This window comes from Hornefia porci (assembly GCF_001940235.1).
GTDB lineage: Bacteria > Bacillota > Clostridia > Peptostreptococcales > Anaerovoracaceae > Aminicella > Aminicella porci.
On record NZ_MJIE01000001.1, the window covers coordinates 1,956,891 to 2,014,561 of the forward strand.

Sequence of the window (57,671 nt, forward strand, 5' to 3'; positions counted from 1 at the left end):
GGAACGCCAAGATCATCAATGAGAATGATGTGAAGGGCGATAAGGTCAACGTCGGCCTGAAGGTCAGCGTGAAGGATGAGGATACCGGAGAAACGATGGAATTCGTGATCGTCGGTTCAACGGAGGCTGATCCGTTCGCAGAGCCGGCGAAAATCTCCAACGACTCCGCGGTGGGAGCCGGACTTCTGGGCAAGAAGAAGGGCGAAACTGCAGAGATTCCGGTTCCGGACGGCATTCTTCATTATACAGTAGAGGAAATTTCAAAGCTGTAAGAGTGAAGTGAGGCTGCGGCCGGGTTTACAGACATCGTCCTTCATAATACAGCGGGAGGGCTCTTCAGGGCTGTAACGGCGAGGCTGCGGCCGGGGCTGATTCTACAGATGGCATATTGATATAACGGGATTGATATAACGGGAGAAGAAAATGAGCGATACAAAGAACAATAATGCGGATCCGGTGCAGGAAATGTGCGCCGAGGGAACCGCGGAGCAGGAAATGTATGCGGAGGACCTTACAGAGCAGCGCCGGATACGCCGGCAGAAGCTGAAGGAGCTGCAGGAGGCGGGGCGTAATCCCTTCCTGCATGAGACCTGGAATGTCACCGCGCACAGCATGGATATCAAGGACAACTTCGACGCCATGGAGGACGAGGAGGTGTCCGTCGCAGGCCGCATTATGAGCAAGCGTGTGATGGGCAAGGCCGCGTTCTTTGACATGCAGGACAAGCAGGGAAGGATTCAGTGCTATGTTAAGCGAGACGACATCGGCGCTGAGGAATACAAATGGTTCAAGACCTATGACATCGGCGACATCGTGGGCATCGAGGGCCGGGTGTTCAAGACGAAGACGGATGAGATCTCCGTTCACGTGACCCGCCTGGTTCTGCTGAGCAAATCCCTGCAGGTGCTGCCGGACAAGTGGAACGGGCTGAAGGACACAGATCTTCGTTATCGTCAGAGATATGTGGATCTGATCATGAATCCGGATGTCCGCGACACCTTTATTAAGAGAACGAAAATCGTACATGAGATCAAGCGTGTGCTGGAGGAGGACTACGGCTACATGGAGGTGGACACGCCGATCCTGTCGCCGATCGCCGGCGGAGCCAACGCACGGCCCTTTGTCACTCACCACAACACCCTTGACATCGATCTGTATATGCGCATCGCCAACGAGCTTTATCTGAAGAGGCTGATCGTCGGCGGCCTGGACCGGGTTTACGAGATGGGACACATGTTCCGCAACGAGGGCATGGATCGGAACCACAATCCGGAGTTCACGTCCATGGAGTGTTATATGGCCTACGGGAACATGGAAACCACGATGGATGTGACGGAGCAGATCGTGTACAAAGCCCAGATGGCGGTGAACGGCACTCCGATTCTGACGTATCAGGGCAAGGAATTCGATGTGACGCCGCCCTGGAAGCGCCTGAACATGACGGACGCTGTGAAGGAAATCACGGGCGTTGACTTCAACAAAATCGAGTCCGACGAGGATGCGGTCCAGGCAGCTATTGACTACGGCATGGATGAAGAGGAAGCCAGAGCGCTGGGGAGCCGCGGAAAGATTATCGCGGAGATGTTCGAGAACTACTGTGAGGACGTGCCGGGATATCTGGACGGCCCTGTATTCGTGGTCGGTCATCCGGTGGAAATCTCGCCGCTGGCCAAGAGAGATCCTGAGGATCCCCGCATCACCCGCCGTTTTGAGGCGTATATCAACGGCTGGGAGGTCGCAAACGCTTTCTCCGAGCTGAATGATCCTATCGACCAGTACGAGCGCTTTGCAGAACAGCAGAGAGAACGGGATGCGGGCGTAGACGACGAGGCGCACCCGATGGATATGGATTTCGTCAACGCTCTGGAGGTCGGACTTCCGCCGACCGGCGGCCTGGGGGTCGGCATCGACCGTGTAATCATGCTGATTACCGACAGCCCCAGCATCAGAGATGTGATTTTGTTCCCGACAATGAAGACCAAAGACGAAAAAAACGCTTAAAACAAAGGGTTTCTGATGTGCAAACGCACCAATTTACCAACGATTTACCAACAGTTTGACAGAAGCACGTACCAGTAAAGCAGGATATTGACCTGTGATGAAGGCGCTCCGTTCGGGGCGTCTTTTTTTGTTGGCAAAATCTGACTTGGAATCGTTTAGAGCTTTGGAAGCGGCAAAAGAGGTTATGCGCGGTTCTGGTTTTTGACAATCGCACATTCAACGACGGGATGGAGCCGTTTGGCAAAATCCTTTCTGATGACGTGTAAGGTACTGCGGGAGGAATCGTGCTGCGGCTGATATACTTCCATGTCAAGAATACCCGGACGGGATTCGCGCATTCTCCAAACTACAGGGAAAGGAAACGGCATGGCTCAGGATTACGGGGAAGACGTTGGCGAGATGCTGATGCAGGCAATCGGGAACCAGACCGGCAGGGCGCTGGAAAGGTTCATCGACAACAAGGCAAGGGACTGGCACAAGGAACGGCTGATGGAAAGCGGGAAGTCCGAGGAAGAAGCCGAGATTGAAGCGGAAGCCCTCGCGTCGCGCGAACAAGTCTGCCTTCCGTTCGGAACCTCCAACGATGCTGCCTATTTCGCGCAGGTCTGCCGCGAGAACGGAACGTTTGCGTCCGCGCTGGCCGACAGGGAGGGAAACGGATTCATTCAGTTCGCCGAGGACGATATCAAAGCGATTAAAGACTGCGCGCCGCAGTTCGCCGAAGTGATGAGCTTGCGGCAGGAGCAGTCCATCGTGGAACGTCTCGAAAACAGCCGTCCCGTTACGGCGGAGCAGCTGGCGGGATTAACCGAAATCACCAGACTGCCTAACCTTCCCTTCCGTCATCCGGAAGAGACAAAGAGCAGGGAAGCGTTTCGCTCGGACCACTCCGACGGAAACCTCAACCACACGGAAAGCATCCGGGACAAGGTTCTTGACGCGAGGGACCGCAGCAGAGACTTTAACGACTTTGAGCAGATTCTTGCACGTCAAGGAATCGGCATCACCACAACCCGAAAGGGCGAGGTCATGTTTTATGAAGCCCGCCGGGGCGAGGACGGGAGCCTTCTCCCGTTCGGAAAGGACGCGCAGGGAAGGACGGACTGGGCGGTTGGGGCGGACACGCTGAGCCGGAAATGGGGCGTGGATGCCACGCATGACTGGTTTGAGAAGAACCGTCCCGCGCCCGGGAAGGAAGCGGGGGACAGAAGCCGGCGTCAGGAGCACGAGGGACAACGGCCCGTCGATGGTGCCCTGGACAACGACGGGGCAACGCCGGACCTTGACCAAGGCGTGAAGTCCCATGACAGCATTGACACGGATGACCATACGGCCCGGATTGAGCATGAGGGCGTCGGTACGGACGTTTCCCCCTCCATGGCGCGCGAAGCAGAGGACCGTGCTGCCAGAAGCTCTGACAGCGGTTATTCCCTGAGCAGCGTAGCTCGGGAGATGCGCGAAGCGAAGACCGAACTCGAAGCCGAGAGCGGCACACCTTCCCATGAGCTGGACATTTCCAATCGGATGAAGCCGGTGCGCTGAAAGGAAGAAGGACGGAAAGATGGCAGACAGAAAGGGAAACCCGGAAGTAAATAGGCGCATCGCCACGTCGGCTCTTGTCACGCTGGCTTTTTCGGTGACAGGCTTCTATCTCGGGAACCGGTACTTTGAAGCGCTGGCGTCCTACCCGGGACAGTTTCTTGACCACTGCGGGGACGCACTCCTGACCATGTGGGCGCGAATCCGCGAAAATCCTCTCTTACTCGCCATGGACACAAAGGCGCTCCTCGCCGGTTTCTGCATGGCACTGGTCGTGTGGATGGTCTGGCTCAGGCACGTGGTTTACATCGGGAATTACCGCTCCGGCGAAGAAAGCGGCTCCGCCCGCTGGGGGACGGTGAAGGAGGGAAGGAGGTTCCGGGACCTCAGTCACCCGGACAACAACCTCATTTTCACAGACAAGTACGGGCTGGCGCTGCACCGGCCTAAGTATGACCCGGAGCTGGACCGTAACCTCAACGTGCTTGTAGTCGGCGGCTCCGGCTCGGGCAAGACGTTCAACTACGTGACGCCGAACATCTGTCAGCTCAATACGAACTATTTCATCACCGACCCGAAGGGAACCCTGCTGAAAGATGCGGGCTACCTGTTCACCGACAACGGTTATCAGGTGAAGAGCTTCAACACCATCAATCTTGACGAAAGCATGCACTACAACCCGCTCAGGTACGTGAAGACCGACACGGATATTCTCTCGTTCGTCAACTGCTTCATCATGAACACGAACGGCGAGGGCAAGACCAGCGACCCGTTCTGGGAGAACGCAGAAAAGATGCTCTATACGGCGCTCATCGCGCTTTTGCGCGACTGGTTTCCGGAGGAGGATTACACGCTCTCCGGTCTCCTGACGCTCCTCTCACTGGCAGAAGCAAGGGAGGAGGAGGAGAACTTCATGTCGGCGCTGGACCTTATCTTTTACCAGATTGAAACCGGTAAGCGCTTTGCCAGAACTGTTGGGGCTGCGGGTGCGCCCCGCAGGAAGGGCGGGCTGTCCCGCGACTTCACTGCGGACACCGGCTGGTCTTGGCAGTCCTCGCGGTTCCGCCGAAACTATGATGGCGTCCGCCCGGCTGAGCGCGGCGGGCTGTCCCCGGATGAGGACTTTGCCCTGATGAACTACAAGAACTTCAAGGTGGCCGCCGGGCGCACCCTGAAATCCATCATCATCTCCTGCAACGTCCGCCTTGCGCCAATCGCAACGTCCGGGGTCCGCCAGCTTCTTGAGTATGACGAAATGGGACTGGACACGCTGGGAGACCCTGACACGAGAATCGCCGTGTTCGGCATTTTGTCCGACACGGACAAGACGCTCTCGTTCCTCTTTGCCATCATGATGTGGCAGTGCATCGACCAGCTCTGCCGGAAGGCGCTCACGGACTATGGGGGAAAGCTGCCAAGGCCGGTTCACTTTATCTTTGACGAGTTTGCGAACATCGGCACCATCCCGCAGATTGAGGAGACCATCGCAGTCACACGCTCCCGGAACATCGGCATCACGATTATCCTTCAATCCATGAGCCAGCTGGAATCGAAGTACGAAAAGAAGGCCCAGACCATTGTGGACTGCTGCGACTCGACCCTTTTCCTCGGTGGCAAATCCAATTCCACGAACAAGGAAATTGCTGAGATGATTGGCAAGCAGACTATCCATCAGATGACCTACAACGAGTCTTCCGGGCAATCGTCCAGCGCGAGCAAGAACCTGCAAATTCAGGGAAGAGACCTCATTGATGCCGCCGAAATCGGAAAGATGAGCCGCAGAAAAGCCATCCTCCTGATTGCCGGAACCAACCCTCTCATGGATGACAAATTCGACCCACGTCGGCACAAGAGATACTGCTACATCGTGGACAAGAAGAATCCAAAACGGCTGCATGAGGATTCCTTCGACTTCAAGCGTTATATGAACGGTACGGATTTTTCGGGCAGCGCAAGGAAGCCCGCCCAGTAGGCCGTTATAATAATTTATTAACGTTGCACGGGCAGAAAGGAGAGGAAGGTGAACGAAAGGTGGACGCCCTTGTCAGGCTCGCCGTGAAGCCGCTCGCCTATGCCGGGACAGCCGTCCTGTTTGTCGGACTGGTGTACCTCGGGATAGTGCTTCGTGAGGGGTCGCGCGGCGGCGAAATTCGGAAAGCCATCGCCATGATTGCCGCCGGTGCAGTTGTGCTCGGATTCGCATCGACGTACGGCTTTACGGGATTCTGATTGCCAGTAACACAGCAGGCAGGAAAGGAAGATTTTATGCTACAGAACGCAGTATCCATGCTCACGCAGGGAATTACATTCCTCGGCGGAGTGCTCGTCGTTTTTGGTCTGGTTAATCTCGGAATGACCATCAAGGACGGAATGCAGGGCGGCGGTGGTCAGCTCTCCGGTGCCATCGCCATGATTGTCGGCGGCGCGATTGTCATCGCGGCAGCCGTCTACTTCGGCTCCCTGAACACCGGGTGGGCCGGTTAAAGGAGGGGAGTCTGCACCATGTTGTCTGTCGCAGTTCACAAGGACATTGCTGAGTACCAGCCGAAGGTGGTTGGAAAGCTCACAACACGCACGCTGGTCTCCGTTGTGGGTGCTCTCGGCTGCTCGGTTCTTTCCGCCCTCTACATGTACTTCGTCCTCGGGATAAACCCCGGGGACAACATGATTCTCATTTATGCCGTCTCGCTCCCGTTCTGGTGCTGCGGCTTTGTGAGACCAAAGGGGATGCCCTTTGAGAAGTTCGTTCCACTTTGGCTGAGGGCGCAGTTCGAGAACGACCGGATTTTCTACGTGCCCTCCATGGAACTGGCAGGGCTTGTAGGAACCCCGGGCGGAACCTCCAAGAAGAAAGGCAAGGTTTATGGAAGATTTTATCGAAAGCAGCAAAGTCTCAGAGGAATCGAGTCCTACTCCCCAAGGGCAGGACGCGTCATCACCTAGCGGCGGGGAAAGCCCCGGCTTTGACGTAGAAGCCTTTGTGCACGCTTCCGGCGAGGACTTCGGGACGGGACGCGCCGGCACCGATTTTGACAAGGACAGCGGCCCGGTTGACGTTGGCGCGCTCAAGCAGATGTTCCCCTCGTTCACCACTGGAAGGAAGCTGTCGCGCAAGGAAAAGAAGGCGGCGCTGCGAAAAATCCGGGAGGAGCGCCGTGCGGCGAAGGAAGCCGAAAAAGAAGCAAAGAAGAGCTACACGTCAGTGAAGTCCCAACTCAGGGACAGGGACCACGAGCTGAGCGAGAAGACGGCGGACGCGAGGAGAAGGAGGGAAGCCGCGAAGGACGTTGTCCGCTACATCGGCTACAACCGCATGTATCAGGATGGCATCTGCGAGGTGGAGGAGGGGCTTTTCTCGTCCACCATCGCCTTTGATGACACGAGCTATCATTCCGTCCGTGACGAGCAGCAGAAGGCCATGTTTTCGGCCCTCACGCGGCTCTATGACCAGTTCGGTGCGGACACGCTGGTTCAGATGAGCGTCATCAACACGCCGCTCCTCAAGGAGGACGTTGGCCACCGCCAGTTCTTCGACCCGTCAAGGCAGAGCTGCGAAGCCGCGATGCATGACGCGCAGGTGTTCAATGACATACTCAATGACAAGGTGCGGGAAGGCGTCAGCAACATCCGGCGAAACCGCTACCTGACCTATTCCGTCAGTGCGGACACGGCGGAGGAAGCGGCAAGGCAGCTCGCCCGCATCGAGACGGAATCCAGCCGCATCCTCAACTCCATCGGCTCGAAGCCGCATCTTATGAACGGCACCCAGCGCCTTTCCGTCCTCCACTCGCTGCTCAATCCCTACCGGCCCTTCATCTTCGACTATCAGAGGGATATTTCCAGCGTGCGGATGCAGACCACAAAGGACTGCATCGCGCCGGGGCAGATTGACTTCAAGCCGGATGGCGTGTACAACGACTGCTTCAAGCTGGACAACGGGATTTACGGACAGGTCCTCGTCATGAAGAAGTTCGGCTCGGAGCTTTCCGACCGCGCGCTGGCGGATATCGTGGACCTGCCCATCCCCATGGAGGTCACGTGGTTCGTCCAGCCCATGGACAAGTCCAAGGCCATCAACTACGTTCGCACGCGTAGCGCGTGGATTGACAAGGAAATCATTGAGGAGCAGCGCAGCGCCGTCAACAAGGGGTACGACTTCTCCATTCTTCCGCAGGAGCTGAAATACTCAAAGGAAGAAACGGAAGACGTTCTCGACAACCTACAGAACAAGAATCAGCGCCTTTACGTCTTCACGGGTCTTATTTACACCTATGCGGAGAGCAAGGAGCAGCTGGACACGCAGGCCATGCGCATCATCTCCATGGCGCGGCAGAACTCCATCGAGGTGGACACCTACGAGTACCGGCAGCGCAGGGGGCTGAACTCGATTCTCCCGCTCGGGCACAACCACGTGGAAATCAGCCGCATGTTCACCACGGCGCAGGTGGCCATCCTCGTGCCCTTCGCGACGCAGGAGCTGGACGATGCCGGCGGGAACTATTACGGCCAGAACAAGCATTCCAGAAATCTCGTTCTCTGCAACCGCAAGAAGCTGACTTCTCCGATGGGCTTTGTCTGTGGCAAGACGGGCGCGGGCAAGGGAATGTTCGTCAAGACCGAGATGACCGCGACCATCTTCTCAAACCCGACGGACGAGATTTATGTTATCGACCGCGCCGGCGAGTACACCGGAATTGCCGAGCGCTATGGCGGCTCCGTCTTCCACTTCGGCGTCGGAACCGGCACGTACCTGAACCCGTTTGATACCGTCTCTGTCGAGCACATGTCCCGCAACGAGCAGATTGCCTTCAAAATCGACGCGATGCTTGCGCAGGCGGCTGCCAGCGCCGCAGAGTCCGACGAGCCGTTCACGCAGATTGACCAGTCCATCATCACGAGATGCGTCAACATCGCATTCCAGAGCGCGGCGGAGCGGGGAGACGGCAAGCCGCCCCTGCTACAGGACTTCTACGACACACTCCGGAAACAGCCGGAAAAGCAGGCCCGCGAGGACATTGCGCTCCGCTACGAGCGGTTTATCCAGCCGCCGATGGACTTCTTCAATCACCAGTCCAACGTGGACTTCAAGAGCCGCATTGTGGACTTCAATCTGAAGGACCTGCCGGACTCGATGCTGGTCTTCGCACTCATCAACATCTGCGAAGCCGTTCGCAACCGCATGTACTTCAACGCAAAGCGAAACGTGCGGACGTGGCTCTACGTGGAGGAGATGCAGTCCATGTTCGCCTACCCGACGGTTCTGAACTACTTCTCGCGGTTCTCGAACGAGGGCCGCAAGTTCGGGCTTCTGCTTACGGGCATCACGCAGAACGCAACGGCGATGCTCAACAACGAAGCGGCGCAGAACATCGTTCTCAACGCGGACTTCCTGATGCTGCTCAAGCAGTCCCCGCTCGACCGCATGAGGTGGGTGGAGCTGCTGAATCTCTCCGAACAGGAGGAAGAGTGCATTGATGAGTCCGTCGAACCCGGAGACGGTCTTCTGATTGCCGGGAATGCCCGTGTCCCGATTCGCGGAAAGTTCCCGAAGGGCAACGTCCTCTACGAGCTGTTCAGCACGAATCCCAATGACAGGAAGAAGGACAGGTAGCTGTTCTGACACGAACCGGAAGGACGGTGAACGTCAATGAAAGCGTCAGACTACGCGCGCACGGCAAGCGAGCGCGAGGATGCAGGAGCGCAGCTCATCCGGACCGAACAGACGAACGCCGTCAACACCGGCATTGTGGGAAGCGCCGACAAGAGCGCGATGGCGCTCAAGCGCGCCGCATACGAGAAGGGAAGGAGGAGCAGCGCCGGCGGCGCGGCGGCTGCTGCGGCAGGAAAAAGGGCGAAGGCGGGGAAGGAAGCCGACGGCTCCGGCGGGGAATCCGGGAGCACGTTCGGTAAAGAGCAGGCGGCTTCACAAAAGACGCGCGCACAGGCGGACCTCCATCTCCGGGAATCTCTCAAGAAGGCTGCGAAACCGGCGGCAAGGGATGCGGTTATCGGCGGCGTGGTGTCGAAGACGCTTGAGGACTCAGAGCTTGAGGGCATGGATGACGCGGCCTACCGGGGCCAGCGCGCCGTCCGGATTGCCAGAAGGCTCCGTCGGCACTTCTCCGGCAGGGACGCGCTTGAGAAGGAAGCAACGCTTGGTTCCCTTTCCGAGAAGAAGTACCGCAAAAAGGCAGCAGATGCCGCCGAGGTCCAGAGGAAAGCGCAGGCAGCCGGGTATCTCCGGCGTGACATGTACGCCGCGACGGACGCCACGCAAAAGGCGGCGGCTTCCGCTGGCGGAAGCGCGATAAAGCGCGCCCTTCCTGCCGCAGCCGGGACGCAGGGAAAGGGGCTTGTCGCGCTGCTGGGCGGCGCGGCAGTTCCCGCAATCTTCGGTCTCCTTCTGGCGGTCGTGCTGGTGGCGGTGCTCGCCGGCAGCGACAACCCATCCAGTCAGGTGGATTCGTTCGGTGACCTCAGCGGAACCCAACTGGAGGTCGCACAGGCGCTCGCTGCGGAGGGGCTTGGGAAACCGCAGATTGCCGCCATCATGGGCAACATCTCCGGAGAGTCCGGCTGGGACCCCACGAACGAGTACCATGGGGAGGGAAACAGCTACGCCTACGAGTATGGGTTCGGCCTATACCAGTTCACAGACACGACGCCGGGACACGGCGAATATACGAGCTTTGTCAACTGGTGCAGCGCAAATGGACTCGACAAGAACAGCGCCAGCGCCCAGACGAAATACTTCATCGAAAACCTCCGCGCATCTTGGGGAACCGCGCTGCACCGCAGCGGCTACTACACCAAGTACATCACCGAGTATGCCGGGCGCGATGCCAGCTATGATGCCTGGCTGAAAACAGACGATGTAGGGTTCGCGACGTACTGCGTGATGGCCTGCTGGCTTCGCCCTGCGGACTGGGCGGCGCGGCAGTCATTCTACCGGGACCGTCTGCCTGCGGCGCAGGCCTTCTATGAAAAGCTCTCTTCGGGTGGCGGAAGCGGCGAGGAGTATGCCGCATCCGACGCGACGCAACGCTCCATCGTGGATGCTGCGTATCGTACTCCATCCACTGGTGCGGGATGGTGCGCTGCATGGGTTTCCAACGTCTATGCGAATGCTGGGCTTGGCGGAATCAGCGGAAACGCCTGCGACATGTATGCGGCTTACTGCCACTCGACCGACCGCTCCCAGCTCAAGGTCGGCATGCTGGTAGCCGTCCGCAGTTCCAGCTCCGGGACGTCAGCTGGCGCACTCTACGGGCACGTCGGCATCTATATCGGCGATAACAAAATCATCCACAACACAGGCACGGTGGAGGTCTGGGATTTGGACCGGTGGATAAGCACGTACTGCAAGGTGAGTCCTGCCGGCTGGGGCTTCCCTCCGAACGTGGGATAAGCAGAAAGGATAGGGAATGAAAGATTGGAAGGGGTTTCTGAAAAAGCACAGGAAGGCGGCTCTGCTCATCCTCTTTGCCCTCATCGTGTTTGCCGGGTTCTCGGTAACGAGCGCCCTGCACGTGGCAGAGCGGCGTGCGGCACAGCAGAGCCAGACGGCGGCGGATGCCGGCAGCGACAGCGGGCAGGCGGCGGACGGTTCGGACGCGGAGGAGACTTCGCTTACGGATTCGCAGAAGAAGCTGATAGAATCCTACGACTCGAAGACGCGGAAGCTGATTGAGACGCTGCGCGCCGGTGTCTGGTCCGCAAGCGACGGGAAATATACGGTCCGCTTTTACGATGACCATTACGTGGAGACGGCGAACGGGGAGGAAACCTCCCATCCCTTCGCCATCTCCGCGTGCGAGTACGGCAACAACGGCTCCGATACTGAGGTGGACACCATCGCCTTTGAGACGAACGCCGGGACGTACATTGCCACCTATACGCTGGTCAAGAGCGCCGACAGTGAGTCTGCCGGGCAGGCCAGTCTCTCGTGCAGCGCGTTCGCGCTCTCCGGCACAGCCTACCAGCGCTCAGATGCGACAGAAAAGATTGCGGTTGAGGGGCTGGATGGGGAAGCGGAAAGTCTGCTCGGGGACAAGGATGCGTTCACGGACGCGCTCAGCCGTTGGTGCTCGGCCCATTACCCGGCGGCGGTAAAGGCCACGTGGAACAAGAACGTCACCATCGACTACGAAAAGGGGCTGGTTGTAACTGCCTTCACCCTGAGCAGCGACGATTCGGGCAGTTCGGCATCGGTGACGGGCTCGGCAACGCCGGTCATCTCCGTGACCTATGACCGGAACGCCGGCACCTACGAGTTCAGCGTATAGCCCGCGCCGCGCAAGCAGAAAGGATATGTTTTGAGCACTCACACGGATAAGACCAAGAGCAGGCGGAAGCGCCGTGGGCCGGGCTTTCGCGCTGCTGTGATTACAAGCGTTCTCGCTGCCGCCGCCCTTGTGCTGCTCCTGCCGCAGCCCGCCTATGCGGCTGCCCCATGGGACCTCAAGGGAGCCGTGGAGGAAGCTATCAAGGGATGGCTGCTGGATGGCGCTTGCGGTTTCTTCAACATGTACAACGGCCTTGTTTCCGCCATCGGGGACAACGGGATTCTGACGGCCCCGTTCACGAGCCTTCTGGGGGAGTCCGTCTATTCGATTACGGTCACGGTCCACCAGACCGCCGTGGTCCCGATTGCGGAATCCATCCTCGCCCTGTTTATGCTGGTGCAGCTCATCAAAATCAGCCAGCGGATGGATGCGACAGCCACGCTGCCGGCTATCAAGGATATTGTCTTCCTCGCGGTGACGTATGTCCTGCTGCACTGGTTCATCATTCACTCCCTCGATATCGTGCAGGCCATCTATCAGATGGTCGTGGACAATATCATGCCGGTGGTCGGCTCGGTGGGGAAGGAGGGGTCCTTCCTCGGCGAGGGCATCAGCACGGAGAACTTTGACCTTAGCAAGGTCACGTTCGGCGGATGCTTCACGACGCTTATCGTGGCCATCCTGTGCGCCCTCACGGGCATCGTGGCCTATGTGGTCGCTTTCGTGGTCGCGTACGCCCGCGCGTGGCAGATTTACGTCATGGCCGCGTTCTCTTCCATCCCCATGGCTCTCCTTGGCTTTGACGAAACCCGGCAGATGGGGGTCGGCTTCCTGAAGAACTTCGCTGCCGCCGCGCTCGCGGGGGCCATCATGCTGTTCCTGCTGGTGGCGTTCCCGCACATTCTGGCGTCCCTCACCTCGCAGGTGGGCAGTGACAGCATCCTCGCGCTGGCAGCAGGCGAGGTGGCCATCGACGCCTTGCAGGGTGTCCTCATGTGGCTCGGGTGCTCGTTCCTCCTCGTGTTCGGGCTGATTAAGTCCGGCGCGTGGGCAAAGGAAATCCTCGGAAGCTAGCCGTTGGTCGAAGCGCTGGGGCGCTTTGCCGAACTCCCGCCCCCGTGCCGGGAGAGCGCGGCTTTAATAAGTTATTAAAGGTGAAGGCAGAGTTCCCGGTGAAGGCTTGCCTTTCACGGCAGGAATGTGCGGGCGGGGCGCAGCTGCTCCCCGCCCGTTTCCGAAATAAGGGAACGGCAGAAAGGACCGGAAAGATGGAAGCTTTACTCATTCCCGTGGACGGGACCCCCGTCACCATCGACCTGAAGGCGGACGAGAACGGCTCGACACTCAGAGAGTTGCAGCGCTTGGTGGGCGGCTCAATTGAACCGCTCAACGTGCTGTTCGGAGAAGAAGTTTCAATCTACGTGAACGAGGAGGGGCTGTACAGCTGCCCGCCGAACCGTGCACTCTACGCGACGAAGCGGATGGAGAACGCGGGCTATCTTTCGCAGATGGACTTCCACACGCCGGTGCACGAAGGGGACCTCTACACCGTCCTGTTTGGCAATCTCGTTGCCGTGGGGTTCGACCCAGAGACGGGCGAGGACCGACCGCTGACGGACGGCGAGTGCCAGACGGTCCGCGACTACTTCACCCGCGTCAGCGCGCCCGGAAGCGGCCTGTCGGAGGTGCTTGCCATCACCAAGGGGCCGAAGCTGCGGCAGGACCGGGCGGAGGGCAGGAACAGCCTGCGGGAGGAAGCATCCGAGATGCGCTCCTCCTCTTCCGCGCTCGCCGGCGGTCGCAAGGGGCAGAACCCCTTTGAGCAGGACCGGCAGGCATAGCCGGCAGAAAGGAGGTTCGCGATGCCATACAAAGGAGCCGTTCCGCTCCCCGTCCTCATGATGCGTCTGGAACAGGGGCTTGAGGAAACCGCCGTTGCGCAGTACACCATCAGCTCGTGGAACACGAATTACGCTCTGCCGTTCTACTGCGTCATACCCTCCGGCGGCGCATTCGGCGTTGACGTTGCAGGCATTCTGGAAGAGAACCTGCACGGCATCCTTGACCACGGAGGAACTGCCGATGATATCCGGCAGGTGCTCGGCCTTGTCCCGAGAGACGAGCTGGATGAAGACACCCTTGCGGAGGAGGATTACACCGAAATTGACCTCGGTTACTGCATCGAAGGCCAGCTCCTCACATTTGACGAGATGGACCCGGATGCCACCGACCCCGGCAGCTTCCTGTCGGAAAAGCAGGTCTCCCAGCTCAAGGGGATGCTGGAATCCGTCCCTGCGGGCAGCCAGATACGGGCGGCAGAGCTTCTTGTGGGAAGTGATTTTACGGACTGGCAGGCCTTCGCCATCTGCAAGGCTTTCCGCGAGGGGCTGGATGCCGGGACCGTCGGGAAAATCGCCGACACGCGTTTCAACCACTCGCAGATGCGGGAGCTGGCACGCATTGCGGAAGAGCTTCTTCCCTCCGTTCTGGATGCGTGCCTGAACCCGGAATTCTCGGCGGAAAAGCTGCACCTTATCCGGTGCATCGTGCAGAACGGCGGGCGTGACCTGCCGTGGCGTGAACTGTCGGAAGCGCAGCTGGATGTGGCCGCTGGCGCTCTTTCTCTCGGCCTTCCGGTCCCTCTGGTTGAGCTGTTTGCAAAACCGCAGATTCCTGCGGCAAACATGCGCTCCGTGTTCGCCGCGCTCTATGACGGCGTGGAGAGGGCAACGGTCCTGCGCATGCTGGACCCGGCCTATACCCCGGACCAGCTGGCCTGTGTCCGGCTCACAGGCGAATACAACCTCACTCCCGGTCAGTTCAAAGCCCTGTTCGGACCGGAGGTTCCCGCTCCGGCTATGAGGGCCATCGCCTATGCACTCGGCGACCTTTCTCTCCCGCCAGCAGGCGTTCTCCGGCTTGCGCAGGACCCCCTGCGGTTCTCCGGGGAGCAGCTGCGCGTCCTCTATGATTCCATGGCCAACCCGCAGCTGTCTCAGGAGGTCGTTGAAGTCATCGCCGACCCGGCGCTCACTCCGCAGCAGATGCAGCAGTTGTGCGTCCAGTGCGAAGGAGCAGGGGACGCACAGAGCGTACAGCATCTCAAAGACAGCTTCGGAGTCCGCTCCGGGACCCGGGAAGCGGAGAAGGGCAGCATGAGGGAGATAACGGGCGCGGCTCGGGAAGCTTCCTCGGAGATTGCAGGCGGGCGGAGCGTTGACACAGACGGGGAACGGAACCCGGAGAGGTAAGAAGGGAGGATTCCTTATGAAGCTTGTCATTGCAGAGAAGCCGATGCTTGCCCGTGACATTGCACGCGCCATCTGCGGGAGAAGCGTCGCAGAAAACGCGCCGCTCCCGGTTTCCGGGAACGGCTATACCGTCATTGCCTGCGCCGGGCATCTCTTGCAGCTCGTGGAGCCGGAGAAGGTCAACCCTGCGTGGGGAAAGCCGTGGTCTCTGGACGCGCTCCCGATTGAGGTTCCGGACTGGCCGAAGGAGCCTGCACCGGACAAGAGGGAGCTGGTGGACCGAATTGCCGGTCTTCTGGAAAAGGCGGACAGCGTTATTGCCGCCGGTGACCCGGACGATGAGGGACAGCTGATTGTCGATGAACTGCTGGACTATCTGGGCTACGCAGGCAGGGTCGAACGGGTCTATGTAAATGACAACATCGAGAAAAACATCGTCCGTGCGTTCGGCAGGCTTGTGCCGAACGACGGCTGCCGTGGCGTCGGAAGGGCTGCCTATGCCCGCCAGATGGCGGATATGTGCTTTGGCGTAAACGAGACCCGTCTTGCAACCCTCCGCCTGCACGCGCTCTGCACCGTGGGGCGCGTGCAGACCCCGACACTGGGGCTTGTTGTGGCCCGTGACGATGCCATCGAACACCATGCGAAGAGGAAGTATTTCGTCCTTTCCGCCAAGGGGGACTGCACGGACGCCGGGGGAGCCGTGACGTTCTGCTTCAAACCGGGCAGGGAACTTCTGGGGGACGAAAAGCATCTCTTTGCAAGGGAACCTCTGGACCGGTTGAAGGAAAGGCTGGATGGAAAGGACCTGCCCTTCGAGACCACGGTCACGCGGAAGCAGGCCTGCCCGCCGCTTCCCTACAACCTCACGGTCCTGCTCGCGGACATGTCCAAGCGCTATGGGTTTGCCGCTGCAAAGACCCAGCAGATTACGCAGGACCTTCGCGACAAGTACAAGGCCATCACCTATAACCGCTCGGATTCGCAATATCTGAAGGAAGAACACTATCAGGATGCGCCGGTTGTCCTTGCGCAGGCGATGCGGAATCTGGGGACGGACTGGGCGCTCGATTTTGGCATCCGCTCCAAAGCCTTTAATGACGCAAACGTGACGGCGCACCATGCCATCATCCCGCAGGAAGCGGATGCCCCTGTCAGTCGGATGACAGGGGACGAGTCCAAGGTCTACCGCGCGATTGTGGAGCGCTACGCGATGCAGTTCCTCCCGCCCATGGTGTACGACCTGAGCACGAGCACCTTCCCCGTGGAGGAAGGCGTTTTCTCCGCAACGGCGAGACGGGTTGTCTCTGCCGGTTTCCGGGAGACGTTCGGAGGGGAAGCGCAGGAGGAGGACGAGGATGCGGACCTGGCTGATTTGTGGGTGCCGGAAGGCAGCCATCACCTCTGCGGAGTCCGTTGCACGGTCGGAACAAAGGAAACCACCCCGCCGAAGCCCTACACCGAGGGCACGCTCATCACGGACATGGCCGCCATCTCCAAGTACGTCACGGACCCGGAGGTGAAAGCCATCCTCAAGAAGAAGGATGACGGCAAAAAGGGGGAGCACGGAGGAATCGGAACCACGGCAACGCGGGCATCTATCATCGAAAACCTCAAGAAGCGCGGGTATCTGGCAGAGCAGAAGGGAAAGGTCCACGCCACGGACAAGGCAAAGGCCTTCTACCGCCTGCTGCCGCCGGAAATCCGGGGAGCGGACGTGACGGCCCGGTGGTGGCTCATCCAGCAAAGCGTCGCGGAGGGGAGCGATGACGTGAACGCTGTGCAGCGCAGCGTCATTCAGGTCTTCCGCAGCCACATGGATTCCGCTTATGTGGGGGAGAGCATCGGCGGAAACCGGAACGCCGTGGGGCGCTGCCCTGTCTGCGGGAAAGAGGTCGTGCAGTGCGGCAGGGCATATTCCTGCTCATCCAACCGGAACGAGAAGCAGGAGGACGGGACTTGGAAGCGGGTTGCCGGATGCGGATTCAAGATACTGCCCTTCTGCGGCAAGCCGCTCACCCCGAAGCAGGCCGGAGGGCTGATGGCCGGCAAGTCGGTCTCCCTGAAAGGGTGCCGGTCCAAGACCGGGAAGACGTTCGATTGCAGGCTCCGCCTGAAGAAGGACGGCACGCTGGCGGTAACTTTTGATTGAGAAGCAGATGCCCAGATTTTCATTAGGAAAAGGAGTTCGTATGAGCGTGTATACGACGTGAACGCCCTGTAGAGGACTGCATGCGGGAAGGCTGTCGTTGCTGGAACTGGGAGGGACGGCTAGCGCTTTTATGCCTACTCTTCCAACGAGAACGGCACGTGGGATATGCCCGCCATGAACCATACAGTAGGATACAACCAACAAACGTACCATCTCCTTTTATCTCTTCGTTGACAAGGTGGAGTGACCATGGAAAACATCAACACCAGCTTCTCTATCGCAGACTACTTCGGCAACGGTGGATTCTCCATCAGCGGCTATGACGTTGGTGAGATAAACCACCGGATAGAGGCGGATTTAGAACGTCATGTCGAGGAGTATCGCGCGAAGTGCCCTGAGCCGGAACTTGATAATTTTGATGTTTATGATGATGCTGAGTGGCGATACGAACAGGCACATGAGTCTTGGGTAAGGGATTGCACTTGGGACCTTGAGAACTTCTTTGACGACAATTGGACGAGTGGCCTCTGCTGGGCGGACATGATTGAGGAACACTTCTATCCCGCTGGGTTTCTTGCCGAGGCGCTCTCCCTCCCCGAGGAAGAGGTCGCGGATGCCATCAGGGGATACGAGCTGCTCGCCGAGGACCTCGATGCCATCGTGAACTCTATCGAGAACGTCACGGACGAGCCGACCATCCGGGACGTCAAGGAAGCGGTATATGTCAACAACAGCGGGAAGCACGATATAGGAGAAGCCTCTCTTGCTACCGAAGCTCGTGCCGCGCGTGAGGCAGCTACCGCTCTTGATAGTCCTTCTTCGACTGACCATTCAGAGCAGCTACGAGGATAGAACCTTAGGGCCGGAGGTCTTTTAGCCCCGGCCCTTTTTTCTAGGATAGGAGGGGAGACGAAGGATGAAAATCGAGGTGCTTTACAAGTCCCATCGCTATGAGGAGTTTGACCCCTCCGTGCAGACCTGTGCGGAGCCGTACCGTGCGAACGGCGTCAACGTGCTCACGGATTGGAACCTCTATCTCGGTGCGCTGGAAGAGGAGGGCGTCGTGCTCGCGCAGCACTGGTACGAGGTCGGGGGAAAAGCCGCCCGGACCGTTCTGGATGGGGTCAGCGTTCCGGCTGCGGCCCGCAAGGTCGGCTGCGCCCTCCTACTGGTGGGACCGGACGAGCTGGATAATGTGGTCTGGTTGAAGAAGGACGGCGAGAAGCTTCTGTGGCGCGAGGGGGAAGACCTCATCAACGGGGAGCGCTTCTTCGCCATGGAACAGCTCTGCTACTCGGACGCTACCACGCAGTCCGTGAACCGCAGGGCAATAGCCGTCTTTGACTACCTGCAAAAGGCCCACCCGGACATGCAGGAGGACGAGATTGCCCGGCTCATGGGCTACACCCTCCCCGCCATCGAGCGCATCCGCTCCGCCGAACTCGCGCAGGATGACGGCTTTGAGGAGGAGGGGGAGGAGTCGGGGCAGTCCGAGGGGTATGATTTTTCCTAGCAGTACAGGAGAAGGAGGGAAGCCATGGCAGAGGTTCGCGTCCCCAAGATGACGCCCGCCATCAAGGCCGGATATTTCGTTCTCGGATTCTTTTTGAACCTGATAGGGGTGCTGATAGCCTGCATCGTCAACCGCAGGGCTCTTCCTGCCGTGCGCAGAATCGCCCTGCGCTACACGTTCTACGGCATCGCAGGTTTCTGCGCCGTCTATTTCGTCTTCGTGGCGGCCATGAAGGTGGCCTGCCTGTTTTGAGTGCTCCATGAGAACCCATTGAAGCCGGGAATCCCTTCCGGGCGGCTGAGAGCCGTTCTGCGGGCCGTTCCGTCTCCTGATGGGTTCTGGCACGCACGCACTGTTTCTGGCCCCGCAGAACGGCTTCTGTGGGGCCGTTTTTTAACGGGCCTTCAATGAAACAGGGGAAAGGATTGTTATGAGGAAGTCAGAAAGACCGTCGCCAGTGGATATCGTCAACAGCCGCAGGGAGGAAGTGGTCCGCAAAATCCTCCGGGACATGGAGGAGAACGGCCTTCAATGGGCCGCGCCCTATCTTCCAACCCTTAGCCCACGGAACCCGGTTTCGGGCACTGTCTATCGCGGCTGCAACCGGCTCCATCTCGCCTACGTGGGTTACATGCGCGGCATCGAGGACAACCGGTGGTGCACGTTCAAACAGATTCGCGACAAAGGGTGGCATCTGAAAGGAGGTTCCAAGGCCGCGATTATCGAAAAGTGGAAGGACCTTCCCCTGACCGGGAAGAACGAGGACACGGGGGAAGATGAGGTTGTCGGCCATTACCTCCGCATGGTCGGCTACTGGAACGTGTTCAACGCCGGAGATATCGAGGGCATTCCCCCGGCAACGGAGGGACCGCAGCACCAGTCGGACTATACGGCGGAGATTGCGGAGAACCTGATTCGCTCCTCCCGTTGCCCGGTCAGTGAGTCCAGCCTGTATACCGGCATGGCCGCGTACTCCCCGGGAAGGGATTGCATCTTGATTGCGCCGCGAGACACCTTCCGGTCTGACGAGTCCTTCACGCGGACCCTCCTCCATGAGATGACCCATTCCACCGGGCACCCCTCGGCTCTGAACCGGGAGTGCTCTGTCCGGTTCGGAAGCCCGGAGTACGCGGAGGAAGAGCTAGTCGCAGAACTCGGAAGCCTGTTCCTATCTTCGGACCTTGGCATCCAGAATGCAGAGATGGAGGGAGACTTCTACCGGAACCACGTTTCCTACCTGCAATCATGGATGAAGGCGCTGAAGAACGACCCCGCCTACCTGTTCAAGGCGGCAGGAAAGGCCGACAAGGCGGACACCTACATCTACAACCGGTATGAGGACCATCTGGAAAAGGACCGGGACTGCCCCGCTCCCGAGAGGGAGGACCCGGAAATCTCCCTTAAAGCGGAATCGGCTGCCATGCTCGAAGTGTGCCGGAGCTTTTCAAAGGATGGCGGAAGAGAGAGGGAAGAAGCACGATAAAAGAAAGCGTGGAGGAATCCCGCCAAATGTAGTATAATAGAAAAACAGTTAGATAGATTGATAGTAAGAAAGGAGTAAAGCGATGGCTACAGTGCAGACATCTCCTTGGCACTTCATAATCGAGTTCGACGAGAGAAAGGCCGCCGCCCACGGGACCACAGCGGACGAGCTTTACGACCGCGTGGGGGCCTTCGTGGAGCCTTATGGCAACGTCCGCGTGGCACGAGGCACGTGGCAGGCGCGCGACGCGCGTTCCAGTTTCCGTGCGCAGTGCCCCGCCGTCTGCGACCTCTCCAAGCAGCGCTGGGTCATGCAGAACGTCAGGAGCTGGATGACCTTCGAGGGGGACGAACAGGGAGAAGATTATCTCGCCGTCATCAGAAGGGTCCGTCCGCGCTTGCTGTGCGCCGAGTAAGGCCGCTGTATGGAACGCGACAGGAAAGAGTTCCACTTCGACCTTGATGTGGAGCTGCTGAAGCAGCATTACCCTTCCTCCGACAACGCGCAATCCGCTTATAAGAGGGCGTGGTCGGATATTAAGGGGTTTATGGAATTGCATGGGTTCACCCATTCGCAGTATTCCGGCTATGAGTCCGAGGGTCCCATGTCATACATAGAAGCTTATGTCGTAATAGACGAGCTGCATGAAGTGTTTCCATGGTTCGCCGAGTGTGCGCAGGCGGCCACGCTGACGGAGATAGGCGAGCGGCATGACGTGCTCGAATACCTCCATCGGAAGGAACCGGAGAACCCGAGGGACCCACAGGAAGAGCGGGGCATCTCTCTTTCAGGAGAGGTGTCGGGAGCGCGGGCCGCATCAGACGCGCTGGAAGAGCGCCGGGGGCAGGGACCGGACCTGCGTCAACCAAACGAGCGATAGAGGAACAGCAGAGGGCCAGTCCGAATGGGCTGGCCCTTTTCCTGCTATGCGATAAGCTGCCAGATGGCATGTCCCAGAAGGAAGAGCACGAGTATCAGGACTATCCACTTCCCGTAGTAGAACAGCCTGTCCGGCAGGGTTATCATCCCGAGACGCTCGATGCGCCGGTGGGATTCCAGAACCAGAGTGTCGATGTATTTCTTATTGCGTTCGGTCACCTCACCGATGCTCTTGACGGTCAGCTCCTCGGCATCCTTCTGCACCTTGCTGACGCCGCTCAATGCGGCGAGTTGGGCGGCGGGGGTGCTGTCTGCTGCGTCGTTCCGAATGCGCTGCACCTCATCCAGCACGTCCCTCATCTGGCTGAGCATCTGCCGCATCTGCTCGGCGGTCTGTTCGTTCTTTTTCGCCTGCCTGTCGATGGACTCCTGCACCTTCAGGAGTGCCCCAACGATATCGGATTCCATCAGTTCCTCCTGGGCGGCGTCCTCGCCGCTCCCGCCATTCGTGGAGCTTTCCTGATACAGCTCGTCCGCTGCTTCGCTGCTCTGCATAGCCATTTCTGTCCTCCTTAATTGATTGCTTTGTTCTGTCCGCTGTCCTCAGCGGCTAGTACGCGCATTTCCGACAGAAGCTTTTCCGGTGAAACGCCCAGCGCGTCCGAAAGAGAGAAGAACGTTCCCAGATTCGGTAGCCGTCGGAAATCTTCACAATTCCGCATCGCGGCATAGAATCCGGAAGAACTCAGGCCGCTCGCGGCTATGATGCTGGTGATGGGCATTTCCCTCTTGCGGGCGATTCTGTGCACGGCAGCTGGAAGATATTGCAGCTCCGGGTGTGCTTCGTACAGTCGTTGCATTTGTATCTTGTGGTATCTCTGCACCATGCAGCTCCTTATCCTCGCTCGTCGTTTCTTTGCCCGGCTTCACGGGCGGCGCTTCCGCGCTGCCTTCCCGTCCCCGCCTGTCCTGTACCACCATGGGAGCGCTCGGTATGCGCCTTCCGTACTGGGGTATCGGATGCCATTTCTGCCCGCAGCTCGTCTGCCCCTCGCCAGTAGGCAAGCAGGTCCCTTCGGACCTCGCTGTTGTTTTCTATGCCCTCTGGTGGTCTCTTGAGCCTTAGCTTCGGGATTTCCTCCAAGGGCCGACCCTTCATGGCGTGGACTTCCTTGCGGTACTCCTGATATGCCTGCCGTATCTCGCCGAGATATTGCTTCGTGAGGTTCTGGACGCGCGCCTGCGCTTCCTGCTTCTGGCGTGCCATCTCCGTCACACTGGCTCCCCTACCGCGTATATCCTTAGCGAGATTGCTGCGGAAGGCAGCCTGTAGGCCCCTCTCGTCAAGGAGGGCATCGAGCTTTCTCACCGAGAAGGAGTAGCGGGCATTGTCCCGGTCGGTTGCGTACAGCCTTCCGTTTCGGAACTGCGTATCGACGCCCCATGATTCCAGCTGCTCCCGGTACTCGTAGATGCTTTCCGCTTTCGTCGCGGCGAGACGGCAGAGTTCGCGCAGGTTCGTCTTGTAGGAGGAATCGCCGCGTGCGGCGATAGCCCGTTCAATTTTGGACGGCTGCTTTGCGTGGACCGTTGAGTTCGATGTGCCCCTTTCCACCTGCCTGAGATTCCACGCATCGTCCATCGCCCGAATCCGTTTCGCCCGCTCCCTCTTAGCGTCCGCACCTCGACCCTCGTTCAGGCGGTTTCCGGTTGACAGGTCGCTGCGGTTGATGACCATATGGACGGCGTAGCGGTGCGTCCCGTCTGCCTTACAGAACTCGTTGTGCAGGGCCATGACCACCTGCTGGTGTGGATAGTAGGTGGCGATATAATTCTTTGCGTAGCGCATGCAGTCTTCGGGGCGGAGAGAGCCGCCGTTGATGTCGCACTCGTCGGGATTGAAGCCGAGTATCTGATGATAGAGAATCGTGTTCTTTGTCATCTTTCCATCCCGGTCTTTCCTTGATGCCTTGTCGTGGCCGAAGCCCTCTCGGGTCTTGGCCATGAACCACGCCCAGCGCTTCAGGTCCGGACAGAGTTCCATGTTCTGGCTGTCGCGCAGAAGAACCTTCTTGTCGTTGTTGATGTAATTACGCAGGTTCTTCTGATGGCGGCTGCTGGAAACGCTGGTCTGTTTGATGATGGTCAACGGCAACCTCCTTTCCGCAAGAACGGTTTCCGATTATTGGAAATCCTTCTCCTCTGGAATTCCGCCGTCCTCGATTCGAATAAATACGTTGCCCTTCTCCGCTTCCCGCTGCAAGGCAGAGAGCGAATCCTCGACAGCAAGAAGCAGGGCGCATTCCCGGTCCAATACCTGTTTTGCGCGTCCGGCATCGAAGACCTTTACTCCATAGGTGTTGAGAAATTTCATAAACTGATTCAGGTTGACGCCCTGCTTTGTCAGCTCAAAAACTGCGTTTTTGAGCGGGGTAGTGTCGATGATATTTATCGTTCCGTCCTGCGAATGGATGAGGGATTGTCGGACGTAATCGGAAACCGTCATACCGGATTTCTGTGCTTTCCGCAAGAGCAGTTTCTTCTCGTGTTTGGATAGGCGAAGCTCAATCCGTTCTTCCTTTCTGTTCATGCGGCACTTCCCTTTCTCTAAAAATACCGTGACGGAAACGGCGCCGCCGCCGTTTATTAGATGCACGAATCCGGAGGGGCAGAATGCCGACTACGGAATTTTCCGCCACGGAAAATCGGCGGTTTCTTTTCACTCACGGACGGCTCCTAAAGCCCTCCGTGAGCAAGATGGAAGGGAAGGACAAAACTCCACTTTAGTGGAGTTTGTACGTACACTTCCTACATCTTGCACCTCAGAGAGCAGCGAAGCTGGTGAGCACTGATATTCTATCAGTGCGAGAGCATGAGGGAGGGAGGAAAACGGTGTGCCGCCGCACCGTTTTCCTCCCTCCCTCATGCGGGGTTTCCGGCGCTGCCGGAAACCAGAAAAGGCCGGGCGTATGGTTTGCTCCGGCCTTTTCTCTGTTTTGCTCTCTGCATGGAAAGCCTTTAGTTAAGCTCCTTTTTCAGCAGACGGATGATGAGCTGGGTTGTGCTCTCGCCCGTCTCAAGTCGGTGCAGACTTGCCTTGTGATGGAGGTCGGCTGGGATGCGGATGCTAATTGCTTTTAGCTCTTCATTTCCGCCGGCGCTGCCGCGATTCCCTCGATTCCGGATTTTCTCCTGCTCGCGCTTAGACTTTTCGGCTGATGCCATAAATGCATTACTCATGGTGCTTCTCCGCTTCTGTCGTTACTTTGTCCGCCAGCTCTTCCAGAGCAGGGATGGCATGGCATCGCTTGTTGTAGTCCGCTACGGACTTTCCGGCTGCCGCTGCCCGGGACAGGGCGGCGGCACGTGGAATCTTAGCGAGGACCGGGATGCCTTCTCCTTCCAGATACGCCACCAGCTCTCGGTCAAGGATTCCGAAGGCATAGAAGTTGTTTATCACGACGAAAATGCCCGCCTGTGTCCCGGATTCCCTCGCAAGTTCGTAGGTCCGCGTGGTCGGCTCCATGTCCCGCGTGCTCGGTAGCATCGGAATCAGGATGAGGTCTGCGTCCTGGCACCATTCGCGGATTCCGTCCTTGAGGACTCCGGCGGTATCGACCACTTGGAAGTCGCACTGCTCCGCCAGCTCTGGTTCCGAACACACTTCGTGTACGCTTCCTCCCTGCGGGTCGGTGGACACGAACGCCACGCTCCTGCCCCGGCGCTCAAGCGCAAAGGCAAGCTCGTCGGCGATGGTGGTCTTCCCGACGCCACCCTTCTGGTTCAAAAACAGAATCGTGAACATCTGGTCTGTCCTCTCCGCCCGAAGGCAAAGTCTTGAAATGCTACGCAGCCGAATCCGACCGGGCAGCAGCCTTGCAGAGCGACGCAGCAGAGAGAAGCACGGCGAAGAATCCTGCTGCTGCAATCACAGCCGCGCACGTGCCGCCCAGATAGCCAACGGCAAGTACGATGAATGTGCCTTCTGCCAGAACGGCAGCAACCACACCGGCAAGCGCCGGCCATTCGCTCTTTACCTTGCCTGCGGTGTTTGCCCAACTGTTTTCCATTGCCAGTCCCCTTTGCTGCCAACGGCAGGCTGTTGCTACCAGATTTTCTCCTCGTCGGTGTATGTGTCGGTGATGACCGAACGGGCGCGGTTCGCTGCTTGCGAAAGCTCCTGCTCCTTGCATCGCTTCCAGAACGCAAGGTAGCCGTTCCCGGTGAAGCCGACCATCATTTGGTCCTCAACCATGTCCATCTTGTCCTCCTCAGGCGAGGACTCAAGGTAGCCGTCCATGACGTGCCTGCCGTCGATGCCCGTGGCCTCGCGCGTGTAGATGTAGCGTGCCATTCTTGTCTCCAATCAACCGTTGAACATACTAACATGCTATAAATATAGCAAACTACCTTTCATGTATACTAGAAAAGTAGCAACATCACACTCTCTACACGTTGCGGCGTGCAGGTGGCCTCGGATTACCTTTGCCCTATCGGCTTGCCTGTGTGATGCACGACCTCGGCACCCCCGCCGCCCAGGACGGCTATCGGGGGTATCCATTTCACTATCAGTCTGTCTCCATATCGGCCGTCAGTTCGCCCCTTGCGCGGGCCGACCCAGAAGTGCTGCCAGTGGGCGCGACGCACGTGCGGCGAGACGTTTCCTCCTCTTTCCGGCCCGGATGCGTACGCCATCCTTGCGGTGCCGAGAGCACGCCCCACCCTTGCGCCTACGGCACGTACGGTCTCGGGGTTGGTACGCCTGCCGGTCCTCTGTCCGCGCTTCCCGGTTGGCGGCTGGTAGACCACCTCCACGTCGGCCTCGACAGAACAGACGTAGAGCAGCAGCGACAGGACGTTAGAGAAGAGTCCGGCCATCCGCTGTTTATGCGCTTCTAGCTCAGCGGCGCTGGTGGTCGGCACTTCGGCGTACCATACGTTGACCGTCTCGTCTGCGCGCATGGCCCCCGCGAGGTCACCCATGGTGCCGGATAGCGGCACGACGAGACGTGCCCTGCCATATGAGTTGCGGTGGAGCATCACAACTGTGAGCACATCGGAGACTGTCCCGCCATCTGCTGCGTGGTCGAGCCACGCGAGGAAGCCATCGTACTCATCCATCCTGCACCGCACGTATTGGATGGAGTAGGGGAGGCCTGAGACCGCCTCGGATGGTACGTTTCCTAGACCGGTCCTTATGACAGCGTCCGCGAGGTCAGAGTCGAAGTCGTACACCTGTGGGCTGGAGGCCCAGCGGGCGTTCATCGCGACGTCCTGTGGGGACACCGCCGCCCAATCCCCGTAGTACATCTCTGCACTGCTGATGCCCTTCTTGGCGGCCTCTCCCGCGCACGCCATCACGACGGCGCCAACTGCCGGGCTGTCGCTGTACGCCGCCGGCGGGACGTTGCCCCACCCGGCAAGTGGCCAGCGGTCACGTAGTGCCGACGTGACCACTGACGCGCGAGAGAGCGGCACCCTCCGGCTCATGACAGCGTCCCGGTATGCTCACAGTAATGCTGCGATTCCGACTCTGCGGCCTCCTCGTCGGTCATGGGGCGAGAGAAGTTATCCGCGCGCGCCTCATCCACGCCGTAGAACTCAGTGATGTTCGCATATTTGCCCGTGTGGTGCCATGACGTACAGCAGAAGCAGCACGCAAACATGTCGGGTTTTTTGAGCTTTGCGACCTCCGGAAGCATCACACGGTCGGCTTCCTTGCACCATTTTTCAAGGGTTGCGAGCATTGCGGCCTTAGTCCACCTGCTCTTCGGTTTTTCGCCACTCTCGTATGCTTCGACCGCTCTTACACTCATAGAGCTTCCGACGTAGCCGGACTGTCCATAGGTAACCTTGCCCATTGCGTTCTCCAATCGCTGCTTGCTTACATCCATGCTATAAATATAGCAAACTACCATTCTTGCAAAATAGAAAGGCAGTAACATCCACACCCTCTTCACTTTCAAGTGCCGGAGTTGTGCAGGTAAAAAGGGCTGTATCTGTCCAGACAGCCCTTCCTGCTCCCTATTTTCTGCTGACCGTATTACTGTGGCTGGGACCTTTACAATCCGAGAGCCAGTCATCATAAGTGTACCGGGCACTGTGGAGCAGCACGTTTCCGACCACCTTTGTGCTCCTGCCGTATCCAGTCAGCGTCTTCCTGCGCAGTTCGACTCCAAAACCGGTGTCAGTCATCGTGTCCCGGATTTCCCCTCGACGCATGTTTCCTTCCCTCAAAAAGCGGTTTTTGAGCGTTGCAGCTCTTTCCGTGAACTCAATGAGGGCGTCAACTTGCCTGCCATGCGTGGTGCCACTGCCTTCACCGTGAAACTTCCATGCATGACCGTCGCCGATGGAAACAGGCAGGAGGATGCCGACCTCGACCGTATAGATGACGCATGAACTGCCCATAGCCCCTCCGTTCTCGTTGCGGTATCTTGCTATCATTCTATCAAACCAGCAAACTTGTAATCTATACTATTTTGCCTTTCATGCGTCCTCCACACCGGTTTGGCATGCCCTCCGCTTGAAGCAGTTTTCAATGCTTTCGATGGCCGCAGAGTTCCAAACAAAACTCGCAGGCCGTCGGAAGGGTTGGAAACTGCGGTCGGCAATGGCAAAATAGCAGGTGGCCCCGGATGAGAGAAAGGACTTTTATGGCCACAATTTCTGACTACGACGAGAAGATAGAAAAGAAAAAGGATGAAATCGTCCGGCTCGAAGCCCGCAGGAAAGCCCTTCTCCGAAAGGAGCGGGAACGGGAGAGAAAGTGGAAGACGGCCTTCCAGAACACCATCGGGGAAATTGTGGTGCAGGCGGTCGGCTGCGGATGGCAAGAGCTTGACCTAGAGCTGTTTCAGGCTTGGCTAGAGGAAGCCATCGACGGAAGCCAGCCGCCGGTGGTCCTTTCGGGGTCCGCGCCAGAGGATGCGAAGAAGCGTTGCGATGCCTTCCGCAGAAAGCCGCCCGCCAGAAGGAGGACGGACATGGAAGACGGAGCATCGAACCCGCAATAGGTTTTGGATGTGAAAAACAGGCGCAAATTGAAAAGGCCAGCCGGGAAGGCTGGCCTTTTCTTGTCTGCCCCAGAACACATGGTTCCAAGCAGAAAGGACGGTGCCTACTATAGCGCAGCGGCGTCACAGACGCAAATTTTCGTCCTGTCTGGCATGGGAGAGCCTTTTGACGTGTCATTTATGGGCGGTGAAGGAACTGTGAACCGGAAACCGTGCCCGGTTCTCATGTAGAAAAATAGTATAGTAGCAACATAGAAAAGTAGCATCCAAGCACGATAGAATGCCCCATATCAAGCAGAAAGGACAAATGAGATGGAAGGCATGAAATGGATAAAGCTGTCAACGAACATTTTCGATGATGAGAAGATTCTGCTCATCGAGAACCTTCCTGAGCACGATGCGATTCTCGTCATCTGGTTCAAGCTGCTCTGCCTTGCCGGCAAGCACTGCACTGATGGCATCTTCCTCATGAACGACCGGATTCCCTATACGGACGAGATGCTGGCTGCGATATTCCGCCGCCCTTTGAACACCATCCGCCTTGCCCTCGCCACCTTTGAGCAGTACGGCATGATTGAGATTGTCAACGACACCATCACGATGCCGAACTGGGAGAAACATCAGAACATCGAAGCGATGAGCCGGAAGAAGGCCATCGACCGAGAGCGGCAGCGCCGCTTCCGCGACAAGCAGCGCGAGCAGCTTATGGGCGGCGAGCTGATGATTGGGCAGGGGCTTCCCCGAAATGATGATGGCGAGCTGTTCCTTGGGGAGACCCAACCGAACCCGGCGGGTTGTGAAGAAACGATGAAGGCAAGGTATGAAGAAATAGTGGAGACACGTGCAGCAAATTGTGAAGGAACGATGGAGACGGGAAGCGTTTCCCCAGCTCAGAGGGGTGTCACGCGTGACATACGCGTTAGTCACGCTCCCGTCACGCACCCAGATGTAGATGGAGATGGAGAAGAAGAACATCTATCTGCATCTACAGCTGGAAGGACGGCTCCAACCATCGAGGAAGTTGAGAACTACTTCCGCTCTCACGGACTTTCCGTGGATGCCCGGCGGTTCTTTGAAATCAACGAAAGGCGCGGCTGGGTCACAAAGACGGGCAAGCCGGTAGATGACTGGAAAAAGCTGGCAGAGACTTGGAACCTGCACGAAAAGCCGGCGCGGGCATCCCTGCCATCCGGCGGCAGCGCTTCTGCTGCACGCGTTCCGACACCCGAGGAGGTTATGCGCAGGTACGGGTGCAGCCGGGAGAAGGCATTGCAGATGCTCGAAGAGGACCTTTATTGAAAGAACCCGGAAGGAGCCAGTCAGAGCGTTTCTGATGCCTTGTTTCACTCCTGTATGAGGGAAAACCCATGGCGGGGTCGATTGGCCCCGCAGAATGGCTCTGAGCGCTTTGCCGGAAGAGCCGGACGGCGCGGCAGAAAGGACAGAGAATATGGGAAATGAGAAGGAAGGACCGGCTGCCGATGCAGTTGGCAGGGCGAATTTTCGGAACGAGGACGGCATTCTCATCTGCGGGGTCTGCGGGAAGCCGAAGGAGATGCGCCTTCCTCCGATTTTCGATGAAAAGGAAGGCCACATCGTCCATGTTCCCTGCGACTGCGAGAAAAGGCGGGAGAAGGAACGGGAGGAAAAGGAGCGGAGGAAGGCACTCGCCGAGAAAGCAGAGCGGCTTCGCCGCGAATGCTTCCCGAACAGCGGGTTCTATAAGGCCTGCACCTTCCAGAAGGATGATGGGCGCAACCCGTTCCAGTCCTCTGCCTGCCAGAGGTACGCTGCGACGTTCGACAGGCAGGACCCGAACGGACTTCTACTCTGGGGTGACGTAGGCACGGGCAAATCGTTTATGTCCTCCTGCATCGCAAACGCCGTCATCGACCTTGGATTCAGCGCGGTGCAGACGGATATCGGCTACATCGTGTCCACCATGGAGTCCTCTTTCGAGGACCGGCGGAGAAATCTTGACCGGATTCTGAGCACAGACCTGCTGCTCATTGAAGACCTCGGCACACAGCGCTGCACGGAATACATGATGGAGCACGTGTTCACGGTTGTCGATGGACGCTATAAGAACGGCAAGCCAATGATGATAACCACGAACTTTACGCTGAATCGAATCTCCCATGCGAAGAGCGAAGACCCTTGGTGCCGCATCTTCGACCGAATCTTGGAGCGGTGTTTCCCCATCGAGTTCAAAGGAACAAACCGCCGTCGTGAGAACGGGCTGGAAATGCGGAAGACGATGAGGAAGAAGCTGGGCATCGAGTAGCACCGGAAAAGCCTTACGCCTGTCACTCACAACCGCATCATCCATCTTGATATTGAGCGTCCCTGTGGAACCTCCGCCGGGGCGCTTTTATTTTCAGACACCTTGGCAAAAACGCTCCTTGATTCCGTGAATTAAGTGAAGAAAGGAGGGACCCAATGATATCTGACAACGAGAAAAAGGCAGTCGTGCAGATGTTCTGCGCCTTCTGCAAGAAGACCCTGATTAACGCGCGAACGGACCTGATGCGTGAGATGGCGAAGAATCAGAGGAGAGAGAAGCTGTTTTCCGAGATGAGCGAAGCGGAGCTGAACCGTCTCCGCGTTCCGGACGAACAGGCATTTCCGGCGGCGGAGGTCGTGTTTGAGGTACGCGGGCTTCCCATTGGCGTGGTGGACGAAGAACTTGCGGACGCGCTGGCCGTGTTGCCGGACGATGACCGGGCTATCGTGCTTCTCTTCTATTTCGCGGGATGGACGGACAAGCGCATTGCGTCTTTACTGGGCCGTCCGCGTTCCACCGTCCAGTATCGGAGGTTCAAGTCGCTCCGGCAGCTGCGTGTGCTGTTGGAGGGAAAGGAGGTTGGCGATGGCGATGCTGACATATGAAACAGTGGTTGCGGCAACGGAGGGTTGTCTGTTGGAGACGACGGAGGTGCTGGATTTCTTTAACGGGTTTATCGACCGGCTCTGCACCCAGCCCTTTGTGGACGCCTGTGGGCATGTGGAGCGCGGGGTTGACATGTACATGAAGTCCTACCTTCAGGGAAAGCTGCTCCGCGCGATACTCCACTTCAAGGTGTAAGGCAGGAGGGGAGCGATGAAGCCAGAGGTGCCGATTTGGGAAAAGTCAAACCTGACATTGGAGGAAGCCGCCGCGTACTCTGGTATCGGGACCGGGAAGCTGCGGCAAATCACGGATGACGAGAACTGCAAGTTTGTGCTCTGGAATGGCAGCAAGCGCCTGATAAAGCGCCGCCTGCTCGACGAGTACCTTGCGAAGAGCTATTCCATTTGACCATGCCTTCAGAATAATTTCAGAAAGCTGGACGCAGAGGCACGTACTTGGTAAAATAAAGGCAGGTACGTGCTTCTGTCTTGTGGAAAGGAGACCACAAGATGGAAAGACGGAAAGATAACAAGCACAGAGTTTTGAAGGAGGGAGAATACCAGAGGAAGAACCAGACCTACGAGTACCGCTGGAAGGACGGGACCGGCGCAAGCCATTCCGTTTACGCTAAGTCATTGGACGAGCTTCGCGAGAAGGAAAACGCGGTTCGGAAGGACTCGCTTGACCACATCCGGGCGGATGCGAAAAACCTGACGATAAATGACCTGTTCGGCATGTGGAAGAAGCTGAAACGGGGGCTGAAAGATAATACGTTCTGCAATTACTGCTACATGTACACCGAGTTTGTTTCGACGGGGTTCGGCGAGCGCAGGATTCAGGACCTGAAACGGTCGGATGTGCGGAACTTCTATAACAGCCTTTCCGACAATCGGGGACTCAAGTCGGCAACCATCGACAACGTTCATACGGTCCTCCATCAGGTGTTGCAGGTGGGCGTTGAGGACGATTACCTCCGCTATAACCCGTCAGACAATGCCCTCCGGGAGTTGAAGAAGGCACATGCCGGCGATGGCTTGAAGCGAAGAGCCTTAACGCAGGAGCAGCAGGAGCTTCTGGAATGGTTTCTGAAAAAACCGGGACCGATGCATCACTGGTACCCGATTGTAGAAGGCATGCTTTGGACGGGCATGAGGGTCGGCGAGATTACTGGCCTGCGATGGGAAGACGTTGACTTCGAGAAGAACGAAATCTCGGTCAACCACACCCTTGTTTACTATGCGCATCGGACCGAAAACATCGTCTGCACCTTTGCCATCAACACGCCGAAGACTAAGGCAGGGGAAAGAATCATTCCGATGGTCCCAAGGGTGCGGGAAGCTTTCCTAGAAGAGAAGCAGTTGCAGAAGGAGTTTGGGATAACCTGCAAGTCTGTCATTGACGGCTATACCGACTTCGTTTTTCTGAACCGCTTCGGCGAGGTGCATCACCAAGGCACAGTTAACAAAGCCCTCCGCAGGATTATCCGCGATTGCAACTTCGAGGTGCTGGATAATGCGGCTAATAACGCCGACCCGGTTCTGCTGCCACATTTCAGCTGCCACTACCTGCGTCATACGTTCGCAACAAGAATGGTGGAGCAGGGAGTTAACGTGAAGGTCATGCAGGACGTTCTGGGGCACGCTGACGCGCAAACGACGATGAACATTTACGCGGATGTAACAAAGGACTTGCGGGACCGTGAATTGCAGAATTTCTCCGATTCATTTGGTAAAAAGTGACGCTTACCAACGAATTACCAACGATTTACCAAAAGTTATGGAGAGATACGAACACGTGTGGATTTTGTCCCCGGTGAGAGACCTCTGGACAGGCAGTGACGGAGGGCTATGAAGGGTTACGAAGTTCAGGGGCACGTCTCCCGACGATGAAACCGGAGGGTCTGAAGCCGGTGCGAGAGAAAGAGGAAATCGATTTCTCAAAGGTCCGGGTGGAGCCTTTGTTCGAGGATATGGTGGACTTCGACACCTTCAGCAAGTCTGATTTCCGGGCGGTGAAAATAAAAGAATGCTTTGCTGTTCCCAAAAGCAATAAGCTTCTGCAGTTTACTCTGAATGACGGAAGCGGCAAGGACAGGACGATTCTGAGCGGGATTCATCCGTGGTATGAACCGGAAGAGCTGGTGGGCAAAACTGCGCTGGCCATCACCAACCTGCCGCCGCGGAAAATGATGGGAGTGGAATCCTGCGGAATGCTTTGTTCCATGATCTGCGACTACGAGGGCGAAGAACATCTGGATTTCATCCTGCTGGACGATCATATTCCTGCAGGCGCGAAGCTGTACTAGCAAGAGCAAGGAGCGCACGCGACGCAGCGATTGCGTCCGGCAGAAAAGCGCAAACGGGTTTGCGCCTGCCGGAGACAGCAAAGGCATGCGCAGGAGGCGTCCCAACCACAGGAAGGAAAAAAGGGAGGGCTCCGGAGTCGCGAAGCTGTACTAGCAAGAGCAAGGAGCGTATGCGACGCAGCGAATGGGCAGTTCCATCGAGGAACTGCCCATTATGTTTGCCCAGCATGGGCGTTCTCTAACGGGTGAAAGCATCAGGGAACAGCTGCGGACAAGGAAATATAAACCACAGCCGGTCAGACGGGTGGAGATACCGAAGCCGGATGGCGGTGTCAGGAACCTTGGAGCACCAACGGTAGTTGACCGCTTTGTACAACAGGCGGTAGCACAGATGCTCACTCCGATATTTGAGGAGCAGTTCCACGACCACAGCTACGGTTTCAGACCAAACCGGTGTGCATAACAGGCAGTTCTGAAGGCATTGGAGATGATGAATGACGGACACAGTTGGATCGTGGACATCGACCTTGCGAAGTTCTTTGACTCATTTGCCAAAGGGTACAAAGCCAGACCACACACCAAAGCGGTGGCAAAGTTCAAGGCACAGATGAAGAAACTGACATGCAGGAGCTGGGGAGTAAGCAATGCCTATAAAGTACAGAAGCTTAACCAACTAATCCGAGGATGGATTAACTATTTCAAAATCGGGAGCATTACGAATTTTCTTATCCTATACTTTAGTTGGCGTTCTTTCGGGCATGCATTACAACAAGAATGTGCAGTAGATATATATGTTAACGATGCATAATAATTACTTGCCCATTAACTCTCCCTTTGGTAAGATAAAGGAAAGTTAATGGGCAAGTTAAAAGTAAGATGCTCTTTTCAAATCAGGAGGAAATGATGGCAATTCCGATCAATATAGAAGAGCTGCTTCGTCAGCAGGTGATAGAAAGTGCACGTATAGAATACAAGGCAGATTGGAATCCAGAACCGGTTTTGCATTCTATTACTGCCTTTGCCAATGATTTTGACAACCTCGGCGGTGGATATATCGTCATAGGCGTTGAAGAACAGAATGGATACCCGAGATTCCCGGTAAAAGGCCTGGATAAAAATATATTAGATGCTATTCAGAAAGACCTTCTCAATAAGTGTAACTTTATAGAACCACGATATATACCGGTCATAGAGCCTGCGCAGATCGACGGGCGAGATATTTTTGTTTTATGGATTCCTGGAGGAGGTGACAGGCCTTATAAATGTCCGGTCAAAATATATACGGAGAAAGGCGCAAAAAAGAGCGAAAAGGCATATTATATTCGAAAAGGCTCCAATACCATCCGTGCAAATACATTGGAAGAACGAGAATTGACCGGTCTGGCAAGAAACATTCCATTTGACGATAGGATAAACCCACATGCGCAAATCGCAGATATGCGCTCCAGTCTGCTTTCAGAGTATCTTCATGCAGTTGACAGCGAATTGTACGAAGGTTCGCTTTCCCGCACGGTTGAAGATGTGGCAAGGGATATGAGACTGATTGGAGGCCCTCCGGAAGCAAGAAAGCCGATCAATGTAGGGTTGATGTTTTTCAATGAGAGACCGGATAATTTCTTCCCATATAGCCGGATCGAGGTAGTGGATAAGCCAGATCCGACTGGAATCGGGATGAGGGAGCGAATTTTTACCGGACCACTTGATCGACAGCTACGGGATGCGTTGTCGTATATCAAAAACTATGTCATAGCGGAATACGTCACGAAGGTTCCAGATCAGGCCGAGGCGATCCGTGTGTACAACTGGCCATATAGGGCTGTTGAGGAGGCACTCAGTAATGCCGTTTACCATCGCTCCTATCAGATCCATGAGCCAATTACCGTAACAGTTACCCCTGAGCGAATGGAGATTCTGAGTCTGCCAGGGCCTGACCGTTCCATCACGGATAGTGATTTGGAAAAGAGAGTTTTGGTTTCAAGCCGATACCGGAACAGACGTATCGGAGATTTTCTCAAAGAATTGAAAATGGTTGAGGGAAGGAATACTGGGATTCCATTGATCGTGAATGAGATGAAAAACAATGGTTCTGCTTTGCCGGTTTTCAAAACAGATGAGGACAGAAGTTATTTCAGAGTGATCCTCCCTGTTCATCCGGTATTTCTTGAGAAAAACAAAGATGATGCGAAAAAGCTGAAAGTAGGGAAACGCTCCAGACGCAGGAACAGAGAAGAACTGAAGAAGCTGGTTCTGAAAGCGTTAAAACGAAAGGGTAACCTTTCGATGAATGAGTTGGCTACGGAGCTGGGGTATAAGAGCTTGAACGATACCCTTCGGGCTGTTGTGAAAGAGATGATAGAAGTCGGAGAAGTTACATATCTTTATCCGGACAAACCAAATAGCAGGAATCAGAAGATATGTTTAATGAAATGATATGATATCACTATAAATCAGTGGAATAGGGGACAAGGAGATTGATCACATGGACAGTATTGCGTATTGCAAAGGAAAAGAGAAAATAGAGATTACTGCTGAAGCTCTCGGGTTTTCTGATGAAACGCTTGAAAACCTTGCGGCATGCTACCGAATGTTCTCCGCTTCTGCGATTTCCGCCCGGATGCTTTTCTTAATAGGTGAAACTGCCGGCCGCCGGTATGACTGTACATTCCGATGGCCGGCAAAGAGCGATTGAAAAAGGATCGGAGCAGATAATCTCTTTATCAATACTGCGCAAATACTGCATCCATATCGATCTGAGCGCTGTTGATATACTTCTGGTTCGTAAACTCACGGATACCTTCCGCTCCCATCTCTCTTCCGAATCCGGAGGTTTTCACGCCGCCGAACGGAATGGCAGGGGAGGCCATGGTCGGCTGGTTGATGGAAACAGCGCCGGATTCCATCGCTGCGGCAACGAGTGCAGCATGTGCCGGATCCTCGCTGTAGACAGAACTGCCTAGTCCGAAATCGGTGCCGTTGGCAAGCGCAATTGCCTCTTCCTCGGTTTTGTAGGAGAAGAGCATCAGAACCGGTCCGAAGATCTCTTCATTGAAAATCGGATTCTCCGGCGTCACACCGGTCAGAATGGTTGGCTGCACGAATGCAGAATCTGCCGGAACCTTCGGGCCCACCTCTTCTGCAACGGCGCCGTTTGCGACAGCCCTGGCGATCTGGCTTCTGACCTTGTCTGCAGCCTTCTTCGAGCAGACCGGAGACAGCGTAGTATCCGGATCCAGCGGATCACCCACTGTCATGGAGTCGATTGCCTGCCGCACGCCTGCCTTGAAGGCGTCAAACATGGATTCATGGATGAACATTCTCTTGTCACCGGCACATACCTGACCGGAGATCGTCATTCGGCCCATGATGGCGCCAGTTACCGCCTTCTGCAGATCTGCATCCGGAAGCACCACCATTGCATCGGATCCGCCCAGCTCCATGACACACTTCTTCAGATTCTTTCCGGATTCGGCAGCAATCTCGCGGCCAACCGGCGTGGAACCGGTCAGTGTAATACCGCAGATCCTTTTGTCCGCAATCAGCGCACTGGACTGGTCATAATCAATGAAGAGGTTCGTGAAGCATCCGTCCGGGAACCCGGCGTCGCGGTAGAGCTTTTCCATCGCCAGCGCGCACTGCGGGCAGTTGCTGGCATGCTTTAATACCACTACATTTCCTGCCATCAGCTGCGCTGCGGAGGGCCTTGTCATCTGGAAGAACGGTACATTCCACGGCTCGATCATGTATATGATGCCGAGCGGCTGATAGATGCCCACGGCGTTTCCTGCCATCTGGTCAGTCGTCTTGACGAAATGAGGCTTCAGGAGCTCTTTTGCGTTGTCTGCATAGTACTCCATGATGTCAGCGCAGAGGTTCATTTCCCAGGCAGAGATGGTGACGAGTTTTCCGGTCTCAATCGTGTTGATGGCAGCAAGTTCATCTCGTCTCTCCCTTGCCAGCTGTGCGGCTTTTTTCATTAATGCCGCCCGTTCCTCGAAGGTGGTTTTGGACCAGCTCTCATAGGCCTCCTGCGCCTTCGCAATTTTTCCCTCGAGTTCCTCGTCGGTAAGATTGCTGAATTCCTTTGTTACTTCTCCTGTGTAAGGGTTTGTTGTTTTGTAGGCCATTGTAATTTCCTCTCTTTCTTTACGTACTTTATCCGGATGTGATTTTTTTTTTGATCTTTAAAAATATCGTACACAATGTCTGTCATCTGATGATCTGCAGCGGCCGGGGTCTGTTCCTTCCCTCGTATCCGGTCTTTGCAGCCGGTACCGGGCCGGTCGCCTTATCAAAAACGGCGGTGTCACCAAGGCCTCCGGTACTTGCAAATCCTGTTGACAGTGATAAGAATACAATAAAAACGGACGAAAATGAACATCATAAGATTCCAGGGAACAAATCATTTTGTGCCATTCGATACTTTACAAAAATCGAATTATCAGAGGTTTGCAGAATTGAGTTTACAACCTGTTTCCGGGCCGCGTTGTTTTTTTACAGGATGAAAAGAACTTGCTCGTTAACTTGCTCATTGATTTAATATGAGACAGTTAACGAGGCAGTTGAGGAGTCCGTCATAGTGGCAGTTGAGAACAAAACCTTTCGGGAGAAACCGTCGTCATAACTGCCGGGTTACTGCGCCGGCGCGATGGAAATTTCGCCGGTGTGGAGTGTTTCAAGTATGCCGGCGCGGGGGCCTTCCAGATATTCGACGACCAGACCGCCGTCTTCATCAATATCCCGGGCAAGTGCGAGTGTGCTCCGGGAGTCGTAATGAGCGTGAACGAGGATCCTTTGTCCCAGGATAAAACAGCGCGCGCGGTATTCCGAAAAAAAGGAACGGGATTCGATGTTCTCCAGGACGTCGGCGGTCTGGTTGATCAGCTCTCCGGCCAGCTCGCCCCGGGAGAAGGCGCCCGGCGTGTCTGAAATGCATCCGGCGATATGGCTGATTTCCGGTGAGAAACTGCCAGGGAAACAGTTTATGCCGGTGCCGATAATCAGCGAATCGATTTCGCCGGTCTCCAGATTCGACTGAGCTTCCGTGAGAATGCCGCAGATTTTCTTTTGTTCCAGGAAAATATCGTTGACCCATTTTATGGAAGGGCTCACGCCGCAGACCCTCTCGATGGCGCGGCATGTGGCGACGGCGCAGGCCATGGTGACGAACAGGGCTTTGTTCAGAGCGAAGGCCGGCTTCAGAGCGATGGTCATGTAGAGACCTGTGCCTCCCGGCGATTCAAAAGACCTCCCCAGCCGGCCGCGGCCGGCTGACTGCTGATTGGCGATTATGGCCGCGGGACGGTGGCTGAGCGGCATGGACCGGGCAATATCGTTGGTGGAGGTAACGACGTCGTGAACCTGAACATCGCAGGGAACCCTCAGCACGGATTCCACATCGCCGGGCGTCAGCGGATCCGCAGCGGCAGTCAGCCGATAGCCGGCGTTGGATCTGCCTTCAATCGGATAGCCCTCCTTTTTCAGCTGTGCGACAGCCTTCCAGACTGAGTTTCTGGACACCCCCAATGTTTCACCGATTTTCTGCCCGGAGAGAAACTCTCCCCGGCTGCTCCTGAGAAGCTTCAGCAGCTCTGTTCGTGTTGTCATGATTTCCTCCTGACGTGTGAGTTCATAGATTGTGAATATTATTTTACACCGATGCTGTCCCTGTTTTCAAGCGGCAACTGCTTTCAAGCGGCAACTGCCCGGCGGCGGTATTGGGCGTTGTGAAGATTCGCTGAACTCACTGCGTTCCCCTTTATTTTCCATTCGTTATATGGTATGATAAATTGATGAACTGTCACCGGAGAACGTGTTGTCGGCCGCCTGCCGGCAGCAGATGGAGGAATCGGATTCAATGGACGCCCGACAATATGGGATGTATATTACGGCCATCGTGTGCCTGCTGATTCTGTCAGCATATTTTTCTGCCACGGAAACAGCGTTTACCTCGCTGAACAAAATCCGGCTGAAGAATCAAGCCAACGACGGCGACCGCAGGGCGAAACGCGTGCTGGAGCTGGCAGACCAGTACGATCGCCTTTTGTCAACCATTCTCGTGGGCAACAATATCGCCAACATCACCAACACCGCTGTCGCGACGGTGTTCTTTGTGGCGCTTTACGGCCGCTACGGAGCAACGATATCGACGGTGGCTATGACCCTGGTTGTCCTGATTTTCGGAGAAGTCTCGCCCAAGAGCCTCGCCAAGGAATATCCGGAGAGCTTCGCCCGGTTCGCCGCACCGCTGATTCGCGTATTAATGATCGTCTTCACGCCGGTCAACTGGCTGTTCAGCCTGTGGAAAAAATTCCTGATGATTTTGTTCAAGGCAAGTCCTGAGCATTCCATCAGCGAGGAGGAGCTGAAGACCATCGTCGAGGAGGCGGAGACCGAGGGCAGCATCATGTCCGACCAGAGCGAACTGATCCAGAACGCTATTGAATTCAACGATCTGGAGGCCTGGGATGTGCTGACGCCGCGGGTGGATATCAAGGCTATCGATATCGAGGCGACAAAGAAGGACGTTGCGGCGCTGTTCAAAGACACCGGCTTTTCCAGAGTCCCCGTCTATGAGGGGGATCTGGACAAGATTCTGGGCGTGCTGAATCAGAAGGATTTTCACAATTTCATCTCCGGATCCCGCAAGACCATTGCCGACTATGTCAAGCCTGTGGTCTTTGTGGCCGGCTCCATCAAATGTGCTGATCTGCTCAAGAAGATGCAGGCGAGCAAATCCCAGATTGCCATCGTCGTGGACGAGTACGGTGGGACAGAGGGACTGGTGACGATGGAGGACATCATAGAGGAGCTTGTGGGCGAAATCTATGATGAGCACGACGAGGTGGAAAGCCCGGACATCACACTCCTGCAGGACGGAAGCTACCGCATCCTGGGCAGTACCAACGTAGAGAAGATGTTCGACTACTTCGATGAAGAGGAAGAACTGGATGCGACCACTGTAAACGGATGGGTGGTGCTTCTGATCGATAAGATGCCTGCGGCGGGCGACAGCTTTGAATACGACGCGGGCGACAAAGTATTTACCGGCAAGGTGACCCGTGCGGACAGCCGCAAGGCACTGGAAATCAACCTGAGGGTGGAAGAGAAGCCGGAAGAGGAACTGCAGAAAGGGGACAGCAGAAAATGAGCCTGGTAGAAAAAATATTTGGCGACCTGAACAAAAGAGAGGTCAGAAAAATCGAGAAAATCGCAGACCGCGTCGAAGCCTATGATGAAGAGCTGCAGGCGCTGACCGATGAGGAGCTGAAGGCGAAGACGCCGGAGTTCAGGGAACGGCTGGAAAACGGAGAGACACTGGACGATATCCTTCCGGAAGCCTTCGCGGTGTGCCGTGAAGCGGCCTGGCGTGTTCTGGGCATGAAGCACTTTCACGTTCAGCTGATCGGCGGCGTGGTGCTCCATCAGGGCCGTATCGCCGAGATGAAGACCGGTGAAGGTAAGACTCTCGTGGCGACACTGCCGGTGTATCTGAACGCTCTGTCCGGAAAAGGCGTTCACGTGGTGACAGTGAACGACTATCTGGCGAAGCGCGACTCGGAGTGGATGGGAAAGCTCTATACCTGGCTGGGTCTTACCGTCGGCTGTGTGATCCACGGGATCAGCGATGAGACGAGGCGCGCGGCGTATCAGGCAGACGTTACCTATGGCACAAATAACGAGTTCGGCTTCGATTATCTGCGGGATAACATGGTCACCTATGAAGAGGAGCTGATGCAGCGCGGCCTGAACTTCGCCATCGTGGACGAGGTGGACTCCATCCTTATCGACGAGGCAAGAACCCCGCTGATTATTTCCGGGCAGGGAAACCAGTCCACCGATATGTACCGCCAGGCGGATCGCTTTGTAAAGGACCTGAAAAAGGGCTATAAGACGGATCCCAAGGCGGAGGAGCCGGATGACCCGGATGCGGATTATGAAGTCGAGGAAAAGGACGAACAGGTGTCTCTGACGGACAAGGGCGTCAAGCTCGCGGAGGCGTTCTTCGGGCTGGAGAATCTCGGAGATCCGGAAAATATGGAAATCAACCATGCGATTCAGCAGGCGCTGAAGGCGCATTCTCTGATGGAACGGGATGTGGACTATATCGTCAAGGACGGCGAGATTATCATTGTCGATGAATTCACCGGACGTCTGATGTTTGGACGCCGTTACAGCAACGGGCTGCACCAGGCCATCGAGGCCAAGGAACATCTGAAGGTCCGCTCGGAATCCAAGACGCTGGCCACCATCACGCTGCAGAACCTGTTCCGTATGTATGAGAAGCTGGCGGGCATGACCGGTACCGCCAAGACGGAAGAAGACGAGTTCAGAGACATCTACAACATGGACGTCGTCGTGATCCCCACCAATAAGCCCGTCATCCGCAACGACATGCAGGACGCCGTCTATCAGACAGAGCGCGGGAAGTTCCTGGCGATTGCGGACAGAGTGGCGGAGGTTCACAAAACCGGCCAGCCGGTGCTGGTGGGCACGATTTCCATCGAGAAGTCGGAGATCGTCAGCGATCTGCTGAAAAAACGGGGCATCCCCCACAACGTGCTGAACGCCAAGCAGCATGAGAAGGAAGCGGAAATCGTCGCGGAGGCCGGACGCCTGGGCATGGTCACCATCGCCACCAACATGGCCGGCCGCGGTACCGATATTATCCTGGGCGGAAATCCGGACTTTGAGGCCCGGCGCGAGATGAAGAAGAAGGGATACTCGGAGGAGGCCGTCAGCTTCGCCACCGGATTTGCCAAGTCAGACGACGAGGAGCTGATGGACGCGCGGCGGGCGTATCAGGAATTCTACGACGCAGTCAAGGAAGAAAGAGACGAGGAGCACAACAAGGTCGTGGAACTGGGCGGACTCTGCATCATCGGTACGGAGCGTCATGAATCCAGACGTATCGACAACCAGCTGCGCGGACGTGCCGGCCGTCAGGGCGACCCCGGTACGACCCAGTTCTTTATTTCTCTGGAGGACGAGCTGATGCGTCTGTTCGGCGGCGAAAGGATGCAGAACATCGTCGCAAGAATGGGACTGGAGGAGAACGAATCCATTGAAGCCGGAATGCTGTCCCGCTCCATCGAGGGTGCGCAGAAGAAGGTGGAGGGCCGCAACTTCGGAATCCGTAAATACGTACTCCAGTACGATAATGTCATGAACAAACAAAGGGAGATCATCTACGGCGAACGCCGCAAGGTGCTGTTCGGCGAGGATCTCAGAGAATACATCATGAACATGATGAAGGATCTGGTGCACGAAACCGTGCAGAGCGTTGTTCTGGAATCCAAGTTCCCGGAGGAATGGGACTTCCCGACGCTGAACCGGAACCTGAAGCGCATTACCAGACAGTATCAGGGCAAAGACGAGTACGATACCGACGAATTGATCTCCATGACGCCGGAATCCCTGGAAGAGGATATCGACGCGCAGTTCGAGGCGATGTACGAGAAGAAGGAACAGGAAATCGGCATAGAGCGTATGCGTGAGGTGGAACGTATGATTCTGCTGCGCGTTGTGGACAATCACTGGATGGACCAGATCGACGCCATGGATCAGCTGCGGGAGGGAATCGGGCTTCGCGCGCTCGGCCAGCAGGATCCTGTTGCGGCCTACGGACAGGAAGGCTTCGATATGTTCGAGGGCATGATTAACGAGATTAAAGAAGAGACCGTCCAGTACTGCTACAGCGTCACGCTGGAAACCGATACAGAGAGACGCACCGTGATCCAGATCGGCGGAGAATCCAAGGCGGAGGATGTAGACTCCGGAATTCTGCAGGCGATGGCCGGCGGAATGGAAGAGGAGCTCCCCGAGGGGGCGGAGATGCCCGAGAGAGAAAAGAAGCAGCAGACCGTGCGCCGCGATCATCCCAAGCTGGGACGCAACGACAAATGCTGGTGCGGCAGCGGAAAGAAATACAAAAACTGCCATATGCAGTCCGACCTTGAGAAGGAAAGGGAGAATATGTAATGCTCAAATTAGATCCGATAAAGCAGGAACTGCCCGCGAAAAAGAAGACGCTCACCGAAATCGGCGAGTCGCTGGGACTGGAGGAACTGAAAAAGCAGGCAGAAGAACTGAATCAGAAGACGATGGCAGAAGGTTTCTGGGACGATCCGGAGGCCGCGCAGGCTCTGCTGAAGAAGAAGAGCGGCATCGACGGACGAATCGAGAAGTATGAGAAGCTGTCCGCAGAGCTGTCGGATCTCGGGGAACTGGCCGATCTGGCAGACGAGATGGAGGATGAAGAGGAAGCTGATAACGTAATTGAAGGGTTCCGGGCGTTTTCCGAGAAACTGGAGAGCTTCAAGCTGGAAACACTGCTGAGCGGAAAGTATGACCACAACAGCGCTGTTTTGTCCCTGCACGCGGGAGCCGGCGGCGTAGAAGCCATGGACTGGGCGGAGATGCTTCTCAGGATGTACACCCGCTGGGCAGAATCCAGGGGGTATACCGTGAACATCGTCGATCTTCAGGACGATACGGAGGCCGGTATCAAGAGCGCCACGTTCCTGGTGGAAGGCGAGAACGCCTACGGTTATCTGAAGCATGAGCAGGGCGTCCATCGCCTGGTGCGGATTTCCCCGTTCAATGCGGCGGGCAAGCGGCAGACATCCTTTGCGGCGCTGGAGGTGATGCCGGAAATCGACGACGACATCGAGGTGGACATCGACCCCAATGACATCCGCGTAGACACCTACCGCAGCAGCGGGGCCGGCGGCCAGCACGTCAACAAAACCGATTCGGCCATCCGCATCACCCACATTCCGACCAACATCGTCGTCACCTGTCAGAACGAACGAAGCCAGCACCAGAACCGCGAGGTCGCCATGAAGATTCTGATGTCCAAGCTGATGGATCTTGCGGAGCAGCAGCACAAGGAAGACCTGAAGGAAATTAAAGGGGACTTTTCCCAGATAACCTGGGGCTCGCAGATTCGGTCTTACGTGTTCCAGCCCTATACGATGGTGAAGGACCACAGGACCGGAGCGGAGGTCGGAAACGTCAGCGCAGTCATGGACGGCGCACTGGATCCTTTTATAAATGAAGAGTTGAAGCAGCTGTAAACAGGCGGCCGGCTCAGGGCCGGCCGTCTTTTATAAGGAGAATTATGGACATTGTCAAAGTACTGGCGGAAGAATTTCATATCCGCCCTTCTCAGGTGGAAAGCACCATCAAACTGATCGATGACGGAAATACGATTCCGTTTATCGCCCGTTACAGAAAGGAGGCCACCGGCGGGCTGACAGACGTCACCCTCAGGGACATGGCGGAACGTCTGGAGTATCTCCGGAATCTTCAGGAACGCAAGGAGGAGGTAAAGCGTCTGATCGGCGAGCAGGGGAAACTGACAGAAGAGCTTTCCGCGGAAATCGACCGGGCGGAAGTCCTTCAGAGGGTGGAGGATCTCTACAAGCCGTACCGGCAGAAGAAGGCGACCCGGGCCGGCAAGGCGAGGGCCCGCGGGCTGGAGCCGCTGGCAATGATTCTGTATGCTCAGCAGCAGACAAAGGGTGATCCGGAAACCGTCGCACAGGATTTTGTCAACCCCGAAAAAGAAGTCGCCTCGCCTGCAGAAGCGCTCCAGGGAGCCTGCGATATCATTGCGGAGATGATCGCGGACGACGCCGACCTCACTGAGGCGATCCGGGACAAAACCTTCCGGGCCGGGAAGCTCGTCACGGAGGCTGTGAATCCGGAGGAAAAATCCGTCTACGATATGTACTATGACAGCAGCGAGGGTATCGCCAGGATTCCGAACCACCGGATACTGGCTATCAACCGGGGCGAGAAGGAAAAGCTGCTGAAGGTCAGGGTGGAGACGGATACGGACAGAATCATCGGACTGATTGAGAAACAGACGATCCGGAACCGCAGATCAATCTTTGTGCCCCTGCTGGAGCAGACTGTCGCGGACGCCTACAAACGTCTGATTGCGCCGTCGGTAGAGCGGGAGGTGCGGAAAACTCTCACAGAACGCGCGGAGCGGGAGGCGGTTCGGGTTTTCGCGAAAAATACGGAGAATCTTCTGATGGTTCCGCCGGTGAAGGATAAACGCGTCATCAGTATCGACCCGGGATACCGCACCGGCTGCAAGGTCGCTGCGCTGGACGGCACCGGAAAGCTTCGGGCCTACGCGACGATTTATCCGACGCAGCCCCGCAATGACGTTGCGGGTGCGGAGAGGACGCTTTTGCGGCTGATTGACAAATACGGGTGCGATATCATCGTCATCGGCAACGGTACGGCCTCCCGAGAAACGGAAGAGGTGGTGGCGAATTTCATCCGGAAGAACAGTCTGCCGATCCAGTATACCATTGTCAACGAGGCGGGCGCATCGGTCTACTCCGCCTCTAAACTGGCGTCGGAGGAGTATCCGGATCTGGACGTCACGACGCGCGGCGCAATGTCGCTGGGACGCCGGCTCCAGGATCCTCTGGCGGAGCTGGTGAAAATCGACCCGAAGCACATCGGCGTCGGCCAGTATCAGCATGACATCAATCAGAAAATGCTGGAGAGCGCTCTGACCGGCGTGGTGGAAAACTGTGTGAACCGGGTCGGAGTGGATCTGAATACCGCCTCCCCGTCGCTTCTTTCCTATGTGGCGGGAATCAATATGGGTATTGCCCGCAACATTGCGGCGTGGCGCGAGGAGAACGGCCGCTTCACGAACCGGCGGCAGCTGCTGAAGGTTTCCAGGCTGGGCGCCGGAGCGTTCGAGCAATGCGCCGGATTTCTGCGAATCGCGGACGGGGATCAGCCGCTGGACCGGACAGCAGTGCATCCGGAGTCTTACAAGGTGGCCGAGGCGATGATGAACAAAATAGGAATTGATGACTCCGCCATCGCCGCCGGCGGAGTCGGTGATGCGCTGGATGAACGCATTGCCGCCGCCTATCCGGCAAAGAAACTGAGCCGAAGCATAGATCAGATGGCCGAAGACCTGGGCGTCGGCAAACCCACTCTCCTGGATATCATCGAGGAACTGAAAAAACCGGGACGCGACCCCCGTGATTCCGCGCCTCCCGTAGTCTTCCGCAACGATGTCCGCGATTTCGACGACCTGAAAGAAGGTATGGAGCTGACCGGCACCGTCCGCAACGTAGTGGACTTCGGCGCCTTCGTAGACATCGGCGTCAAGCAGGACGGCCTCGTTCATATTTCCCAGCTCAGCAGCAAATACGTCTCCCACCCGATGGACGTCGTATCCGTCGGCGACACCGTAAAAGTCAGGATCCTTTCCGTCGACAAGGCAAAGAAAAAGATTTCCCTGACAATGAAGCTCTGAGGATATCGTCTGCACTCTGGTCAGAGGGGCGGGCCGACGACTGTACGCCGTCCTGAGACCACCGCCCGTATGCTGCCCCTACAGGCGGGCGACGAACCCTCGATCAACCGATGAACCCACGGGCAGCCCCGACGGGTGGGCGAGGAATGAGGGCTAGTCGACGAGCAGCCGACGGGCAGGCGACGGGCAGGCGACGAGCAGGCGACGAGCAGGCGACGAGCAGCCGACGAGCAGGTGACGAGCAGGCGACGAGCAGGCGACGAGCAGCCGACGAATGACGAACTGTGACTAATGTTGAATAACGAATCGTAAATTAACGATTACAAACCCGCTTAAACGCCCCTTGTTTGGAAAATCTGCCACAAAACGCGAAAAAAACCAAAAATGTGGCAGGTTTTCCGAGAAAAATTTACATTTTTTGCCATTTAATATAGAAAAATGCACACAATGCTCACTTTGACGATACGGGATTTTATAAAATCAGGTACGAATGACGTAAATTTCATACTCTAATTTTGGAGTATATGTTATACATAGCAAAAAACCTATGAAATCTGCCACATTTCTCGAAAAAAATCAAAAATGTGGCAACGTTGACCACTGTCTAACTTGTAATCTATTACCGATATTATATACCGTGTTATTCTGAATAATTGTTCGTATGTTTTCGCAAATTCGCTATTTCGAACGACCGATCGCGTGTTTCCGCGATGCTGCGCTCTCTGGTAATTTCGCCTGACCACTGCCGGGGCTCGACTCCCGGCTATTGAGAAATCGAATTAGAATCTCGACAGCGAACCAATATAAAATGAATGATATCATAGATTCACATCATATTGCCTGAAATAGCGCGAGATGATAAAATATTTATGGTGAAGCTGTTGTAAAACAGAAAAAACCAGAAACACAGAAAGTATAGGGATGTAAAGCTCTGCTTCGGACGTCGAGCCGCAGAAACATAGTGCTCAAGGGGCAAGCGACAAGCCGTCTGCGGCGATGCGGAAGTCGGCGGCTCGACGACCGTCCCCGGGGTACGAATCTGATGCGGAAGTCGGCGGCTCGACGACCGCCCCGGGGTATGAGCCTGGAAAGTGTGAACAGTCAGTGCGGAACGGCGTGCGCAGAACAGTTAGTATGTCTGCCTGCGCCGCCGCGGAAGAGAGGTGTGTGAAAGTGAAGGATTTGTATGATGCGATGCAGCGTGAACTGCGGGTGCAGAGGAAAATGCTCGGGCAACTTCGTGCGGCGAAGTGCGGTGCAGAAGATGGGACGCTGTACATCCGAACAAGAGGCGGACGTGTTGATTACTACGTCATTTCAACGGTTGAAGGCCGGCGTCTTCAGACCAACATTACGAAGGATCCTTCCCGCGTCGAGACTTTGGCGGAAAAGGCTGCAGCGCAGCGGTTGATTATGTTTTGTGAACAAAATATAGAGTTTCTGGAGCGCATGATGAAACATATGGATTGGCGCGATCCACAGGATATTATCGCAGAAATGCCTGCACAGGTCCAAAGAATTCTGAAAAATCGGAGGTTGCGTCTTCGCGCGGAACAAAATCAAGCCGACTATGAAAAATGTCCCACGGACCCGAGAAAGCATATTCATGAAACCTGCTACGGCGAGATGGTTCGCTCTAAATCCGAGGTCATCATTGCCAATGCACTTTATACATACGGTATAATTTTTCATTATGAAGAGAAATTTCCCTATTGTGATGAGGATGGGAGAATGTATTATCCGGATTTTACGATTTATCTGCCTGACGGCAGAACTCTGATCTGGGAGCACTTCGGGATGCTGAAAAATCTGGATTATTGTATAGAAAATGCATATCGTCTGCGCGCCTATCAGATGAACGACCGCATTATCGGAGAAAACCTGATTCTGACGCAGGACGACAGCCGCGGCCGCATCAACAGCGCCTATATATACAAGATTATTGAGGAGAAGATTTTACCTTTTTATGAGCATGAGTAACAAAGACAAATTCACAGATTTTTCCCAAACGCCGTCAGCAGGATTTCCGGCAGCGTCCACATTGACAGCGTCGCCGCACATTTCATCCCCAACATCGCTGCGGTCTGCGCCGGCGTCCCGGCACCCGGCCTCACAAAATCCGTCGCCGGTCTCACCGGCGTCCCGGCACCCGGGTCCGGCCGGCCGAATCAAAACTGTGCTGTTTGACTACGATGGAACCGTCGGGGATACGAACCAGCTCGTAATCGATTCCTGGCAGCATACGTTTATGACAATTCGGGGCAGAAGGACGGATGACGAACTTTTGTATCACACTTTTGGAGAGCCGCTCAGAGAGACCATGGCCAGATTCTTTCCGGAGCATGATCTGGAGGACGCGCTGAGAATTTATCGCGACTGGCAGGCGGCGCAGGACCAGAACCGCTGGTATCTTTTCCCCGGAATGAGACAGCTGATCGGTGAGCTGAGGCGCCGCGGATACCGGATGGGAATCGTCACATCCAGAACGCGGGATTCACTGGAGCGGGCGCTGGTGTATCTGGGAATGGAGGATACTTTTTCGGCGATTGTAACCTGCGATGATACTGCGGTGCATAAACCGGAGCCTGAGCCGGCGCTGATCGGTCTGGAGAAACTGGATGTCAGCGCGAATCAGGCTTTGTTTGTAGGGGACACGCATTATGATATGGGATGCGCCCATAACGCCGGCATCGAGGCGGTGCTTGTGGGCTGGTCGCGGTCCATGCGCCCGGAAGACAAAGTGGGAATTTACAGACCGGATCACGAGATAAAAGAAGCCGGAGAGCTTTTGGAGATTCTGGAAAAATGCTGAATATTTATTACGGAAGAGAAAGTGTCAACAAAGAAAAATTCATCTATGACCGTATCGCGGGGTCTGTGCCGGTCGTGGACAGTGCACCAACCCCGGACGCCGGCTCCGGATCGCCCGGCTTCAGTGAGGATCGGCGGGTTCTGGTTATCGTTCCGGATCAGTACACTCTGGAGGCGGAGCGGCAGGCTTTTCGATATCTGAATGTGACCGGACTGGTGGGGCTGGATGTATTCAGCATGTCGCGGCTGGGCCACAATATTCTGCGGGAGTTGGGCGGAGGCCGGCGGACTTTTATCGACAAATACGGACGGCAGATGCTGCTGACGCAGATTGCCAGAGAAAAAGACGATGAGCTTCAGGTATTCAAAGGAAATATGGCGAAAAATTCCTTTGTGGAGCTGGCAAATGATTTCATTTCCGAACTGAAGCAGTATGGCGTTACTCCGGAAGGACTGCGTGCGGTGCGGGACAGCGTGCCGGAGAAAACGCTGCTGCACAGAAAACTGTCAGACCTTTCCCTTATCTATGGGGAATATCAGAAAAAAATAGAAGGAAAGTACACTGATTCAGAGGATTACATCGACCTGTATATTGACCGCATCGGACGGTCCGGAATCGTCAGCGGTGCACGGATCTGGGTGTACGGATTCGACAGCTTCGCTCCGAAATCCATGAAGGTGCTCCGGGGACTGATGGGAGCTGCGGAGGAAGTCAATATTGTTTTGACCGGTGACAAAGGCTGTCGGGATGAGGAACTTTTCTCCCTGACGCGAACAGTGATGCACAGACTGATTGAAGCAGGAAAGGAAGTCGGATGCCCCCTTGGAGAGCTGGAGAAAATCGGACCGGAATACACGCGCCCCGTCGGTGCTCCGGAGGGAGGCTCGTCGGGGGCGAGAGCGGAAACTGCAATGTTAGGAACGGGCGATGCTCCGGAGGGAGGCTCGTCGGGGGCGAGAGCGGAAACTGCAATGTTAGGAACGGGCGATGCTCCGGAGGGAGGCCCGGATTTTCGGCGGCCGGCAATCGCGCATCTGGAGCACGAACTGTATGCGCCGGTGCCCGAGGCGGCGGAAGACAGCGACGGAATTACCATTTGTGAGGCGGCAAATATATATAATGAGGCGGAATCGGCGGCAGCGTTTATTCTGGGACTTATTCGGGAGCACGGATACCGGTATCGCGATATCATGGTGATCTGCAACGACCAGAGCGGCAGGGCGCAGGTCGTTTCGCGCGTGTTCCGGGAGTACGGTATCGATCTGTTTCTGGACAGCAAGCGGGGCATTCTCAATTCCAATCCCGCGATATTTCTGGTCTCTATGCTTCAGTCGGTCGCGAACAGGTACCGTTTTACTGACGTGATGCGGACGCTGAAAACCGGATTCACGAGCCTGACCGTAGACGAGGTGGAGCGTCTGGAAAATTACGCGCTGAAATACCGCATCAGAGGAACGATGTGGAAAAAACCCTTTGAGAAGGGCGGGTTTGAATACGGCGCGGACGGTATGGCTGCGCTGGAGGAGCTGCGGGAGCAGGCGATGGAGGTCTTCGGAGGACTGGAGGAAATCATTGCCGAAAGCCGGACGGTGCGGGATTTCCTGACCGGATTTTTCGGATATCTGACCGGGCCGCTCGGGATGGAGGAAAAGCTGCGGGAGTTCATGCGGCTTCAGGAGGAGAACGATGCGGCCGATCAGGCAGAAGAGACGAGACAGATCTTCACCATGATTATCGGACTTTTCGATCAGATCGCAGAATTGATCGGCGATGAACCCTTTGACGCCGGAGACTTTATTGAAATTTTCACCGCGGGGCTGAAACAGATTGAAATCGGCGTTCTGCCGTCCTCCATCGATGATCTGATGATGGGAACTATGCAGCGGACGAGGAGCGGGCAGCTGAAAGCGCTGGTCGTTCTGGGCGCCAATGAGGGCGTGCTCCCGGCGGAGGCGGCCGACGAGGGACTTTTCTCGCCGGAGGAGCGGCAGCAGCTGGCGGATGACGGACACGAAATCTGCAAGGTGGATCAGATCCGACTTCAGGAGGAACGCCTCGCCATCTACCGCAACATGTCCAGACCGTCGGAGCATCTGTGGATCGGATATTCCACCGGCGACGAAGAGGGTCGGGAACTCAGGAGATCCGATATCGTCGATACTTTGACGGGTATTTTTCCGTCCCTCGAAATTCGCCGCGATATCATCAACCGCGAGGATGAGGAGGCGCTGGTCGGAGGGCGCATCAGCACACTGCGGCATCTTGTGGAGAGGATGCGTCTGGAACAAAAAGGAGTACGCCGTGCTCCCGTATGGGCTCCGGTGGAAAGATGGTACCGGGAGCATTTACCGGAGGTGATGGAGCAGATCGACAAAGATCTGTCCTTTGAAAACCGGACAGAAGCCCTTCCGCCCCGTTACAGCAGCCTGCTGTTCAAGAGCGAAAACGGCGGAACCCGCACTTTGTCGCCGTCGAGAATTGAAACCTACGCCAGATGTCCCTTCGCATATTATGTCACCTATGGATTGGAGCCGGAGGAGCGGCGGATTTTCCAGGTGGCAAGCCGGGAGATCGGAGATATTTATCACGGATGTCTGATGCGGATTACCGCGCGGCTGTCCCGGGAGCACGCCTGGGAGACGGTAACAAAGGAAGAATGCCGCGAGCTGGTCCGAAGGGCTCTTGCGGAGGAGACTGAGGGGTATCGCGACGGCCTGTTTTCCCTGGGGAACGAGGAGCGGTACAAAACACGCCGTATTGAGGATACCTGCCTGAAGTCTCTGTGGGTTCTGGTGGAGCACGCCCGGTCCGGAGAAATCAGCAGCAGCCGTTTTGAGGTCGGATTCGGAACCGGAAGACCGATACGTCCAGTCGTGGTAAAGGTCGGGAGCACGGAGGTGTGCATTGAGGGCCGGATCGACCGCCTGGACCGTCTGCCGGACGATCGGCTGAAAATCATCGATTACAAGTCGGGAAACCTCCAGCTGAAGCAGGCGGAGGTCCGGGCAGGCTATCGACTCCAGCTGATGCTGTATATGAAGGCGGCGCAGGGCGGGGTGCCGCGGACAGACCCGGCGGGTGAAGGACCGGCGCAGGCGGAAATCCGCAGACCGGCCGGGGTCTTCTATTTTCATATCCAGGATCCCAGGGTCGACGGGAGCATCTCGGGAGCACCGAGCGGAGGCGGTGAGTCTGAGGAGGAGCGTGCGGAGCGACTGGAGGCGGAGCTCCGGAAACGCTTCAGACTGAACGGAATTATGGTGGATGATCCGAAGGTCGTGAGGGAGATTGCCGGAGAATTCGAGGGCACCTCGAGCATCGCGCCTGTCCGTATTACTGCCGGCGGACTGAAGGGATCGCCGGAGGGCTCGCTGGTCAGCGACGAGGAGTTCGCGGAGCTGCAGGAGGCAGTGGACGAGAAGGTGCAGGAATTTGTCGCGGACATGCTGGAGGGCGTCATCGATATCCATCCGATGAAAACAAAGGACAGCACTCCCTGCGATTACTGCGGGAACCGGAGCATCTGCCGGTTCGATCTGATGTTCGACGGCTGCGCCTACAATCGGGTCCGTTGAAAACCGCCGGTGCGTCTGCGGAAACCGGCGCCGATATATCTTTGTGAAAGCAGGTGCCGGTGCGTCTGTGGAAATCGGAGCATATACATTTTGTGAAAACTGGAACAGATATAAAAGAGGAGGAGCATCGTGCCGAAGGGACTTCAATCAAGGGGAATTGCGCGCAGAAACAGAATGCTGCACGCGGCTATCAGACTTTTTCTGCAAAACGGATATGAGAGGACGACGACATCATCTATCGCTAAAGGAGCCGGGATGGCGCCATCGTCGTTTTTTGCGGCGTTTGCGAGCAAGGAGGAACTCCTGCTGGTGCTCGTGAAAATAATGTTCGCAGGGCAGTTTGAAAGCGCAGAGCAGATGAAGGGAGCGACAGAGGATGATCCTGTACTGCTGTATGCCGTGGAGACGGCTTTGCAGATGTATATCACGGAGCTGTCCGAGCCGCTGCGCGATCTGTACGTTACAGGCTACTCCCTGCCCTCGACGTCTGAATACATTTACAGCAGCACGGCCAAACGGCTTCCGCATATTTTCGGGCAGTACATGCCGGATGCGCAGGAAAAGGATTTTTATGAGATGGATATCGCCTCGGCGGGCATGATGCGGGCTTATATGGCCAGACCCTGCGATTTTTATTTTACCGTGGAGAACAAAATATCGCGCTTCCTTGAAAGTTCTCTGACGCTGTACGCTGTTCCGAAGGAGAAACAGCGCCGAGTGATTGAACGTGTACTGGAGATGAATCTGAAGACCGCCGCAGAAAAGATAATCACCGGCATGGCGCAGAAGGCCGAGGATGGCATAGACCTGATAGAGGAGTAATGTTCCCCGTCCGCCTGCGGACGGAATTTACATGTGCCGCGGCTCCGGAACTGAAATGTTCCGGAACGGTGCGGTTAACGCTGGACCGCCCATAGTTTTGCGGCGTCCACAAATTCTGATTCGGCCATTGCAGCATTGCTGTGTTTAATAGCGGCGCTCTTTGGCTTTGCGCACGCGGCGAATGGTTCGGTCGATTTCCTTTTGCGTCAGATTCTTTACCAGACTGAGCTCAAGCTCCCGGATATTGTCCAGGGGCTTTTTCTGGCAGTGCTCGATAAGGAGCTGCTGGATTGCTGTGACCTCGTCTTCGCTCTCCGCGCCGGCCTCCAGAATATCCTCCCGGGTCAACTCCAGATCTTCAGCGTCCAAAGGAACTCCCTGATTAATCCAGCTGAGGACATGATCTTTGCTCTTCAGCGGCTTCAGCTCCCGCATTTTGGTGATTTTCAGGATGGCCCAGGCGTAGTCGTTCATATCGAAATAGAAGTCTTTCCCGAATTTGCCGACGAAGGCCTTCAGCTTTTTCGGAGTGTTCAGGCGGATGAATTCCATGTAGAAATAAATCAGATTGCAGATCCAGTTGATGGCGTCTTGATCGAAGTTGGCGTCATAAAGGGTCTCTTCAGTTGCCAGCGGGTCGAAGGAGAACATCAGCACCGCGAGCTTGAAGGGCAGGTCGTCCCTGCGGTACTCCAGCTGATTGAAGTTGTCGATGATGGAGTAGAAGGTTTTTTTGTCCATCAGCTTCCGTATCGGGAAACAGCGCGGCATGCAGAAGCGCATGAACCCGACCTTCTGGAAAGCCTGCAGTGCTGCCGAGGGACTCTCGTCCTCCAGCACGCGAAGCACCTGATCCATACGGTCCTCAGCACTGATTTCCGGCCAGCGCTCCTCCTGGGTGAGCCAGTATTCAAAGTTGGATTTCTTCACGTCTCCTCTGAGAATGATGTCGGATACCAGAACATACATCATTTCCGCCGGTTCCAGTGTTTTGAAAAATTCGGTGTCCTGCAGGGCCCGGCTGATTTTCTTCTCTGACAGTTTCTCCATGATTGCTGCACTCCTGTTCTGTAATTTCATGTCTGCCGGCGCACTCTTCCATTGGATGGTGCGCCGCGGCGCTGCTGACAAACTGTCGCCAGCAGCGCCTATTAAGTCCGACGGGGACTTAATGAGCATACACTAATTATACCGACGAAACGGGAAAACCGCAAGAGCGATTGAAATGATACAAAAAAACCGCCCCGTGGGTAGTCGAGGCGGTTCGTGATCCGTTAAAAATATTGAGGATTTATTGGATCATTTATTATGGGCTTATTTTGAGTTTATTTGCTTAGTTTAATCAGTTGTTGAAGGACCACCGGAAGCTGTAGTCGGACGTTGCGTCGTTCATCTTCGCCAGCTCGGCCTTCACGAAAGCTCTGATTTCATCTTTTCCGCAGACTTTTCCGATTCTGCTCTCCATCGTGTTTTCAATTACGGCTTCCATGATTTCCGGATCGGAAACGTAGAGCATCTCGTTCGCCGCGTCTGCAAAAGCTTTTCTCATGATTTTTTCGTTCTTCATCTTGAATACCTCCATTCACAAAACACTGAGTTCCTTTATCTGTTTTTTTTATCCTTTATTCACCTCTAGTACAAAGCATATCCCGTGCCAAGTTTGCAAAAGAAATCCGGCAATAAAATGATATTTCATCGAGTGGTGTTGAAATTTCAATGATAATTGCTGAAAAATGCTTTGTAAAAAATTTTGATGCCTGTCAGCAATCCCGGGAAAATCCCTGAAAATGCGGGAAATCCGGATTTCAACTGGCGTAAAAGGGACGAAATGGCGGCATTCTGATTCAACATTGACTCAGAACAAAAAAGATATTGAACCAATTATGGGTCGACGACATAACTGGCGCGTGGCTTACGCCTTAGCCCGTGCTGTGACTCGTGTCTCCGGCACCGATTATGAACCGGCGGGCCGGAACAGGCGAACGAAGCACGCCCCGGGAAGTCTTTGTCACAAAGAAAAAAGAACCTCTCTGCGAGGAGAAGTTCTTTATGGAGCTCCCGGGCGGGCTCGAACCGCCGACCTGCGCGTTACGAATGCGCTGCTCTGCCAACTGAGCCACGGAAGCGTGTCAGCTGCCGGCAACAGTGCCGGATATATCGACCCGAAAACGGGTCGCGCGCTTAAACTACGTGTTAACGAGGGGCACGACTGCCCTCACACATCATAAAGTGTAACACGAGTGGCCGCTGATTGCAAGGGATTTTTTGGCGGAACGGCAGGTCTGTACAGCAGGGGTCCTCTGTACAGCAAAAGCCGGTCTTTTTGCGAAGGCCGGCTTTCGGTGAAACGGACGTCTATTCGGTGTATTCCGCGTCGCAGTAGATGCAGCGGTATACTTTTTTGTCCCGATCGACGAGACGGAATTTGTGGGGAATCTCCTGCTCGATTGATGTGATGCAGCGGGGATTCTTGCATTTGATGACATTGGTCAGCGTCTCGGGCAGGTCCAGGTGGACCTTTTTCTCCAGGCGGCCGTTCTCGACGATGTTGACGGTGATGTTGCTGTCGATATATCCCAGAATGTCAAAATCCAGGTTCAGGTCGCCGTCTACCTTGATGATATCCTTTTTTCCGTATTTCGCGCTGTCCGCGTTCTGGATGATGGCAACGCAGCATTTCAGCTTGTCGAGCCGCATGAGCTCATAGATCTGCATGCTTTTTCCTGCCTTGATGTGATCCAGTACGACGCCGGTGTTTACTCCATCGATATTCATTAATGTACCTCGCTTTCCTGTTTAAATCTATTTGATGCCCAGAAGATAAAGAATCAGTGCCATTCGGATGTATTTGCCGCAGAGCGCCTGGTAGAAATAGCAGGCCCGGGGATCATTGTCCACCTCTACGGAAATTTCATTGACACGGGGCAGCGGATGCATGATGATCAGATCCTTCTTGGCAGGCTCCAGAAGCTCCAGATTCAGAATGAAGCTGTCCTTCAGCCTGACGTAGTCTTCTTCGTTGAAGAAACGCTCCTTCTGGACGCGGGTCATGTACAGAATATCCAGCTCCGGCATGGCGTCCTCCAGCTTGCGGTATTCCACCCACTCGGCGCCGGCCCGGTCCATGTTTTCCTTCACGTAGTCGGGAAGCTGCAGTTCTTCAGGTGAAATCAGGGCGAATTTCACATTTTCATAGCGCATCAGAGCCTCAATCAGAGAGTGGACCGTGCGGCCGAATTTCAGGTCGCCGCAGAGGCCGATGGTGAAATTCCCGAGGCCGCCCTTTTTCCGGCTGATGGTCAGGAGGTCGGTCAGGGTCTGAGTCGGGTGGAAATGTCCGCCGTCGCCCGCGTTGATAATCGGAACAGTTGTTTTTGTCGCGGCAATGACCGGAGCGCCCTCCTTGGGGTGCCGCATGGCGATGATGTCCGCATAGCAGCCTGCCATGATGACTGTATCGCTGACACTTTCTCCCTTCTTGGTGGAACTGGTGCTGGCGTCGTCGAAGCCCAGTACGTTTCCGCCCAGCTCCATCATGGCCGCGGTGAAGCTCAGACGCGTTCTGGTGCTCGGCTCAAAGAACAGTGTGGCCAGTTTTTTGTGGGCGCAGATATCCTGGTATTTCTCCGGCTGTGCGATGATATCATCGGCGACCTCGATCAGGTGATCGATCTCCTCCACCGAAAAGTCCGTGATGTTAATCAGGTTGCGAATTTCGCTCATGTCAGTCCTCCTTCATCCATCCGCCGTCAGACGGATTTTCTCTGAAACGCAGTATTTTATTTTTGTCCTCCGGCTTGATATATCCGGCTTCCACAGCCACTTCAACCAGCGTGTCCAGGTCGCAGAGA

The 57,671-nt window shown here is 56.1% G+C and carries 55 protein-coding genes, 1 tRNA gene and 2 pseudogenes (2 of these 58 cut by a window edge); 39 read left to right on the forward strand and 19 right to left on the reverse strand.

From position 1 onward, the window contains the following. From greA to BHK98_RS09250, 21 genes and pseudogenes are all read left to right on the forward strand, one after another. Positions 1-272: the 3' portion of a transcription elongation factor GreA gene (gene greA, locus BHK98_RS09155; RefSeq protein WP_075713595.1), read on the forward strand. It extends 211 nt beyond the left edge of the window; the window shows 272 of its 483 coding nt (coding positions 212-483); its start codon lies beyond the left edge, outside the window; it ends in the stop codon at positions 270-272. Positions 273-465: 193 nt separating this feature from the next. After that, entirely contained in the window at positions 466-2,001 is a 1,536-nt protein-coding gene (gene lysS, locus BHK98_RS09160; protein WP_417448552.1) for a lysine--tRNA ligase, read from the forward strand. A gap of 366 nt (positions 2,002-2,367) precedes the next feature. Continuing rightward, entirely contained in the window at positions 2,368-3,543 is a 1,176-nt protein-coding gene (locus tag BHK98_RS09165; protein ID WP_075713597.1) for a hypothetical protein, read from the forward strand. A 19-nt stretch (positions 3,544-3,562) separates the two neighbouring features. Next, positions 3,563-5,512, forward strand: coding sequence for a VirD4-like conjugal transfer protein, CD1115 family (locus BHK98_RS09170; RefSeq protein ID WP_075713599.1), 1,950 nt, complete (start codon positions 3,563-3,565; stop codon positions 5,510-5,512). A gap of 59 nt (positions 5,513-5,571) precedes the next feature. Beyond that, positions 5,572-5,769: a hypothetical protein gene (locus BHK98_RS09175; RefSeq protein WP_075713601.1), complete on the forward strand. Its 198-nt coding sequence runs from the start codon at positions 5,572-5,574 to the stop codon at positions 5,767-5,769. A 36-nt stretch (positions 5,770-5,805) separates the two neighbouring features. Then, positions 5,806-6,024 (forward strand): hypothetical protein, encoded by a 219-nt coding sequence (locus BHK98_RS09180; protein ID WP_075713603.1) that lies wholly within the window; start codon positions 5,806-5,808, stop codon positions 6,022-6,024. An 18-nt stretch (positions 6,025-6,042) separates the two neighbouring features. After that, positions 6,043-6,483 (forward strand): PrgI family protein, encoded by a 441-nt coding sequence (locus BHK98_RS09185; RefSeq protein WP_075713605.1) that lies wholly within the window; start codon positions 6,043-6,045, stop codon positions 6,481-6,483. After that, entirely contained in the window at positions 6,404-9,151 is a 2,748-nt protein-coding gene (locus tag BHK98_RS09190) for a VirB4-like conjugal transfer ATPase, CD1110 family (protein WP_143404570.1), read from the forward strand. The genes BHK98_RS09185 and BHK98_RS09190 overlap by 80 nt, the downstream gene beginning before the upstream one ends. A gap of 639 nt (positions 9,152-9,790) precedes the next feature. Next, a pseudogene (locus tag BHK98_RS14080) lies at positions 9,791-10,519 on the forward strand (phage tail tip lysozyme); the annotation flags it as partial. A 12-nt stretch (positions 10,520-10,531) separates the two neighbouring features. Then, a pseudogene (locus BHK98_RS14085) lies at positions 10,532-10,948 on the forward strand (NlpC/P60 family protein); the annotation flags it as partial. A 16-nt stretch (positions 10,949-10,964) separates the two neighbouring features. Next, positions 10,965-11,825 carry a hypothetical protein gene (locus BHK98_RS09200; protein WP_075713609.1) on the forward strand — a complete coding sequence of 287 codons (861 nt, stop codon included), beginning with the start codon at positions 10,965-10,967 and terminating at the stop codon, positions 11,823-11,825. 30 nt (positions 11,826-11,855) lie between these two features. Next, positions 11,856-12,899 (forward strand): VirB6/TrbL-like conjugal transfer protein, CD1112 family, encoded by a 1,044-nt coding sequence (locus BHK98_RS09205; protein ID WP_083628211.1) that lies wholly within the window; start codon positions 11,856-11,858, stop codon positions 12,897-12,899. 194 nt (positions 12,900-13,093) lie between these two features. Beyond that, a complete protein-coding gene (locus tag BHK98_RS09210; RefSeq protein ID WP_143404571.1) occupies positions 13,094-13,666 on the forward strand; it encodes a DUF3846 domain-containing protein in 573 nt (190 codons plus the stop codon). Between the two features lie 21 nt (positions 13,667-13,687). Then, positions 13,688-15,076, forward strand: a complete 1,389-nt coding sequence (locus tag BHK98_RS09215; protein ID WP_075713612.1) for a hypothetical protein — start codon at positions 13,688-13,690, stop codon at positions 15,074-15,076. 16 nt (positions 15,077-15,092) lie between these two features. Further along, positions 15,093-17,228, forward strand: coding sequence for a type IA DNA topoisomerase (locus tag BHK98_RS09220; RefSeq protein WP_075713614.1), 2,136 nt, complete (start codon positions 15,093-15,095; stop codon positions 17,226-17,228). A 249-nt stretch (positions 17,229-17,477) separates the two neighbouring features. Then, a complete protein-coding gene (locus BHK98_RS09225) occupies positions 17,478-18,080 on the forward strand; it encodes a hypothetical protein (RefSeq protein WP_075713616.1) in 603 nt (200 codons plus the stop codon). A gap of 64 nt (positions 18,081-18,144) precedes the next feature. After that, entirely contained in the window at positions 18,145-18,741 is a 597-nt protein-coding gene (locus tag BHK98_RS09230) for a hypothetical protein (RefSeq protein WP_075713618.1), read from the forward strand. 24 nt (positions 18,742-18,765) lie between these two features. Beyond that, positions 18,766-18,993, forward strand: coding sequence for a hypothetical protein (locus BHK98_RS09235; RefSeq protein ID WP_075713620.1), 228 nt, complete (start codon positions 18,766-18,768; stop codon positions 18,991-18,993). A 178-nt stretch (positions 18,994-19,171) separates the two neighbouring features. Continuing rightward, the gene (locus BHK98_RS09240) at positions 19,172-20,224 is read left to right on the forward strand and encodes an ArdC family protein (RefSeq protein WP_083628213.1); all 1,053 of its coding nucleotides are present in this window, start codon (positions 19,172-19,174) and stop codon (positions 20,222-20,224) included. Positions 20,225-20,306: 82 nt separating this feature from the next. Further along, on the forward strand, positions 20,307-20,639 hold the full coding sequence (locus BHK98_RS09245; RefSeq protein WP_075713624.1) for a hypothetical protein: 333 nt from the start codon (positions 20,307-20,309) through the stop codon (positions 20,637-20,639). 9 nt (positions 20,640-20,648) lie between these two features. Further along, positions 20,649-21,104: a hypothetical protein gene (locus tag BHK98_RS09250; protein WP_075713626.1), complete on the forward strand. Its 456-nt coding sequence runs from the start codon at positions 20,649-20,651 to the stop codon at positions 21,102-21,104. A 44-nt stretch (positions 21,105-21,148) separates the two neighbouring features. Here BHK98_RS09250 and BHK98_RS09255 read toward each other — a convergent pair whose 3' ends face one another. The 11 genes from BHK98_RS09255 to BHK98_RS09305 all read right to left on the reverse strand — a co-directional run bounded on the left by BHK98_RS09255 (position 21,149) and on the right by BHK98_RS09305 (position 27,514). Next, the gene (locus BHK98_RS09255) at positions 21,149-21,664 is read right to left on the reverse strand and encodes a hypothetical protein (RefSeq protein WP_075713628.1); all 516 of its coding nucleotides are present in this window, start codon (positions 21,662-21,664) and stop codon (positions 21,149-21,151) included. Between the two features lie 11 nt (positions 21,665-21,675). Beyond that, the gene (locus tag BHK98_RS09260; protein WP_143404572.1) at positions 21,676-21,963 is read right to left on the reverse strand and encodes a hypothetical protein; all 288 of its coding nucleotides are present in this window, start codon (positions 21,961-21,963) and stop codon (positions 21,676-21,678) included. A 35-nt stretch (positions 21,964-21,998) separates the two neighbouring features. After that, the gene (locus BHK98_RS09265) at positions 21,999-23,252 is read right to left on the reverse strand and encodes a relaxase/mobilization nuclease domain-containing protein (RefSeq protein ID WP_075713632.1); all 1,254 of its coding nucleotides are present in this window, start codon (positions 23,250-23,252) and stop codon (positions 21,999-22,001) included. A 33-nt stretch (positions 23,253-23,285) separates the two neighbouring features. After that, positions 23,286-23,693: a plasmid mobilization protein gene (locus BHK98_RS09270; protein ID WP_075713634.1), complete on the reverse strand. Its 408-nt coding sequence runs from the start codon at positions 23,691-23,693 to the stop codon at positions 23,286-23,288. 428 nt (positions 23,694-24,121) lie between these two features. After that, the gene (locus BHK98_RS09275) at positions 24,122-24,343 is read right to left on the reverse strand and encodes a hypothetical protein (protein ID WP_075713636.1); all 222 of its coding nucleotides are present in this window, start codon (positions 24,341-24,343) and stop codon (positions 24,122-24,124) included. Further along, a complete protein-coding gene (locus BHK98_RS09280) occupies positions 24,336-25,031 on the reverse strand; it encodes a ParA family protein (protein ID WP_143404573.1) in 696 nt (231 codons plus the stop codon). Before BHK98_RS09280 ends, BHK98_RS09275 begins: the two co-directional genes overlap by 8 nt. Continuing rightward, complete coding sequence (locus tag BHK98_RS13550) at positions 24,949-25,173, reverse strand: hypothetical protein (protein ID WP_075713640.1); 225 nt, start codon at positions 25,171-25,173, stop codon at positions 24,949-24,951. Before BHK98_RS13550 ends, BHK98_RS09280 begins: the two co-directional genes overlap by 83 nt. Positions 25,174-25,208: 35 nt before the next feature. Then, the gene (locus BHK98_RS09290) at positions 25,209-25,457 is read right to left on the reverse strand and encodes a hypothetical protein (protein WP_075713642.1); all 249 of its coding nucleotides are present in this window, start codon (positions 25,455-25,457) and stop codon (positions 25,209-25,211) included. A 125-nt stretch (positions 25,458-25,582) separates the two neighbouring features. Continuing rightward, positions 25,583-26,593, reverse strand: coding sequence for an AcrVA2 family anti-CRISPR protein (locus tag BHK98_RS09295; protein ID WP_143404574.1), 1,011 nt, complete (start codon positions 26,591-26,593; stop codon positions 25,583-25,585). Then, the gene (locus BHK98_RS09300) at positions 26,590-26,976 is read right to left on the reverse strand and encodes a hypothetical protein (protein ID WP_143404575.1); all 387 of its coding nucleotides are present in this window, start codon (positions 26,974-26,976) and stop codon (positions 26,590-26,592) included. The genes BHK98_RS09295 and BHK98_RS09300 overlap by 4 nt, the downstream gene beginning before the upstream one ends. Positions 26,977-27,127: 151 nt before the next feature. Next, positions 27,128-27,514, reverse strand: coding sequence for a hypothetical protein (locus BHK98_RS09305; protein WP_075713648.1), 387 nt, complete (start codon positions 27,512-27,514; stop codon positions 27,128-27,130). A gap of 245 nt (positions 27,515-27,759) precedes the next feature. Here BHK98_RS09305 and BHK98_RS09310 point away from each other — a divergent pair, with 245 nt between their 5' ends. The 10 genes from BHK98_RS09310 (at position 27,760) to BHK98_RS09360 (ending at position 35,744) form a co-directional block, all read left to right on the forward strand. Then, positions 27,760-28,119 (forward strand): hypothetical protein, encoded by a 360-nt coding sequence (locus tag BHK98_RS09310; RefSeq protein ID WP_143404576.1) that lies wholly within the window; start codon positions 27,760-27,762, stop codon positions 28,117-28,119. Between the two features lie 321 nt (positions 28,120-28,440). Beyond that, a complete protein-coding gene (locus BHK98_RS09320; protein WP_245796867.1) occupies positions 28,441-29,418 on the forward strand; it encodes a phage replisome organizer N-terminal domain-containing protein in 978 nt (325 codons plus the stop codon). 151 nt (positions 29,419-29,569) lie between these two features. Beyond that, positions 29,570-30,403 carry an ATP-binding protein gene (locus BHK98_RS09325; RefSeq protein WP_158024487.1) on the forward strand — a complete coding sequence of 278 codons (834 nt, stop codon included), beginning with the start codon at positions 29,570-29,572 and terminating at the stop codon, positions 30,401-30,403. 155 nt (positions 30,404-30,558) lie between these two features. Beyond that, on the forward strand, positions 30,559-31,008 hold the full coding sequence (locus BHK98_RS09330; protein WP_075713658.1) for an RNA polymerase sigma factor: 450 nt from the start codon (positions 30,559-30,561) through the stop codon (positions 31,006-31,008). Beyond that, the gene (locus BHK98_RS13375; RefSeq protein WP_143404577.1) at positions 30,989-31,204 is read left to right on the forward strand and encodes a helix-turn-helix domain-containing protein; all 216 of its coding nucleotides are present in this window, start codon (positions 30,989-30,991) and stop codon (positions 31,202-31,204) included. Before BHK98_RS09330 ends, BHK98_RS13375 begins: the two co-directional genes overlap by 20 nt. Positions 31,205-31,219: 15 nt before the next feature. Further along, a complete protein-coding gene (locus tag BHK98_RS09340; protein WP_075713662.1) occupies positions 31,220-31,417 on the forward strand; it encodes an excisionase in 198 nt (65 codons plus the stop codon). A 101-nt stretch (positions 31,418-31,518) separates the two neighbouring features. Continuing rightward, positions 31,519-32,748, forward strand: a complete 1,230-nt coding sequence (locus tag BHK98_RS09345; protein WP_075713664.1) for a tyrosine-type recombinase/integrase — start codon at positions 31,519-31,521, stop codon at positions 32,746-32,748. A 170-nt stretch (positions 32,749-32,918) separates the two neighbouring features. After that, positions 32,919-33,314: a methionine--tRNA ligase subunit beta gene (locus BHK98_RS09350; RefSeq protein ID WP_342718786.1), complete on the forward strand. Its 396-nt coding sequence runs from the start codon at positions 32,919-32,921 to the stop codon at positions 33,312-33,314. A 490-nt stretch (positions 33,315-33,804) separates the two neighbouring features. Then, a complete protein-coding gene (locus BHK98_RS14090; protein WP_465250958.1) occupies positions 33,805-34,122 on the forward strand; it encodes a group II intron maturase-specific domain-containing protein in 318 nt (105 codons plus the stop codon). Positions 34,123-34,217: 95 nt separating this feature from the next. Continuing rightward, on the forward strand, positions 34,218-35,744 hold the full coding sequence (locus tag BHK98_RS09360; protein WP_075713668.1) for an RNA-binding domain-containing protein: 1,527 nt from the start codon (positions 34,218-34,220) through the stop codon (positions 35,742-35,744). A 287-nt stretch (positions 35,745-36,031) separates the two neighbouring features. Here BHK98_RS09360 and BHK98_RS09370 read toward each other — a convergent pair whose 3' ends face one another. Together BHK98_RS09370 and BHK98_RS09375 are read right to left on the reverse strand one after the other, a co-directional pair. Further along, a complete protein-coding gene (locus BHK98_RS09370) occupies positions 36,032-37,438 on the reverse strand; it encodes an aldehyde dehydrogenase family protein (protein ID WP_075713672.1) in 1,407 nt (468 codons plus the stop codon). A gap of 505 nt (positions 37,439-37,943) precedes the next feature. After that, positions 37,944-38,918, reverse strand: coding sequence for a biotin--[acetyl-CoA-carboxylase] ligase (locus BHK98_RS09375; protein ID WP_075713674.1), 975 nt, complete (start codon positions 38,916-38,918; stop codon positions 37,944-37,946). Between the two features lie 250 nt (positions 38,919-39,168). Between BHK98_RS09375 and BHK98_RS09380 the strand changes: the two genes are divergently transcribed. The 8 genes from BHK98_RS09380 (at position 39,169) to BHK98_RS09415 (ending at position 53,820) form a co-directional block, all read left to right on the forward strand. Next, positions 39,169-40,461 carry an HlyC/CorC family transporter gene (locus BHK98_RS09380; RefSeq protein WP_075715120.1) on the forward strand — a complete coding sequence of 431 codons (1,293 nt, stop codon included), beginning with the start codon at positions 39,169-39,171 and terminating at the stop codon, positions 40,459-40,461. Further along, the gene (gene secA, locus BHK98_RS09385; RefSeq protein WP_075713676.1) at positions 40,458-43,292 is read left to right on the forward strand and encodes a preprotein translocase subunit SecA; all 2,835 of its coding nucleotides are present in this window, start codon (positions 40,458-40,460) and stop codon (positions 43,290-43,292) included. The genes BHK98_RS09380 and secA overlap by 4 nt, the downstream gene beginning before the upstream one ends. Next, on the forward strand, positions 43,292-44,389 hold the full coding sequence (gene prfB / locus BHK98_RS09390) for a peptide chain release factor 2 (protein WP_075713678.1): 1,098 nt from the start codon (positions 43,292-43,294) through the stop codon (positions 44,387-44,389). Before secA ends, prfB begins: the two co-directional genes overlap by 1 nt. Positions 44,390-44,433: 44 nt before the next feature. Next, positions 44,434-46,611, forward strand: coding sequence for a Tex family protein (locus tag BHK98_RS09395; RefSeq protein WP_075713679.1), 2,178 nt, complete (start codon positions 44,434-44,436; stop codon positions 46,609-46,611). A 1,167-nt stretch (positions 46,612-47,778) separates the two neighbouring features. Further along, complete coding sequence (locus tag BHK98_RS09400; RefSeq protein ID WP_143404578.1) at positions 47,779-48,591, forward strand: PDDEXK family nuclease; 813 nt, start codon at positions 47,779-47,781, stop codon at positions 48,589-48,591. A gap of 196 nt (positions 48,592-48,787) precedes the next feature. Next, positions 48,788-49,423 carry an HAD-IA family hydrolase gene (locus BHK98_RS13565; RefSeq protein ID WP_158024489.1) on the forward strand — a complete coding sequence of 212 codons (636 nt, stop codon included), beginning with the start codon at positions 48,788-48,790 and terminating at the stop codon, positions 49,421-49,423. Beyond that, positions 49,417-52,998, forward strand: coding sequence for a PD-(D/E)XK nuclease family protein (locus BHK98_RS09410; RefSeq protein ID WP_075713685.1), 3,582 nt, complete (start codon positions 49,417-49,419; stop codon positions 52,996-52,998). Before BHK98_RS13565 ends, BHK98_RS09410 begins: the two co-directional genes overlap by 7 nt. Positions 52,999-53,127: 129 nt before the next feature. Next, complete coding sequence (locus BHK98_RS09415; RefSeq protein WP_245796868.1) at positions 53,128-53,820, forward strand: TetR/AcrR family transcriptional regulator; 693 nt, start codon at positions 53,128-53,130, stop codon at positions 53,818-53,820. 144 nt (positions 53,821-53,964) lie between these two features. On the opposite strand, the gene BHK98_RS09420 is transcribed toward BHK98_RS09415, so the two are convergent. The 6 genes from BHK98_RS09420 to pyrE form a co-directional block, all read right to left on the reverse strand. Continuing rightward, positions 53,965-54,870, reverse strand: coding sequence for a hypothetical protein (locus BHK98_RS09420; RefSeq protein ID WP_075713687.1), 906 nt, complete (start codon positions 54,868-54,870; stop codon positions 53,965-53,967). Positions 54,871-55,162: 292 nt separating this feature from the next. After that, a complete protein-coding gene (locus BHK98_RS09425; protein WP_075713689.1) occupies positions 55,163-55,387 on the reverse strand; it encodes a hypothetical protein in 225 nt (74 codons plus the stop codon). 483 nt (positions 55,388-55,870) lie between these two features. Then, positions 55,871-55,946, reverse strand: a tRNA-Thr gene (locus BHK98_RS09430). 229 nt (positions 55,947-56,175) lie between these two features. Continuing rightward, the gene (locus BHK98_RS09435) at positions 56,176-56,595 is read right to left on the reverse strand and encodes an aspartate carbamoyltransferase regulatory subunit (RefSeq protein ID WP_075713691.1); all 420 of its coding nucleotides are present in this window, start codon (positions 56,593-56,595) and stop codon (positions 56,176-56,178) included. A 27-nt stretch (positions 56,596-56,622) separates the two neighbouring features. After that, on the reverse strand, positions 56,623-57,543 hold the full coding sequence (pyrB, locus tag BHK98_RS09440) for an aspartate carbamoyltransferase (RefSeq protein WP_075713693.1): 921 nt from the start codon (positions 57,541-57,543) through the stop codon (positions 56,623-56,625). A 1-nt stretch (position 57,544) separates the two neighbouring features. Further along, a protein-coding gene (gene pyrE, locus BHK98_RS09445; RefSeq protein ID WP_075713695.1) for an orotate phosphoribosyltransferase crosses the window boundary here: on the reverse strand, positions 57,545-57,671 show its end. Its footprint extends 512 nt past the window's final position; only the last 127 of its 639 coding nucleotides appear in the window; its start codon lies off the right edge, out of view; its stop codon occupies positions 57,545-57,547.

Coding starts and splice junctions, on each gene's coding strand:
- lysS (WP_417448552.1), top strand. CDS start 466: ATGTGCGCCGAGGGAACCGCGGAGCAGGAAATGTATGCGGAGGACCTT.
- BHK98_RS09165 (WP_075713597.1), top strand. CDS start 2,368: ATGGCTCAGGATTACGGGGAAGACGTTGGCGAGATGCTGATGCAGGCA.
- BHK98_RS09170 (WP_075713599.1), top strand. CDS start 3,563: ATGGCAGACAGAAAGGGAAACCCGGAAGTAAATAGGCGCATCGCCACG.
- BHK98_RS09180 (WP_075713603.1), top strand. CDS start 5,806: ATGCTACAGAACGCAGTATCCATGCTCACGCAGGGAATTACATTCCTC.
- BHK98_RS09185 (WP_075713605.1), top strand. CDS start 6,043: ATGTTGTCTGTCGCAGTTCACAAGGACATTGCTGAGTACCAGCCGAAG.
- BHK98_RS09190 (WP_143404570.1), top strand. CDS start 6,404: ATGGAAGATTTTATCGAAAGCAGCAAAGTCTCAGAGGAATCGAGTCCT.
- BHK98_RS09200 (WP_075713609.1), top strand. CDS start 10,965: ATGAAAGATTGGAAGGGGTTTCTGAAAAAGCACAGGAAGGCGGCTCTG.
- BHK98_RS09210 (WP_143404571.1), top strand. CDS start 13,094: ATGGAAGCTTTACTCATTCCCGTGGACGGGACCCCCGTCACCATCGAC.
- BHK98_RS09215 (WP_075713612.1), top strand. CDS start 13,688: ATGCCATACAAAGGAGCCGTTCCGCTCCCCGTCCTCATGATGCGTCTG.
- BHK98_RS09220 (WP_075713614.1), top strand. CDS start 15,093: ATGAAGCTTGTCATTGCAGAGAAGCCGATGCTTGCCCGTGACATTGCA.
- BHK98_RS09225 (WP_075713616.1), top strand. CDS start 17,478: ATGGAAAACATCAACACCAGCTTCTCTATCGCAGACTACTTCGGCAAC.
- BHK98_RS09230 (WP_075713618.1), top strand. CDS start 18,145: ATGAAAATCGAGGTGCTTTACAAGTCCCATCGCTATGAGGAGTTTGAC.
- BHK98_RS09235 (WP_075713620.1), top strand. CDS start 18,766: ATGGCAGAGGTTCGCGTCCCCAAGATGACGCCCGCCATCAAGGCCGGA.
- BHK98_RS09240 (WP_083628213.1), top strand. CDS start 19,172: ATGAGGAAGTCAGAAAGACCGTCGCCAGTGGATATCGTCAACAGCCGC.
- BHK98_RS09245 (WP_075713624.1), top strand. CDS start 20,307: ATGGCTACAGTGCAGACATCTCCTTGGCACTTCATAATCGAGTTCGAC.
- BHK98_RS09250 (WP_075713626.1), top strand. CDS start 20,649: ATGGAACGCGACAGGAAAGAGTTCCACTTCGACCTTGATGTGGAGCTG.
- BHK98_RS09255 (WP_075713628.1), bottom strand. CDS start 21,664: ATGGCTATGCAGAGCAGCGAAGCAGCGGACGAGCTGTATCAGGAAAGC.
- BHK98_RS09260 (WP_143404572.1), bottom strand. CDS start 21,963: ATGCAACGACTGTACGAAGCACACCCGGAGCTGCAATATCTTCCAGCT.
- BHK98_RS09270 (WP_075713634.1), bottom strand. CDS start 23,693: ATGAACAGAAAGGAAGAACGGATTGAGCTTCGCCTATCCAAACACGAG.
- BHK98_RS09275 (WP_075713636.1), bottom strand. CDS start 24,343: ATGAGTAATGCATTTATGGCATCAGCCGAAAAGTCTAAGCGCGAGCAG.
- BHK98_RS13550 (WP_075713640.1), bottom strand. CDS start 25,173: ATGGAAAACAGTTGGGCAAACACCGCAGGCAAGGTAAAGAGCGAATGG.
- BHK98_RS09290 (WP_075713642.1), bottom strand. CDS start 25,457: ATGGCACGCTACATCTACACGCGCGAGGCCACGGGCATCGACGGCAGG.
- BHK98_RS09295 (WP_143404574.1), bottom strand. CDS start 26,593: ATGAGCCGGAGGGTGCCGCTCTCTCGCGCGTCAGTGGTCACGTCGGCA.
- BHK98_RS09305 (WP_075713648.1), bottom strand. CDS start 27,514: ATGGGCAGTTCATGCGTCATCTATACGGTCGAGGTCGGCATCCTCCTG.
- BHK98_RS09310 (WP_143404576.1), top strand. CDS start 27,760: ATGGCCACAATTTCTGACTACGACGAGAAGATAGAAAAGAAAAAGGAT.
- BHK98_RS09320 (WP_245796867.1), top strand. CDS start 28,441: ATGAAATGGATAAAGCTGTCAACGAACATTTTCGATGATGAGAAGATT.
- BHK98_RS09325 (WP_158024487.1), top strand. CDS start 29,570: ATGGGAAATGAGAAGGAAGGACCGGCTGCCGATGCAGTTGGCAGGGCG.
- BHK98_RS09330 (WP_075713658.1), top strand. CDS start 30,559: ATGATATCTGACAACGAGAAAAAGGCAGTCGTGCAGATGTTCTGCGCC.
- BHK98_RS13375 (WP_143404577.1), top strand. CDS start 30,989: ATGGCGATGCTGACATATGAAACAGTGGTTGCGGCAACGGAGGGTTGT.
- BHK98_RS09340 (WP_075713662.1), top strand. CDS start 31,220: ATGAAGCCAGAGGTGCCGATTTGGGAAAAGTCAAACCTGACATTGGAG.
- BHK98_RS09345 (WP_075713664.1), top strand. CDS start 31,519: ATGGAAAGACGGAAAGATAACAAGCACAGAGTTTTGAAGGAGGGAGAA.
- BHK98_RS14090 (WP_465250958.1), top strand. CDS start 33,805: ATGAATGACGGACACAGTTGGATCGTGGACATCGACCTTGCGAAGTTC.
- BHK98_RS09360 (WP_075713668.1), top strand. CDS start 34,218: ATGGCAATTCCGATCAATATAGAAGAGCTGCTTCGTCAGCAGGTGATA.
- BHK98_RS09370 (WP_075713672.1), bottom strand. CDS start 37,438: ATGGCCTACAAAACAACAAACCCTTACACAGGAGAAGTAACAAAGGAA.
- BHK98_RS09375 (WP_075713674.1), bottom strand. CDS start 38,918: ATGACAACACGAACAGAGCTGCTGAAGCTTCTCAGGAGCAGCCGGGGA.
- BHK98_RS09380 (WP_075715120.1), top strand. CDS start 39,169: ATGGACGCCCGACAATATGGGATGTATATTACGGCCATCGTGTGCCTG.
- secA (WP_075713676.1), top strand. CDS start 40,458: ATGAGCCTGGTAGAAAAAATATTTGGCGACCTGAACAAAAGAGAGGTC.
- prfB (WP_075713678.1), top strand. CDS start 43,292: ATGCTCAAATTAGATCCGATAAAGCAGGAACTGCCCGCGAAAAAGAAG.
- BHK98_RS09395 (WP_075713679.1), top strand. CDS start 44,434: ATGGACATTGTCAAAGTACTGGCGGAAGAATTTCATATCCGCCCTTCT.
- BHK98_RS09410 (WP_075713685.1), top strand. CDS start 49,417: ATGCTGAATATTTATTACGGAAGAGAAAGTGTCAACAAAGAAAAATTC.
- BHK98_RS09420 (WP_075713687.1), bottom strand. CDS start 54,870: ATGGAGAAACTGTCAGAGAAGAAAATCAGCCGGGCCCTGCAGGACACC.
- BHK98_RS09425 (WP_075713689.1), bottom strand. CDS start 55,387: ATGAAGAACGAAAAAATCATGAGAAAAGCTTTTGCAGACGCGGCGAAC.
- BHK98_RS09435 (WP_075713691.1), bottom strand. CDS start 56,595: ATGAATATCGATGGAGTAAACACCGGCGTCGTACTGGATCACATCAAG.
- pyrB (WP_075713693.1), bottom strand. CDS start 57,543: ATGAGCGAAATTCGCAACCTGATTAACATCACGGACTTTTCGGTGGAG.